This is a genomic window from bacterium (Candidatus Blackallbacteria) CG13_big_fil_rev_8_21_14_2_50_49_14 (assembly GCA_002783405.1).
In the GTDB taxonomy this organism is placed as follows: Bacteria; Cyanobacteriota; Sericytochromatia; order UBA7694; family UBA7694.
Window position 1 is genome coordinate 246,911 of sequence record PFGG01000035.1, and the last position, 57,671, is coordinate 304,581.

Consider the following 57,671-nt stretch of genomic DNA (forward strand, 5'->3'; position numbering starts at 1 on the left):
TAATCAACTCACCAATAAGTTTTCTTCAGGATATTTTACCAAGGCATGCCGATGCTTCCACCAGATGGCTGTTCCGATGGTAATAACGCCCACCCGTCCAGCATACATCGTTGCAATAATCAAAATTTGACCAAAGGGAGAAAGCAAAGGCGTTAAACTCGCAGAAAGCCCTACTGTCGCAAAAGCAGAGACCACTTCAAACAGCATTTTTAGCAGATCCTGTTTTTCACTGATCGTCATCAAAATCGTCACACAATTTATCCAAAGTATAGAAAACAGAACTGTCGCCATGGCTTTTGAAAGTGTGGACTCACTGATACGTCTCTGAAAAAGAGTTACTTGTTGACGTCCCTTCAGTACATAAAAAGCCTGAAGCAAGATGACGACAATCGTCGTGGTTTTAACACCACCACCTGTACTTCCAGGATTCGCTCCCACCAACATCAAAGACATCATAAAGAACAAACTGGTCTGGGTTAAATGCGATGTATCCAATGCATTAAAACCAGCAGTTCGAGGCATGACAGACTGAAAGAATGCATTTAATAATTTTTCGGCGGGTGAAAGATTTGCCAAGGTTTGCGGATTATGCAATTCAAGGTACAAAAAGGCATAGGTTCCCAGAACAAGTAAAACAGTTGTCGAAAGCAGACAAACCCGGGTATGCAAAGATAAATATTTCCAACGAAATGGCTCTTTGCGATTGGATAAACGATGCCAAAGCTCAGACAAAACAGGATAGCCCATACTGCCCATAATCACCAGTAGTGCAATCGTCAAAAGTATCAAAGGCTGACTTTTAAACCCCATTAAACTGTCACTGAAAAGTGAAAAACCTGCGTTATTGAAAGCAGAAACACTGTGAAAAAGCGCAAAATACAATCCCTTAGAAATCCCCATTTGAGGTATCCACGTGAACGCCAAAATCAAAAATCCAAGACCTTCAAAAAAAAATGTGAAAAGTGCGATTCTGAAAATGAAACGAACCACACCCCCTGGCCCAGGCAAATCCAAGACCTGCTGCATGGCAATCCGATCACGCAACGACATTCGCTTGCCTACAGCCAATAGCATCAAACTATAAAGTGTCATATAGCCAAGCCCACCCAATTGAATCAAAACCAAAAGAATGATTTGACCAGGAATTGTATAGTAAGTGCCTGGATCCACCACACTAAGACCTGTTACACAAACAGCAGAAGTGGAAGTAAATAAGGCAGTTAAAAATTGATCTGAGCGAAACTCTCGAACAGAGAAAGGCAGCCACAATAAAAGTGACCCAATTAAGATCAAGAAAGCAAAACCTAAAAGAGTAAGCTGTGATGGGGTAAATTGAAATTGTACTTTCGATGGCTTTTCAAAGGAGGAAAAAAGCTCTGGATTAAATTGGTTGCTCAAACGACGAATAAACCTTTATTGACATCTCATCTGGTCTCGATTCCGTATCCACCCTCGGGAAAGTATGCTACCATGCACAGCATTAAGGAGGCAATTCAAAAAGATTAAGAAAAGAATCAATAGAGTCTAAAGAAATGATTAAACTTAGTTTATTCCCAAAAGACAAAAAATTCTTCGTTTTATTCAACAATCTATCTCAATGTCTTGTTGAAATAACGACTGAATTCCAGAATTTTTTGCAGGATTATGAAGATAAACCCATTGTAACAGGTCAACAGACCAGAGACTTAGTAGAAAGCTCTGTCTCGCTTAGAAAGATTATCGATCTGGATTCCAAAGGTGATGGGTTGTCAGAAGATCTTTTAAAAACTCTCTTCTCAACTTTTGTTACCCCAATGGATCGTGAAGATATTCACGCCTTAACAAAGACACTTACCAGCATCATTGAGCATATCAATGGTGCAGCCAGACGCTTTGATATGTACCAGATCAAAACAGTAGAACCAGCAGCCCTGGAACTGTCTCAAATTCTGATTGAAAGTACTTCTGAACTTAAATTTCTGATCGAGCGTCTCGACAATTTAAGCTCACTTGAAAGATTTACCCCACATATTGAAAAATTAAGCCAACTTGAAAAAGCTGGCGATAAAATCTATCGCACCACGATCAAAAAACTATTTTGTTCGGCAGGCGAGTCTCAATGCTCCACAGAAGATACACTCCATATTATTAAGTGGCAGGATATCTTTGAATGCCTTGAAAACGCAATTGATAAATGCAACAGTGCCGGCACGATTTTAATGGGGATTATCTTAAAATATGCTTGATCCCTTTATTCTTTTGGTCTGTGTCGTTATTGTTGCGCTTATTTTTGACTATATAAACGGCTTTCACGACACGGCCAATTCAATAGCAACCGTTGTCTCCACACGTGTTTTAAGACCCTCTCAAGCAGTTATGATGGCCGCAGGTCTGAACCTATTGGGCGCATTTTTGGGCGTCGAGGTTGCAAAGACCATCGGAAAAGGTATGGTTGCCGGTGAATCAGTTACCCAGATTACAGTTTTGGCTGCTCTAATTGGCGCAATCATCTGGAACTTGCTGACTTGGTATTTTGGCATCCCCTCAAGTTCCTCTCACGCCCTGATCGGCGCGCTCTGTGGTTCTGCTGCCGCCTTTAGTGGTTTGGGCTCTTTAAACACACATGGTCTGATCGAAAAAGTTTTTTTACCCATGGTCATATCCCCCACCTTGGGTTTAATTTTTGGTTTTCTTGTCATGACTCTTTTGTATTGGATGCTTATCAAAGCAAAACCAGGTTTTGTAAACCGTTGGTTTTCAAAATTACAATTGGCTTCTGCAGGTTTTATGGCCCTGAGCCACGGCTCAAATGACGCTCAAAAAACCATGGGGATTATTACCATGGCTTTGCTGAGTTACTATGGTCCTCAAGCGGGTGGGGAGTTTCATGTTCCCTTTTGGGTGATCCTCTCATGCGCCATGGCCATGGGCATGGGCACTCTGGCAGGTGGTTGGAAAATTATCCACACCATGGGCAGCAAAATGATCAAACTGCAGCCCATTCATGGCTTCGCTGCAGAAACGTCAGCTGCCATTATGATACTGACAGCCTCACATATGGGCATGCCCGTAAGTACAACCCATGTCATTTCCAGTTCAATTATGGGAGTGGGGGCTTCTAAACGATTTTCCGCTGTTCGCTGGGGAATTGTGGGCAGTATTGTCTGGGCTTGGGTATTGACTTTTCCTCTTTCTTTTCTACTCGGAGGCAGTGCTTTTTATATCCTCAATTTCTTTTTCCATAAAGGCTAATTTTTATCGGCAGGGAAACACTATCAACCCCATTTATTGCGAAACCAAACCAGATAAACCGTGATTATGAGCAAGAGGCCATTTGCTCCCCAGGCACCTAAACAAGCCGAAATCTGACCTGAATCCCCCAGGGCAGTTCCTGCTGAAAAGAAAAGATAATAAACAAAGATAATCAGTAGACTTAAACCAAACCCCTGCATTTTACTGCTGAGGGTTCTTGCGCCTAAAGCGGCACCAAGCAGTAAAAACAAAAGAGACGTCACTGGCAATGCGATTTTCTGATGCCACCTTACAGCCAAAGGCAGAGAGTTTTGTCCAGCAGTTTTCATATTCTGAATGGTTTCAGACAACTCATTCAGGTTCATCTCCATAGGCTGTCTGCTATGCTCCAAGACACTTTTTAATGAAGGTTGAAAGGTATAGGACATTTGTTTAAACTTTAAGCTGCGGTAAACACCTGAACTCGGCCATTCTTTCATTTCGCCCACTAAAAATGTCCAGTCTCCACTCTGGCTATTAAAAGAAGCCTCTTCGGCTTCAAGCAAAGCTTGGGCTTTATCCTTTTCAAAAATAAGCAATGCCACCCGAAACAAATGATTTTTTTCAGCTTGTGCAGCATAGAGCAAATAGTGAAGTTGATGATCTTTTAATTCACGATAGACCAGATGGGCTTGTTGAGAAGAAATTTCTAAACGATGCGTTTGTGCAAAATTCAATAATTGCCGAGCCTGATAAATCGAGGAAGGCATAAAAGTTTCACCCATCAGCAGGGTGGCTATCGCCAAAACAAGTCCAGACAAAGCCAAGGGAGAAAGAATTTGATAGAAACTCAATCCCAGCATTCTCAAAGAAAGCAGTTCGCCATCTCCCGATAGTCTCGAAAATGCCAGCATACTGCCCAATAATGAAGCCATTGGCAAAGTATAATAAAGCATTTCAGGAATACGATTTATGAATATTTTCAAAGCAAGTTCAAAAGGAATCTGGTACTGAACGCTTTGTTCCATCAGATTGAACAGAACAAAGCCTGTAATCATAATGGAGGACATCAAGAGCAATGAAAAGAAAAAGGGCGCTAAAAACTCAAGAATAAGATACCGAGACAAAAGCCTGGTTCTTGAACCCATCAAAAATATCTGTTCTTTCAAGAATATAAAACGTGAGATCTTATACCGTCGGAGACTCGTAAAGATCCGCATCCAGATCGTCGAAATTCACTTGGCTGAGATCTGCAATACTTTCTTCTTTACGCTTTAAAATTTCCTCATCCGAAAAGGGAAGCTTAATTTTTGAACGGTAGCGCTGAAACTTAAACTCATTTCCCAAATAATATCTTCGGGCCAAAGGATTGAGGGCTACTTCGTCCGAAGGACCACTGACGATCACATTTCCACGCGTTAAAATATAAGACCAGTCCGTAATACCCAGTGTCTCCTGGACATTGTGATCGGTAATCAAAATGCCGATGGTGCGCTTTTGTAAATGCACAATCATCTCTTTAATGCCCGCTACAGCAATCGGATCAATGCCGCTGAAGGGTTCATCCAATAATAAAAAAGACGGATTGGTGGCAACAGCACGCGCAATTTCTACACGTCTGCGTTCTCCTCCCGACAATTGATGTCCTTTTGACTTACGAACATGTTGAAGATTAAACTCTTCTAATAATTCATCCAAACGGGGTTTCTGTTCTGCGGCAGGAACATGCAATAACTGCCAAACCGCTTTTATATTTTCTTCAACTGTTAGCTTACGAAAAACAGAAGCCTCTTGAGGAAGATAGCTGATTCCCAAACGGGCACGCTTATGCATCGGCAATTTAGAGATCCGTTTGCCATCAAAATAGACATGTCCTTTGTCAGGGGAAACCAAGCCAACCACCATATAAAATGTGGTGGTCTTACCCGCTCCATTGGGCCCCAAGAGGCCAACCACCTCGCCTCGCCCAACACGGACATTGACATTATTGACCACTCGACGTCCGCGGTAGGTCTTCATCAACCCCCGAGTTTCAATCATATAGGCTGTGCCGTGCTCATGATTCTTTTTTCTGTTTCAGGATCAAAAAGATGAATACGTCGAGTATCCAACCAAACAGGCAATTCACTGCCTGAGGAAAGATGCAGAACTTTAATCGTGTCTACTTCTGCTACCAGCTTATGTTTGTCACCTACAGAGAGATGAACAAAGGTGCGGGAACCTGAGGGCTCAACCACATCAATCCAGGCCTGAACAGACTGCCATTCAGGATTGGATTCATCGATATCCGTGAGAGCCAAAAACTCAGGGCGAATGCCCATAATGACTTCTTTTCCTTTGAAGCTCTCCAAATCACCCGCCACCACATCAGTCTTTTTGAGACTGAGTTGGATACCGGGTGCTTCAACCTTGACCGTTGTACTGTCCATATCAGTCAGGCGTACCTGAATAAAATTCATAGAGGGGCTGCCGATAAAACCAGCCACAAATAAATTAGACGGAAATTCATAGGCGACAGCAGGAGAGGCCAATTGTTGAATAATTCCTCCCTTCATGACGGCAATGCGATCCCCCATGGTCATGGCTTCAATCTGATCATGGGTCACATAAACGGTGGTAATGCCGAGCTTTTGCTGCAGCCGTTTAATCTCAGTGCGTGTTTGCATACGCAATTTTGCGTCCAGATTTGAGAGGGGTTCATCCATTAAAAAGACTTGCGCATCTCTCACCAAGGCGCGCCCCAAGGCGACACGCTGCCGTTGTCCACCAGACAGTTCTTTGGGCTTGCGGTGCAGGTAAGGCTTGATATCTAACATATCCGCAGCTTCCTGTACCTTCTTATCAATTTCAGATTTTGAATATTTGCGTAATTTTAATCCGAAGGCGATATTGTCATAGACCGTCATATGGGGATAAAGCGCATAATTTTGAAAAACCATGGCAATATCGCGATCTTTCGGAGGCACATGTGTAACCTCACGATCTCCAATCACGATCGAACCTTCATTTGCAGTTTCTAAGCCTGCAATCAGGCGCAAAGTAGTTGATTTACCACAACCACTTCCCCCCACCAAAACAAGAAACTCTCCATCTTTAATATGTAAAGAAAGTGATTTAATAATTTCAACCGATCCATAACGTTTTACAATATTCGTTAGTTTGACTTCACCCACAACCGCTCCCGCCCTTCGTTATAGTTTTCCGGAATAAATCCGGCGTATTGCAGATAAGTGCTCTGGATAGCTTTTAGAAAAAGCATGAGAGCCATCTCCACGGGCAACAAAATACAAATATGGTGTTTTTTCAGGAAATAACACCGCTTTTATTGCCGCAAGTCCGGGATTCCCAATTGGACCCGGTGTTAGTCCCTTATAACGATAGGTATTATAAGGGGAGTCGACTTGAATGTCTTTAAGAGAAAGTCCTTTGGGCCCCTGATGCCAGCCCAGAGCATATTCTGTAGTTGGATCAGACTCCAACTTCATCCCAATTGAAAGTCGCTTTAAGAAAACCCCCGCAATGATGGGCAATTCGCGATCCAAAAGCCCTTCAAGTTCAACAATAGAAGCGAGGGTTACCGTTTGGTACAAATTTAGCGTATGTCCAGCAGGACGCTTTTTCCAAAGCGGTAGAATGACCTCTTCAAAACGTTTGAGCTGCGCCTGTATCAACTGTTTTTCTTCGCCATCTAAATAATAGGTATCTGGAAAAAGAAAGCCCTCAAGACCATTCTTTAAAGTTTCTTGAGATAAAAAAGGAAAACGGCGAAGCAGCTCCTGCTCAGGTTTCTTGGCAATTTCAAGATAACGCTCTGGAGAAAGCAGGTATTCAGACAAACGTCGCGAAGCCTGCTCAGCACGGTAGCCTTCGGGAATCGTATAGGGAATTTTTTCGGTTTTCCCCAGTACCATGGTCTCCAAAATTTCAGACGAAGACTGGCGGGCTGAGAAACGGTAATAACCAGACTGTAAACGGTTTTGCCAGCCCTTGATCCGAGCATAGAGTTTAAAGGCCCGCATATCACGAATCAAGTGTTCTTGATTTAAAGTCTCGGTGACTTGATAAAGCGAAGCACCATTTTGAATACGTAAAAGTTTATCCTGGGAGGCTGGGTCAAGGGGACTTAAATAATGAAAGAAAACAGCAGCAGAAATAACTCCTGCAAGCACGATTGCTAAAATGAAAAAGACCAAGCCACGTAAAAAGGACATGCGCTAATCCAAATAGAAAGCCGTAACTATTTTATGCTGCTCATGTGCGAATTGAATCGTCTGTTTCAGCGTCATACTGGTGTGATAGAGAAAAATAACCAATTGCTGGCACTTCCCTATAATCTCGGAATAACATAATTCACTGGCTTGGGCCAAAGTCATATTGTTACGTTCAGGATATTCAATGACGGTTTTCAACGTACTTAATTGTTCACGGCTTTCATCGGGCTGTTGCTCAATGGTCTGAGGTAAAATCACGGTTAAATTATCCGGATTGGCTCTTTGCACCCCTTTAATCACAGCAAAATTCGTACCTGGAGCTCCACTGGTGATAATGTGGTTATCATCAAGCGAAAGAGCATAGGCCAAGGTTTCTATCAATTGTTGGTGCGCAAAAGAAATATGCCGACTGCCAATAAAAGCAATTTTTTTCGAACCTTTGGACTGAAGGAGTTGCAACTCCTCCAAAAATGTATCCAATTTGTTGTCTGTCAAGGTATCTGCGTTTCCGGATTGTTGTGCCATAAATGGATCAGACTTTCACCCTTCCAAAGAATATGCTAGGCCGTGTCAGACACGGATGGACACAGCCATTGTAGCATAACCCATGAATCCAAAGCGTTAAGCCCAGGTAAGCCAAACGCTGAGAAAAAACAGAATTGAAACCCTTGTTATAATGAAGAGCAAAATTGAAAGCAGAAAACGATCATGCCAACAGAGCTAAATGCTGATACAATGGCACCTTTACGGGCTGATATTCGTAAATTGGGTGAAATATTGGGGGCTGTGATTCAAGAACAGGTCAGTCAAGAATTTTTTGAACTCGAAGAACAAATTCGTGAACTCTGCAAACAGGCCCGCGCAAAAAAAGAAGAAGACCTCAATCTTCAAATTGAAACCTTAATTTCAGCGCAAACACCTGAAACACTTGTTTACTTAGCCAAGACTTTCGGTCTTTATTTTCAGTTGGTCAACTTGGCCGAACAACGCCATCGCATTCGGCGAAAAAAAGAATATGAACGGCAAGGGAATCTGATCAAGTATTCTCTGGAATATGCAAGCTCCAAACTCAAGCATTTTAAAGCAGAGCCTGAGTTACTCAGAAAACAACTCGCTCAGTTTCAAATTGTGCCTGTGATGACAGCGCATCCCACCCATATTATGCGAAAAACCACAGTGAACAAGCACCGACGCATCACTGAAATACTTTTTCAACGTGACCTGCCACAATCTCCCAAAGAAGCAGCCCAGTTAGACATGGAACTCAAACATGAAATTACATTGCTTTGGCAGAGCAATCCCTTTCATATCAAAAAAGTATCCGTGACAGACGAAGCTGAAAACCTGTTTTTATATTTTGAAAACGCACTTTGGGAAATACTGCCCAAACTCTATAACGATCTTGAGTATTTCTTAAAGCAGGAAGATATCCAGATCCAACTACCCAGTATGCTCCGTTTCGGCTCCTGGATTGGCGGCGATCGGGATGGACACCCCTTTGTAACAGCCACAGTCACACAAACCGTATTACAAGAGCAAAAAAACTTTGTGCTAAGAAAATATGAAAAAACCCTGGCAATGCTTGAAGATCATCTCAGTTCTTCTCTCATGAACCAAACCGTCAGCGCAAATTTTTTAGACAGTCTGCTTCAAGACAAAATCAAGCATCCAGAAATAGCGCAATTGTTGATCCAAAAATACCCTCAAGAGCTTTACCGTCAAAAATTGGGCTTCATCAAATACAAACTGGCCAATACTTCACATATGAACTATCATCCAGAACAAAACCAGCTCACAAATTACTACCACGATGCACAAGCGTTAAAACAAGAGCTTGAACTGCTTTTGCAAAGTTTGGAGCAAAATAAAGCACAAAGTGCCGGACAGCCTTTAAAGGATTTTATTCGACAAGTAGAAACCTTTGATTTTTGTCTGGCGACGCTTGATATACGCCAGCACGCCGCTGTACATGCACAAGCCATTCAGGAAATCTTTGAACAGACCCAAGTCTGCTCAGATTATCTTCAGCTCTCTGAGTCAGAAAAACAAAAACTTCTGCTTCAAGAGCTCAGAAATCCACGTCCGCTTCTCTCCCCCTTTCAAGTTTTATCTGAACCCAGCCAAGAACTGTTAAACACATTGCATCAAATTCGCAAGTCTCGAGAAACGATCAGCAAAAAAGCAATCGAAAACTATATCATCAGCACCTGCGCCAAAGCTTCGGATATTTTGCACCTCTTACTCCTGTTTAAAGAAACAGGTTTGGCAAGTTTTCAAGCTGAAAACAGATTCTGTGAACTCAATTTGATTCCTCTTTTTGAAACGGTTGCAGATCTCAAAGACGCTCCCCAAATTATGGAATCTTTGTATCAATTAGAGGAATACAGAGATCTCATTCGCCACAAAAAAAACACCCAGGAAATTATGTTGGGCTATTCTGACAGCGCCAAAGAAGCAGGAATATTAGCCGCCAGTTGGCACCTGTATCAAACTCAACAGAACCTGATGAAAGTAAGTCAAAAGTATCAGATCAATCTTCGCTTCTTTCATGGGCGTGGAGGCACCATCAGCCGAGGGGGGGGGCCCTCCCACCATGCTATTCTGGCGCAACCCCCAGAAACCGTCCAAGGCGATATTCGTATCACAGAACAAGGAGAGGTTTTATCCTGGAAATATATGTTCCCAGAAATGGCACATCGGAATTTATCTGTTTTGTTTTCTGCGCTTACAGAAGTCTGTCTCCTGGCCCAGAACACACCCAAAACCCATGAAGAGAAAAGCTGGGCCCTACTTGAATCTCTGGCTCAAAAGAGCTATCACAAGTACAGACAACTGGTAGAATCCCCTGATTTTATTGTGTTTTTTAAATCAGCCACGCCTTTGGAATCGATCAGCCACCTGAATATTGGCTCCAGACCTTCCAGCCGTAAAAAATCTGACAGGATCGAAGATTTGCGGGCGATTCCATGGGTTTTTTCCTGGATGCAATCACGATGTGTGATGCCTGCTTGGTATGGCGTAGGCAGTGCTTTTGAAGACAGCATGAACAATTCAGAACAAAAAAAGCTGATTCAGAAAATGTACCAGGAATGGCCTTTCTTTCAGGTTTTGATTGATAATTTGCAAATGACCCTGTCCAAAGCAGATATGAATATTGCCTCGGGCTATGCCAACCTGGCCCCCCTTTCAACTCAGAAAAGTATCTGGTTAGAGATTCGAGCTGAATACCTTAAAACCTGTCAGGTGGTTTTAGAAATCACTGGCCAAATCCAGATTTTGGAAAAAAGCCCCGTATTACAAAAATCAATCGCCTTAAGAAATCCCTATGTAGATCCTCTCAATTATATCCAGTTGGATCTTTTGAAAAGACTGCGTGAAAAAACCCATGAAAACACAGAACAAACACAACTTAAGCAAGCACTCAACCTGAGTATCATGGGCATTTCAGAAGGTTTGCGCAATACAGGCTAAATTTCATCAGAGAAGAATAAATTGAAGGTGTTATAATACAGCACATTCAAAGCTAGGCAAAAGGAGACTTCCCTGATGAAACGCAGTTCTTTATATACCATGTTGGCCCTTAGCTGCTCCTTACTATTTTCAGCTACAGCCCAAGCAGAAACAGGCAAAACCGAAAAAAAACCAGTTCAAACTGAATCCACTTTTCGCTTTATTGATCCCAATCCCGCAGCTACGGCTAATTTTGGCTGGGGTCGTTTTCGTCTGCCCTCGGTACGCGTTGATATAGGCAGCAGTGTGCCTGTCGACAAATCGATTCAAGATTTCACCAGCTTGGGGAAATCGATCGCAACCCTCACCAACGGTCTACTCCAAGGTCAAACCATTGACAGCACCACCGCAACCAATACCAAAAACCAAATCAATACAGCACTGGCCCCCTTCCAATCAGGTGTGCGTATGGATTATGAGACCGAAATTGCCTTGTTCAGTTTCGCAGGTGCCCCCGTACAGGGTTTGCAGATCGCCAATCGCCCGATCACTCTGGGATTCAATATTGGCGCAGAAACAAGAGGCTATGTGAACGCCAAGTTTTCACAAAGCTTCAGTGAGGGTCTGACAACACTGACAGATTCTATTCCCACCCTTTTATCCACCGGCTCAAGCCTCACCAGCATTGTAAGCGACGCTCAAAGCCTGACGGGCAAAGTCACACAACTCACCAGTGATATTACCCAACTGACAGCGCAGGGAACGCAATTGGTTTCCAACCCCCTCTCTGCAACTCCGCAGCAAATTGCAGATATACAAACCCTGACCAAACAGGTCTCCACCAACGTCGATCAACTGATTACACCAGCGCGTCAGCTCACCAAAACAGTGACCGACGCGACCAGCACCACACGTGGTCTTCTGAACACCATTCAAGGAGCGGCATCAGGAGGCGTCAGTGTCGACAGTGCCAATGATCTGCACATGACGCTGGCCCTTTCCGGAGCTTACCCAGTCTATGAAACCGAAGACGTCAAAATCTCTGTAGGCACCAATCTGAAACTCTTTTTAATGCCCTTTAATGTTCCCTTTCGCAGCTTGGGCTTAAACAGCGATTCTTCGATCATGGGACAAATTAAAGTCACTGATTTCAGTGGTCTGCAAAATATTGATTCAGTCAAAACAACATTGGACAGTTTGGACAAAGCTGCCACAGATACCAATACCCTGATTACCCAGGCAGAATCTGTAAAGAGCCAATTGGACACAGCTATTCAAGGCATTTCCACAGGCAATCTTGCCGCTGTGGCGACTGAAGCTCAAAAAACACTGACAGCGGTCAATCAAACCAGCCAAAGTTTGCAAACCACCCAATCGAGTATCAATGCTGCTCTGCAAAATGTAAACAATATTCAGCAAACCCTGCTCAGTGAACTGCAGAACACTTCACTCAAAGGCAGTATCGTCACCCCAGGTGGAGCAGGTTTTGGTATGGATTTAGGAGTGAGCGCAACACTTTATCGCAATTTAAAGCTCAATCTGCTGCTGCAAAACCCGGTTGTGGTCTGGCAAGGAACCGAAAGACCTTTTGAAGCCCGGTTTGCGAACGCCCAGGGACAAATGCAGCCCAGCCTCAACTTTCTGGATGATCAGGCAAAATCTGTCAACTATAACGCCACGGTCCCCATGGCTTTGCTTATGAATGGACAATACAGTTTTGACGAACTTTTGCCTCATTTTTCAGGCCTAATTGGCAAAGGTCAGTTTGAGTTTGTCAACAATGGCCGTACTCCCGCCCTGACTTTGGGTGTGCAAAAACAATTCGGCCCTGCCTACGCAGGCTTGGGAGGACGGATTGGCGGCATTACCTCCATGCTCTACGGCGAAGCAGGTCTTCGTCTGGCCGGAAATTTTGGGCTTGACTTCCAATTGGGTGTCTCTCCTACAGGAACCGGAATTCCCGCTCCTGGCATGAGCTGGCTGAATAGCGCACTTTTAGGCCTGTACTTGCAGTTCTAGTGCACCCTCTGATTTCATTTCATCAGCTGCGGGATTGGCGATGCTGCTCGCAGCTGTATGCCTATCGTTATCTGTTCAAAATTCCAGATTTTCAAGGCAGCCAGGAAAAAGAGCGGGGAAAAAAACTTCACGAACTGATTGAACAGGACTTGAACGGATTCAAGATCAGCATTCCTGATGTCTTTGCCCAAGTCTGGCAAAATTATCAAAACTATATTGCCCCGCTCAAAAAAAATTTTCAGTTGCATGCTGAATGGGACTATTTTTTTTCAGTTCAATGCTCAGCTCAAACCTGGGGCATCACGGGAAGAATTGATCTCTGGGCAGCTCTTGAAAACACCCTGCTGATTGTCGACTGGAAAAGTGGAAAGGGCCCCCTGTCTGAAACGGATCTGTGGCAAATGCAATGGTATGCCTGGAGTTTAGACCAAATGCGCCTCAGTTTGGGTTTGAACAAAGAACAGCCCATACAAACAGAATGGCTTTATCTTGAAACGGGTCAAAAAGAATCTCGAATCTTTTCAAGAGAAGAACTCAATCGTCTTCAGCTTGAATTTTGCAATCACATTGCCCAGACCGACCCAAAAGAGTATGATTTTATACCAAACCCTCATCCCTGGCAACAGGGAAACTGGTGTCAACGCTGCACTTATCAAAAATTATGTCCAGAAGGAAAGTATCACGATCATGAAAGAGCTGATTTCACTGTGTAAACGCCGGGGCTTTATTTTTCAAGGCTCAGAAATCTACGGTGGACTGGCAAATACCTGGGATTACGGTCCTGTAGGTGTTGAACTGAAAAACCGCATCAAACAGCACTGGTGGAAAAGCTTCGTGCAAGATCGGGAGGATATCTTTGGCTTGGATTCTGCCATTCTCCTCAACCCCAGGGTATGGGAAGCCTCGGGGCATATTGGTAATTTCAATGACTATCTGATGGATTGCAGAAGCTGTAAATCACGCTTTCGGGCAGATAAATTGATCGAAGAGTTTTTATTCGCTCAAGGGGATCACGAAACCCTGGTCGGGGGCTGGGATAAAGAGACCATGGAAAACTATATCGCCGAGCATAAAATTCCTTGCCCAGAATGCGGTGGCCATGATTTCACTGAAATGCGCCAGTTCAATCTGATGTTTGAAACCCATCAAGGTGTGGTGGCAGACTCCTCGGCCCGCATTTTCATGCGCCCAGAAACAGCCCAGGGCATTTTTATTAATTTTCGCAATATCATGAACACGATGCGCCCCAAACTGCCCTTTGGTGTCGGTCAAATCGGAAAATCTTTCCGGAATGAAATTACGCCCGGAAACTTTATTTTTCGTACCCGCGAATTCGAACAAATGGAAATGGAATATTTTTGCCGTCCAGAAAATGCACTTACACAGTATGAATACTGGTGCCAATTTTGCATGGACTGGTTGCAGGCTTTGGGCATTCGCTCAGAGAATCTGCGCTTGCGTGCCCATGATCCTGAAGAGCTCTCTCATTATTCACAAGCCACTTCAGATATTGAGTATAAATTTCCCTTTGGCTGGGGTGAGCTTTGGGGAGTGGCCCATCGCGGTGATTTTGACTTAAGCAGACATGAAGAATTTTCAGGTCAGGATCTGCATTATCAGGATCTGAGTAGCAACGAAAAATTTATTCCCCATGTCATTGAGCCCGCCTTGGGTGTGGATCGTCTCTTATTGGCCATTTTAGCCGATGCCTATCAGGAGGAAGAAGTGAATGGGGAAACGCGGGCCGTCTTGCGTTTGCACCCCAGCATCGCACCGATTCAGGTAGCAATCCTGCCTCTGTCAAAAAAGCTGAATGACGATGCCTATAAACTGTACAAGCAATTACAAACCCAATTTGTATGCGATTTCGATACCACCCAGAGCATCGGCAAACGTTACCGCCGCCAGGATGAAATTGGAACGCCCTATTGTGTAACTTTGGATTTTGACAGTCTTGAAGATCAAGCGGTCACCATACGTGAACGGGATACCATGTCCCAAGAGCGCATTCCGATTGCTGAACTGAGCCTGCGACTCGCAGAAAAACTCAAACGCTAAGCGTTTACTCTACCAGGCTGAAAAGACTTTTCAGCCTGGTATTTCAGCCCTTTGCTCTGAAAGATGCAATTGATTTTCAATCTGTTGGCGAACGGCTTCAATCAAAAGCTCGCGCTGCTCTACAGAATAAGAACCGGGATCCACAGAGGGTAAAAAAACCACTTCAATCAAGCCCGGTCTGACCACCCGAACACCCGGCGGTAGAGCCTGATAGCTTCCCCTTATCATAAAAGGGGTCAAGGGCAGACCCGATTCCTGCGCAAAGACAAAAGCCCCTTTTTTAAAGGGCAGCATTTGTCCATCCCGCGTACGTGTTCCCTCAGGAAAAAACACAACTTTCTGTTCATTTTTATTCAGCTTCTGAGTGCCTTTTTGAATACTGGCAATAGCCTTTTCCCGATCTTTGCGATCAACCGGAATATGTCCGAGTGCCAACATGGCCTGGCCAAACAGTGGAATTTTGAAAAGCTCCTGCTTGGCCACAAAAACCGGGGGACGTGATAAATAGCCTAGCAAAACCAGAATATCAAACATGCCCTGGTGATTTCCCACCATCACAGCAGCTGACTCCGACAAATGCTCAAGCCCCCTAAGTTGAACCCGTATACCAGAAGCCCCTAAAATACAACGGGCCCAGAATCTTGAAAATTTTTCAAGCACCGGCAAGGGCAAGCGTATCAGCATTCCCAGAAGTGCAAGAGAGCCAAAGAGAAGAGTTGCAAATAAAGTAACAAAGGCTGCGAATAAAAAACGAAAATTAAGTTTCGGAAAATCCGCTGCTTCAGGGCGGCTTTCTTTCATAGCATGCGCTCAGCCGCGCGCGGCAAAGCCGTCAGCCGTTGCTAAAGCCTGTCGTGAACGAATACCAATATGGCTGGGGGTCAGTACAAAAATACCCTCTCCTACACGTTCCTGAAAACCATCCAAGGCATAGGCTGCCCCAGAGATAAAATCTACAAAACGCTGTGATTCAGCTTCATTCATGCCCGTTACGTTGATAACAACGGTACAACGCTGTTTTAAATAACTTACAGCCGTTAAGGTCTCACTGAAAGAAGTTGGGCAAATCACAACCACCTCGTGACTAACTTCCTGATTGGGCCGCAAAGACACAATATTATGACTGCCGTCTTCCCCCCGAATCGGAACGTCAAACGCCTCGACATACTCATCCTCAACAGGGATGGTAAATAAGGATTTGATTTTGTCCCACATAATACAGTGACACCTTCAGTTTGCTTCAATTTTAATCATAACAAAGTCATGGTAACAGGAGAGATCTCAGAAGGATGTGACAAAACATACCTGACTTCTCGCAGCCGAAGAAAACCCCTCATAAAACAGGCATCCCACGCTCATGCTCTTGTATCCTGGTAAACTGAAAGTGTTTAATAATTAAAGAATTTGCATCTCTCAAGGAGAAGCCCAGTATGAGAAACAATCGTTACGCGCCCGCTTACCTGGATACGACTTGGCAAGCCGGTATGAGTCAAAGGGTTTTTGATACCCGTGTCTTGCCTTTGTTTGGTTTTGGTTTGCTAATGACAGCCACTGCTGCCTACTTGGGCTGGAATTTACCGCGTGGGCTACTCATGGCTGCACTTTTAGGCGAGTTTATTCTGGTGCTTACAGCAGGGATTTGGCAACGAAAAGAACTGGGCAGCCTGAATATCGGTCTGTATTTCCTTTTAACCGCCCTGAGTGGTTTAGCGCTCGTACCCCTGCTTCAATGGGCCAGTTGGCGTGGCGGACCGGTCTTGATTGTGCAGGCCTTAGGAGTCACAGGCCTGACCTTTGGCGGACTGATGGTTTACTCCCTGACCACGAAAAAAGATTTCAGTGGCATGGGAGGATTTCTGGCCGCCGCAGGTATCGGTTTACTGATTGCCATGCTTGTTAATATTTTTGTTGGCGGCTCAACATTTGCGCTGATCATTTCAAGCATTGCCGTACTCTTTTTTGCTGGCTTCGTGCTCTATCTTGACTTCATTGGAATGTTCACACATATTCTGCGCATCATGGGCCTGATGGGCAGTCGAGACGACTAATCACAAAACCAGACTCAAAGAGCCAGCAAAAGCTGGCTCTTTATCCTATATCAAGCATGATAGGCAGCAAACGATGATTGCATCCAATACTTCACCCGCTCAACTTTTAATCGACAGTATTTCTCAATCTGTTATTGGCAAACCGGACGCCGTAAAACTCACGGTTGTGGCCTTTATTGCGGGAGGCCATATTTTACTGGAGGATATGCCCGGTATGGGCAAAACCTTATTGGCCAAATCGCTGGCCCAATCTTTTAAGGGCAATTTTAAACGGGTTCAATTTACCTCTGATATGATGCCTGCAGATATTACAGGCAGCTCTGTTTTCAATATGAAAACCCATGAATTTGAGTTTATTCCAGGGCCCATTTTTGCCAATATCGTGCTGGCAGATGAAATCAACCGAGCCACCCCCCGCAGTCAATCCAGTCTTTTAGAAGTCATGGAAGAACGCCAGGTAACGGTGGATGGCAAAACACATCTGCTCGGAAAACCCTTTTTTGTAATAGCCACGCAAAATCCTTTGGAATCCTATGGCACCTTTCCTTTGCCTGAATCTCAATTGGATCGTTTTATGCTTTCATTGTCTATTGGCTACCCCAATTTTGAGCAAGAACGCACGATCCTGCAACTTCACAGGGAAAACACACAAAAGACCCAGGAAACATCACTTCATAAGCGTTTAGAAGCTGTCTTGGATATAGAAACCGCCATTGAAATGCAAAAACAAGCCAGTCAGGTTGAGGTCAGTGATGAAATGGAAATCCTGATCTTAAAAATCATTCAAAAAACCCGTGAAACCAGTTTATTCTCAATGGGAGCAAGCACCCGTGCCGCCGTTGCTTTTTTACGCGCAGCTCAAGCGCTGGCCTATATTGAGGGGCGGACATATGTCATTCCCGATGATCTGAAACTATTGGCAGCCCATGTCCTGACTCACCGTGTCGTAACCCGCCAAACTCAAAAAAGACACGAAAAAGAACTTTTGCTCAAAGAATTGGTAAATGATTGTTTTAGACAAAAATAGCCATTAAAAAAGAGCCCGGCAAAAATGCTGGGCTCTCTTTCCAGACAAATGAAATTTATTCTTCGTCTTCGCTCTTTTTGCGTGCTGCGTATTTCTTACGAAAACGTTCGACACGGCCTTCGGTATCCACAATTTTTTGAGTACCTGTAAAAAAGGGATGCGAAGCACTGGAAATTTCCACCTTCACGAGGGGATATTCATTGCCATCTTCCCATACCGTGGTTTCGTTTGTCTTCACCGCAGAACGGGTCAGAATTGCAAAATCCACGGAAATATCCTTAAAGACCACAGGTCTGTAATTAGGATGGATTTCTTTTTTCATAGTGCGATTCCCATATCAATAACAAAGATCATAATCTTGATCAGTTTAGCATACTCAATTCAAAGCTTAAGATGATATCGCGTTTTTTTTTAATTTTATTTTAAGATCCGAGAGGGAATCGGCTCCCTCTTACCCAGGCGAGAACAGAAGACGCATCCAGATTGTTTTGAATCCATTGGTTTAAAATCACTTGAAAGCGCTGAAAACGAAACTCCAACGTCTTTGGATGCAGCGAGAGTTCCCAAGCTGACTCACGGTAAAGGCCTGTCGTATCTGCCAAAATATAGTTAAAGCGCCCCTGCTGCAAACAGGCAAAATTGAATTCCAAACCCGGAATCCAATCTTGTCCTCCAGACAGATCCAGTGGATCCTGACAAAGCTTAGCTGAAAAAAGACAAAAGCCCAAATGGTTATAAGGTGTGGGTTGAGGCTTTATATAATGACGATAAGCCGAATGAATACCATGAAATAGGCAGTGGATCTGTCCAGAAAGATCCACTTGCATGTCCAGCCCCGAAAAATAGACTGACAGATCAGAATAATGTAATCGAATGCCCAATGTGCCCAAAGGTAAATGATAATCTTTAAAAAATCCCAAAAGTCGATCAAAAGCAGCAGACTCAGGAATGATTCGACTGTCCCATACCAAAACGGCATCAAAGGCTTCAAGCTGAATTTGGGGAAGCACTTCAGCCAAAGCCTGATGCAAATCAAAACAGGTATTTTTCAAAGACACTTGCTCTAAGGGCCAGGAGCACTCTTGAGCGCTTAGACTTTGTTTGAAAAAACTCACCAAAAACAATTGAGCCCCAGAAGCATGAACGTGAGGAAGAACTTCCAGACAAGGTTCTAATGAAAGATCTGGAAAAAGAGAAAACAAAAGAATTGCAACTTTCAAAGGAGAGGAAGGGGATTTTTTAGCTGTTTGAAACAGTGAAACCGTTTGATTTAAGGGCAGTTTATCCAGGTATTTGGTTCTAAACTGTCGTCTATACTTTTCAAACTCAAGGTTGACAGATCCAGTTGACAGATGCAGAAGCCCCAAATTGGTCAAGACCCCATTCCTGAATGAGTTTAGCTGATTTTTACGCAAAAGCCACTGATCCAAAGTCAACTGAACATCGTAGTAATGATACCCAGACAATTCCTCATCAAAGCCGACACCAAGACGGGCACGGTGAATAGCCAAAAACAGCCCGTCTAAGGTCAAAGCCTCAAGCACCAGACCTTCAAAGTTTTCAGAAAAATTACTGAGATATCTTTTGCCTGTTTCAGGGTGCAAATGCCATAAACGGCCCACACGTTTGTGTTCAGGTTTCCAGGCAATACCATGGGGTTCTAAAACCAAGGAGCCAGCTGCACCTAAAATAGCGAAATCAGGATAACGTTGAAAGGCTTTGAGAAGATATTTTCCCCATTGACGGTTTCTTGGAAAAATCAGATCATCGTGAATCAGGCAGACAATTGAAAATTTAGACTTTTGCAAGAATTGGTTGTAAACAGAGGCCAGAGAGTACAGGCCTGGATTGTATTGAAACAGGATTTCAACCTGAGAAAGTCCCACCGTTCGCAAAAGGTGCTGTTTATAGCGACGCATAAAATCAGGGGACTTGGCCGTGCTGCAGGCAATCGTAATTCCCCTGGAAGATGGCATTAGCAGAACAAAATCATGGCATTGAATCTTGAGCCATTTTTTTCAGGTAATCTTTTAAGATCTTGGTTCCTGTCTCATGGCCCAAAGCAATATAATCTTTTAAAATGCGAATCCGATCCTGACGGTAAAGGCCGGCAAAAGGATCCCCCTCCAAATTGACAGGCGGTTCAATGATAATAATCTCAACTTCACGCTTGTCCAGAAAACTTTCAAGACTCTGAAAACCTGCGACCTGTACCAAAGTCTGGTTAAACTCATCATTTAAGAGATAATTGCCCGCTTCATCTTTATGCAAAATATCTCTTAATTTTTTAATTTTATTATTTATTTGCTGAATTTTACGGTAATCATTGGCCAAATCTTTATTCAAAATAATTTTGTAAACTTGATCTGCCACAGTCAATAAATTATCCAAACGCCCTGAAGTCGGTTGCGTCACGGGCATAGAAGAGACCAGAAAAATCGTTCTGACCTTGGGGTCCAACTTAATCGCTCGGCCAAAGGGCGCATTTTTGGTTAAGCCCCCATCTGTATAGAAATCCGTTTTCCCATTGACCATGAGCGGAACAGGAGGGAAAACGCCCGGAAAACTGCCTGAAGCTTGTACCACTTTGCGTAAGGATTCAAAACTCTGTTGAATCTGCTCAGTGCTTTGCTCGGGGTGAAAGCGAAAAGACAAATACCCCCCATAACTGACCAAAGGTTGCTCAGCAAAGGTTTCAATTGAACCTGTCAGACTGGTAACGGCTGCAGAAAAATGAATTTCACGTTTGATCTGGGCGGGTGGCTGGAGCGTATGATCTAATTGAGCCTTTAAATGTTTATCACTGAGCACAGACGTAAATTTAAGTTTGAAAAATTCTCGCATCCAGCCAATATTGGTGGGGGTCAGCCACATCAACATTTTACGCAGCATGAATACACTTAAGCGCACATCTCCAACCAGGCTGCGTAGCGAGTTGTCCTGAATATCCCCATAGGCCCATAATTTTTGAATGCTGGCTTGATAAAGCCACATATTGATCAGCGTCTGCTCAACATGGCTGGGAGTAAACTTATCCTCCATAATCAAACGCGCAGCAAAAGCACCATTCAGAGCCCCCGCGGAAGCGCCTACAATCACAGAGGGAACAATACCCTGTTCCGCAAAGCTTTTCAAAACCCCCGCATGGAAGGCTCCTTTGGCGACACCACCTGTTAAAGCGACGGCACAGGGTATTTCATTCATTTTCTGATGTCCTGGATCCAATTCAGAACTTTCACAGGCTCCTTTAAGTCAGGACAGCGTTCAGAAGCGTCTTTTAAATTATCAATCACTTCCTGAAGTTCTTCTTCAGTCCGACATTTATCCAAAGCTTTCAAAAACTCAGGACGCACGCCACTGATCCCATTCACAAGCATGGCCAAAACCAAATTGAAATGTGCTTGATAATTACCGGGTTCAAGTTTAATGGCTTTTTGTGCGTATTTTAAAGCCTTATCATGATCTGCCTCTTGATTTTGCAGCAAATGCAACCAAGACAAACAGGTATAACCTGTCCCATCTTTCGGAGAAAGTAAAACTCCCTGCTCAAACAAAGGAATCACTTCTTCTAAAGGCGCTTTCTGCTCATAAAGTTCAAGCCCACGCTCAAAAGGGTGTTTTGGCGTTTCTTCAGCAGAAGTGATTACTGACTCTTGTGTTGAAGTCATCGGACATATACCTCAAATTACTCATGGATTTTATATTATCTTCAAGCTCTCTATCAAAAATGTCCGGGGTGCTCTTCAGCACTCCGGACATATTCTTTGAGAGAAAAAAATCTCTGACCATTGCCTTAAAAGCAATGGGATAGGGTCCCACTGGCAGAAATCTAGTTATCCGAAGCAGCAGGGGGAAATACTTCACGGCCCTTATAATGTCCGCAACTGGGGCAGACAACATGGCTCGGTTTTTTATCTCCACACTGGTTACAAATCACCAACATAGGCAAAACAGCTTTCCAGTGCTGACTACGACTATTGCGCTTAGAGCGGGAAGTTTTCTTTTTTGGTTGTGGCATAAACTCAGCCTTGGCGGTTAGGAGAACCACCAACCTCCTTTTTATGGTATTGGATTGTATTATTCATTGTTTGGAAGAGTCAACTTCCCAGGATTGAACAGCCTGGCGAATGGATTCCCATGCCGGATCTGGCGAAGAGAAATCAAAGCTTTGGTTGACACGTGCCAAATCTTCATTATAGCAGCTTTCTGAACTCAATTTCTGAGCAGGCAGATTCAAAATGATATATTGTCGAATCAATTCAGCGATATCGAGTTCTTCTTCTGGCAAAATTTGTTCACCCGCCTCTTCAGGCGTTAACTCCAGATTTTCTTCGAAAGAATATTCAGAAACAACTTCTACCGCCTCTTCAAAATTAAAATTTTGCTCAAAGAGATAGGGATTCAAGGTGCGATCACAAATCAACTCAAGACAGGCTTGAACCTCAGCCCAAATACGAATAATATTCGTTTGCAGTTCAAGGCGAATCTGCCCCTTGAGAGATTTCACTTTCATCTCTGGGTCATCAAAATGACCCGGTGGAAAATCCAGCTCAAAGACAGCCGTTTTCTGGGGCAAACGAGATAACTCAGCAGGTGTGATATAAAACTTTTGATAAAATTGTGTCATATTCAAAATCTAGGAAAATCGGGATAAACACTAAGTTAATGTAACATTCATCTTCAGGATCTTCAAGGTAATACAATGAGGATCACGGGATCTCTTGCTTAAAGAACCTCATCAAAGAAAGAAAAGACTTTTGCTTTTACACGCTGCCAGGTGGTGAAGGATTGGCTGTCAAAGGGAGCCAAAGCGTGGCTATTGTGTTCAAAGAGACGGGACTCAACCGTTTTAGCAAAACTTGCATCTGTCACTGAAAGATTCAATTCCTGGTTATTTTCAAGCGCTCGGGTATCAAAATTTGTAGAACCAATCGTCGTCCAAATGCCATCAATGGTCATCAGTTTGGCATGGGTCATGACATTGTTTTCTTTACCGGGATCCACCTTGAACACTTTGGCGCCGACTTTCATCAGTTTTTCACCATTTTGTTGATTGATCATATTCAACACCGGGTTATCACTCAAGCCTGGAAGCAAAACACGCACTTCAACACCACGACGGGCCGCTTGAATTAGGGCATCAACAATATCTGGATCTGAGAAATAAGGTTGAACCAGATAAATATGGTGCAATGCAGTTTGTATTGCGCTGATAAATGCATTTTTACTGTCTTTTTCTTTTCCCGCTTCTTGGGGGCTGGTCACCGTTACACGGGTAGCACTGCTGCCAAAACGAACACCAGCAGGTAAACGGGGAATCACGGCCGGCATTTTCCCGCCCGCATGGGTCCAGTTTACAAAAAACTCACCCTGCATCTCCTGAACAGATTCCCCTTCAGCGTAGGCCATAATATCGTGCCATTCAAACTGGTATTCATCTCCAACGTTCATCCCACCGGTCATGCCACGGGTACCGTCTGCCAAAACAAGTTTGCGATGGGTGATATTTACATTTTCCCAGTCAAACAGCTTTTTATTGTAAAGTTTGGTATCGACACCATTCTGTTGCAGAAATTTGATAATTTCACCCGACTCATTTACTTGGCCCATGGCATCTAACAGAACTTTGACATCTACGCCCTGTTTCTTTTTGGCGACAAGTTCCTGGGCAATTTCCCAACCTGTTTTGTCATCGTGAAATAAAAACATTTCAAGATAAAGACTTTGATGTGCTGAACGAATCACATCTTTCATTTTGGCAAAAGATTCTTTGCCATCAACTAAGAGTTCAACATGGTTATTAAAGGTGTTTTTGGTGCCTGTAGCCTGATCTATGGCACGGTTAATGCTGCTGGCAGAAGACTGCAATTGCAGCAATTGAATAGGAGCAACACGGTTTTGACTGGTGGGAATATTCAACTCGAGGCGATCCCGATTGAAAACTTGCCCCGGAGGAAGCAAAGGGGAAGGTTGAGCCGGTTGCGCAGGGGAAAAAGGGCGCTGAAGCTTCAAATGAGCGGGTGAATTATAGGTATCCCAATAATTCATCAGCTTTGATACATTTTGATTTTGTAATGCGTTTGGCATAGAAACCAAAAACTCCCTCACTTCTCTGTAAGGGAGTTATAGACTAACGTGAAATAAAACTGACGCTAAGAATTGGTTAACTTTTACTCAACCCGATAGCGACCTATTTTTAAGTATTGACCTATATTGGCATTCGGATAAATCAAAGGCTGGATTTCTCCTTGGGTAGAGGTCAAAAGCGTGGTGACACCGGGTCCATGACCTGCCGTATATGAGTCAGTATGACAGACAATCCCAATCGTTACCGCCCCTTTTTGGAAGGACCAGCCATAATAAGACTTATAATCCATCAAGGCCACAAAGTCTCCAAGTTTCAGCTTATCCAACCCCAATTGACGGATATAGGCCTGATCTGAGGTTTGAATATCAATATCCGCCTTATAGCCATCGGTACGCCCCAAACCAGAGCCCAAAAGTTCGGCAGGAACTGTTGCCACCACAGGCACACGCAGCAGCTTCTCACCAGGATCTTCTTCTATTCCCATTTTATGCAGAAGCGAAGGGGCCAAGCTCCAAATCAAAACCTCAGGATAATCACTCAATGCTAAACCCTGCCCAAAAGCACGTATTTGGATCCGATCTTCATAGCTCAGGAGATCAAGTACCTCCTCTGAAAAATCGATCATCACGTGTTCGCACCCCCCATGCGTTCCCGTCACAATGCCTTTGGCCCCTTTGGCTTCGCCAGAAATAATCCGGGCTTCGTTGCCAATACAGGCAAAATAATTATAGGAAAGGTTGACTCCTTGCTCTCTTTTCTCAAGCGAAGCTGTGCTGGAAACCGCTGGTTCAGCATGATCGGCGACCCAGCCAAAAGCACTGTCTCCAACCTTCAAATTATAGTTAATCCCACCGACACCTGGCAGCATCAAGCCTTTGCCATCATGGGATACCCGCCATCCCGAAGCTCCCGGATAAATGGGACTTCCCTGAACAGCATTCATGATCAATGAGGATTCATTTGTTTTTAACATCAGGCTTGCCCCATAATCTGAGGAACTTTAAAGTAGGCATCTTCTGTTTCAGGCGCATTTTGAAAGACCTGTTCAGAACTCAAACTGTGACGAACCTTGTCGTTTCGATAGACATTCTTGATCGACAGAGAATGACAGGCTGGCTCAACACCTTCGGTATCGACTTCAGCTAACTGATCTACATAATCTAAGACAGTCGCAAGGTCGTGTTTTAATCTTTCAATTTCTGGTTCTGAAAAACTTAAACGAGAAAGCTTGGCGATATGCCGGATGGTTTCAGATGTAATCATATGAAATCCTTTTTATTGAGAGTGAAAGTATTTTACCAATTCTCTGATCTATGCGCAGAAATGAAGCTTTTTTAGCATCCCCTTAAAATCTGTGGATAACCTGTGGATAACTCTATCCAATTTGTGGATAATTTGTGGATAATCCGTTCAAACAAGGACCTAAGAATTTAGTCTAAGGCGCATGAATACTCTATTTTATACCTGTGCAAAAATCACAATAAAACGCTCTGAATAATTCTGTATGAATGGATCTCTGTGGAAAACTTGTGGAAAACCTGCTCTTTTTTTGGGGATATGTTGTGAATAAACCCCATGGTAGCCGACGAAAGGATCTTGGGCTCTGAACGATCTGTCATCTCCTTTTACTCCCGACACCGATCAAAAGATCCGGGGAGATCCCGCCAATCAAAACCGACAGATCATGCTACCCTTTCTCCGGACAAAAACCGGTCATTTATTTCAAAAAATTTGGATCCATATTTTCAAAAAAGGATCGAAATGGCCAGCGGATCGATCTTCTGGACATTTTCAAGCAGTAAAAGTATGAATGCTTATTTCATAAGCATTTGTGCGCATTATCACAAAAGAGAAGATCCAGTGGATCCTCGTAAAGATCGGACCGCTCTCCGCAATATTGCTTTCGAATTGAATTTCAAAAATGGGAACTGTCAAGTCTCCCAAATGTGTTTGATCGGTGAGTGGATCCTGTCTATAGAAGATCCGCTTTGAAGTCGGCTCACAAAAAATAAAGTGTCGGTGTGATCGGAACTGGATCTATATTAGTAGACAATTGTTTGAATTCTTTATATACTAGTAGACAATAAAAGACATCATTAAAAAGACATCTGAATAAACAAGAAAATGTTTAGTTTTTTATATTTTTGTTTATTTTTATGAATGTGTTTGTGGATAAGTTGTGGATAACCCTCCCCCTTGTCTGTGGAAACTTCTGTGGAAAAAAGAGGGCCTGTTGAGAAGCCCAACTTTTTCCACAACTTATCCACAAGTTAAAATTTAGCTTAAAGAACGATTACTCTTGAGTTCAAGCTCAGATATCCACATTTCCACAGGCCCTACTACTTCTGATCATATAATTTGATCTGATCTTGAAAGATCTGATCTTTAAGCTATAGATCTGTTGGGTTTTCAATTGCCTGGGGGTATGTTAGTTTGGTACATATCCATATGATCGATTTTAAAGAGACAGACCATCATGAAAATTACCTGTTCAACAGAACAATTGAAAAAAACGCTCCAAGCAGTGCAACGGGCAGTCGCCAGTAAAGGAATTCTTCCTGTACTCAGCAATGTATTGCTGACCTCTGATGAAGAAAATGAGAGTTATCTCAAGGTTGTAGGCACTGATTTAGAAATTGGGGTTGAAAGCAAGCTTGAAATTCAGAACCCACAAAAATTAAACATCACCATTCCTGCGAAAAAATTGTTTGAAATTGTCAACAAGTTTCCTGATGAAACGATTCATTTTGATTTTCATGAATCAGGCTCTGTGGATTTGCTTGGGGAAAAACTAAAATTTAATCTGAATACCTTGCCCGCTGATGATTTTCCCAGACTTCCCCATGTCGATAGAGAAAGCCAATTTTCGCTGTCCCTCAATGATTTTTGTCAGGCCATCAGACAGACAACTTTTGCTACAGCCACAGATTCAGCCAAAAGTATTTTAACCGGTGTGAATGTTCAGTTGGGCAATGGTCAATTGCGCTTGGCTGCGACCGATGGCTACCGTCTTGCCGTCAGACAGGTAGTTTTACAAGAGGAATCTCAGGCCAGTCTGAATGTGATTATTCCCAAACGAACCTTGGTTGAATTGGAACGCCTGGTAAAACAGGATGAACGGGAACTGATCGGAATGTCAGTGACTGACAGTCATGTTTTGTTTGAATCCGAAGGGAAAGTGCTGACCTCCCGACTGATCGAGGGCAAGTATCCTGATTATAATAAGATTTTGCCCAAAACCTTCGGACGTAAAATTTGGCTGGAAACACGCCCATTTCTCAATGCTGTTGAACGTGTTTCGATTATGGCTTCAGAGCAAACCCATGTGATCAGCTTTGATATTCAAGCCTCAGAATTGATCATTACAGCCGGAGCTGAGCAGGGGAAAGCAAGAGAGTCGGTAGAAGTCAAAACCGAGGGTGAACCTTTAAATATTAGCTTTAATGCCAATTATTTATTGGATGTGCTCAAGATTTTTGCTGAAGACGCAAGCCATATCCTTTTGCAGCTGAACAGTGAAATTCAACCTGCGGTTGTGCAATCGGTAGACAATGATGATTATGTCTGTATGTTGATGCCGATCAAACCTTAATGTGTGGATTCAAGCTCTTGAACTCAATCATTTCAGGAACTACCAAAAACTCCAATTAGATTTGGATCCGTTTCGGCAGATTGCTTTGGTGGGACTGAATGCTCAAGGTAAAAGCAATTTACTTGAGAGTTTGTTTTTACTTGCCTTTGCATCCTCGTTTAGAACCTCGTCCTTAACAGAGTTAATCTATTGGGGTGAAAACATGGCCCGAATAGAAGGTACTTTTGGATATCAAAACAATGTGCCCGTTCATCTGAAGTTTTATGTTCAACGCAATGGGAAACGTGTTGCTGCAGTAAACCATGTTGGACAAAAGCGTCTCGCCAATTATATTGGCTATATTCGCCTGGTTTGTTTTACCTCTAAAGATTTATTAATGTTGACGGGTCAACCCTCTGATCGCAGACAGTTTATCGATTTGCTCCTTATTCAGAGCTATCCTCGCTATTATTCGCTTTTACAAAACTATAACCGTCTTTTGAAACAGCGCAACAGTCTTTTGAAAAGCTTGAAAAAATCAGATTCACGCCTGCCCAACAGTGATTTGGAACAATCGTTGGAATCTTGGGATTTACAATTGGCGGAAACAGGTGCTCAGATCATTCAAAAACGGGTAGAGGCTTTGAAAGTTTTTTCTGAATATATGAATGAATCCCATGCGCAAATGTCGTCACAGACTGAAAGCGTTAAGTTAGGATATCGCTCAAGTTTAGGAGAGGTAGCAGAGGGTTCAAGAGCTGAGATGACAGAACAATTTTGCCGACTTCTCAAGCAGAAAAGGATAGCTGATATTTTACATGGCTACAGTTCTGTAGGACCGCATCGTGATGATCTCTATTTCTTACTGGGGGGCAGAGAACTTCGACATTTTGGATCTCAAGGTCAAATCCGAACGACCGCTTTGGCTTTGAAAATGGCTGAAGTTAAATTTTTGACAGAATTGTTTCACGAGCCGCCCATTTTACTCTTGGATGATGTATTCTCAGAATTGGATATCCAACGTCAGCAAGCTTTGCTTGAACATATTCAGCAACCTGGCATTCAAACTTTTTTAACGACCACCCATTTGGATGGACCTGTACAACGCATTTTGGGAGAACAGGCCAAAGTTTTTCATGTTTCAAAGGGAGAAATCTTTGAATGAAGCAGAAAAAAAACACACGTCGCTCAGGGCTTCAGCCCATGAGTTATCTGCTTTCAAGCTATATGCACCAGTTGAAAGATTTAAAACAGGATCGTCTGGGGTTGATTTTAGAAAGGTGGGTGGATATTGTCGGACCCTTTATTTCTGAGCGAATGGAACCGATTCGAATTGAAGAAGATCGCTTAATTTGTTATGTGGTTTCCTCGAGTCTATTACACGAGTTTTCGTTTCTGGAAACAGATATTCTTAGAAAATTGGTAAATTATCCTTGTGGAGAAGGAATCAAAGGGATTCGTCTCACCACTGTAAAACCTCCCTCGAAACACAAGCCACCCGAAAAAAGACAAAAAACACAGCCGATTCAGCTTCCGCCTGAAAAATTAAATTTGAGAGAAATTCATGCCTTGGAAGAAAGTGTCCAGATTATTAAGGATCAGGATACACAAGCGCGTGTACTGCGCCTACTGAAAGCCATGGAAACCAGAAAGAAAACATTGGCATTTCACCATTGGAAGTATTGTGCCCATTGCCAAAATTACTGTGAGCCGCGCTATAAAGTCTGCCCGATTTGTAATCAATCCCTTCGGAGTGGCTCTTAAATGGACTCTCTTAAAGGGTCTTGTTATACTTTGGAGATGTATGCAGAGCATGGATTTAAAAGTATGAAATTACGACGCTACCAAAGGACAAGTCAGGCATGAGTTTATCGTTAGATTTTGAGTCGTTGCCGACTTTGCCGATTATTGTGCAACAGGTCATGCTTGAGATCAATAATCCCGATTCATCTATGAAGGACATCGCTGCTCTTATTGAGCGGGATCAATCGATGTCTGCTAAGATTTTAAAATTGGTAAACTCAGCTTTTTATGGTTTTTCCAAACGCATTGGCACGATCGGCCATGCGATTAGTATTCTGGGTTTTGAAACTGTCAAAAGTTTGGTATTGGGGGTCTCTGTATTAGATACCTTTAAAATTCGTGAGTTTAATATGTACGAATTTTGGCAACACTCGATTTCAACGGCTTCAATGGCTGCTTTTCTTGCGGGCAAACTGGGGTATCCTCGTAAGGACGAAGCGTTTACTGTGGGTTTGCTGCATGATGTGGGTAAATTGGTTTTTATGTTGAAAGCTCCCCAGATTTATCGCCAGATTCTTAGCGAAGTTGAAAGTTCTTCGGTGCCTTCTCTTCAGTTAGAACGTCGTTATCTGAAGATGGATCATGCTTTTGCGGGAGCACAGGTGGCCCGTTTGTGGAATTTTCCACCGGCCTATATTCAGGCCCTCGACGTACATCATTCCCGCTCCTGTTTAAATGATCAACCCGTTTCTTTACGGCAGGTGCTTTATCTCGGCAATTTAATCTGTCACCTGATTGAGGGAGATACTGAAGAAGCGATTGATATTAAGGTATTTAGCCGCCTGAATATTGATTTTGAAGAGTGTCAAAATTATCTTCAGTCGATACATGCTGAAATTGCAGATTTTCTCCAAACAGTCTCCCCAGAATGAATTATTGCTCCATTTTGCCTGAACTCACTGAGATTTGGCCTGAGTCTTATGTCGTGGGCGGATTTCTGCGGGAGCGTTGGTTTGGTAAAATCTCTTCGGATTTAGATCTTGTCGTTCCCTCTGGTGCTATTCAGGGGGTTGAAAAATTGGCTAAAAAATTGCGTCGCCCTTGGTTTGTCTTGGATCAAGACCGAGATATTGCCCGTTTGGTTTTGGCTTCAGGTGATACCTTGGATATTGCCCGTTTTGCCGGAAACAATTTGAACAGCGATTTGTGGCAAAGAGACTTATCTTTTAACGCAATGGCTTGTCCGCTGATCCCTGAAGTATTCGATCTGCAAATTTCTCTGTCTGAATTGCCTTTGATTGATCCTGGCTTGGGATTGGCTGATCTTCAAAAGGCCAGGATTAAGGGGCTTTCTGCAGATAATTTTGTGGCGGATCCTTTGCGGCTTCTGCGGGCTTTCAGGTTTGCTGCGCAATATGGTTTTGAACTCGAATCAGAGACCCAAGCATGGATTCGTCTCCATGGATCTCTCCTGAAATTGTCGGCTTCAGAACGTATTCTTCAGGAACTGGACAAGTTTTTGATTGGTGGACATTCCGAATTTGCCTTAAACCAAATGATAGAAACAGAATTTATTCGGTATTTATTTATTGAATTAAATAATTACTCAGATGAACAGTGGAAAAAAAGAGTTGTCCACTGGAAAACAATCCGAAATGTCCTGTCTGATATTCAGACTCATTTTGAACCCTCTCAACCTTTAAGAGATTATTTTGAGACGGTTTTAAGTGCTGAGCGAACCCGGCAACAGGTTCTGCTTTTATCCAGTTTATTTTGGGATGAACCTTTAGAACGATGGGAAAATTTTTCAAATAGAATTCGTTTGGGTACCAAGGACAGTGAATATGGTAAAAAACTGGTGCTCAATTGGACCGGCTTTTGTACGCAACTTTCCTATTTAGAAAACCCACTCAAACGTTTCAGGTTTTACCAAGAGCATGGGGTGCTTCTGCCTGCTCTGGTTTTTAGAGCTTTTGTAGCAAAGCGGCTGTCTCAAGAGCAGGCTCAGTTTCTTCTCTGCGAATATTTCCAGGAGAATCATCCGATTGCACATCCCGTGCCTTTTATAAATGGCAATGATGTGTGCAAAGAGCTGGCACTGAAACCAGGACCTCAAATTGGCCGCCTGTTAAGTTTGGCATTGGAAGCCCAGGTCGAAAAAAAAATCCAGAGCAAACAGGATGCTCTGGATTTTATAGCGTCTCAATTATTGGCGAATGATAGCCAATAGTTCGTCACGAAGTGTTTCCATATTGACCTGACTGTCTGCTTCACAGTTCAGACGCAGAAGCGGTTCTGTGTTGCTCTTACGCAAATTGAACCACCAGGTGTCTCCAATAATGGACATGCCATCGATTTCAACCACTTCACCTTTTGAACGGTAGAGATTTTTAATATTTTCCACAACAGCATCGGCATCTGCAACCGTTGAATTGATTTCGCCACTGATGAAGTAGTTATTGCGTTCTGACAAAATCTCTGACAAAGGTTGGTTGGCTGTTGAAATAATTTCTGCAGTTAAAAAGACGGGCAAAGAAGAGTTATCGGCATACATTTCATCGCTGAACTTGAAGTAAAAATGTCCACTGACTTCTCCCCCCATAATCGAGCCGGGCACTTCTTTCATTTTGGATTTCATGAAAGCATGGCCTACTTTCCACATATAGGCTTTTCCACCTGCAGATTCGATTGCTTTTTTGACATAACGGCTGCAACGTACATCATAAAAAACAGTAGCACCTGGATTTGTCTTTAAGAGGTGTTGCCCTAAAAGACCGGTCATAAAATCGTTATCAATAAACTTGCCGTGATTGTCAACAAAGAAAGCACGGTCAGAGTCACCGTCAAAGCCAACGCCAAAATCTGCTCCTGTTTCTTTGACTTTGGCGATCAGGTCCTGTCTGTTTTCTTCTAAAAGTGGGTTGGCTTCGTGGTTGGGAAAATTACCATCGGGCTCAAAAAACATGGGAATGACTTCAATGGGGGTATTGGCGAACATTTTGGGGGCGACAATACCTGCCATGCCATTGCCTGCATCCATGACTACGCGCAGCGGTTTGATTTTGTCTAGATGAACTTTTCCATGAATGAACTGGACATATTCATCGAGAATGCCTTCTTTTTTGAGAACGACACCTGCTTTTTCAGCTGCTTGAAAGTTGCCAGCATGATAAAGGGCTTCAATGTCCTTGATACCACTTTCTCCACCGATGGGAACAGCATGCTTACGCACCATTTTCAAACCATTGTATTTGCCAGGATTGTGCGAGGCCGTGATCATGATACCGGCTGATGCTTCAAGATGTTCCACCGCGAAATAAAACATATCAGTAGTGGACATTCCGATATCGTAGACACTTGCTCCCTGCTCGGTCAAGCCACGGGTTAAAGCCTCGAAAATACTGGGACTGGAGGTGCGCATGTCCTGACCTACGACCACATTGTCTACTTTTAAGTAGTCGACAAAAGCCCGACCAACTTGGTAGGCGATCTCTTCATTAATTTCAGAGGGATAAACGCCGCGGATATCATATGCTTTAAAAATACTACCCATGTTTTTCTCCTTTGGATATGTGTCAACTCATTATAGCCTGCTGTTGAAAGCTCTTCTCTTAAACTGAGGGCCAGTTTTCCACAATTTTTACACAGCGGTTGCATAAACTGGGATGTTCGGTCGTCTGGCCAATATCCTGACTTTCAAAAACACCCCAACAGCGTTCACATTTGCTTCCTTCAATCACTGCGATCTCAGGTATACGCTCTGTAGCTGAGGTTTGAAAGTTTAAATAGGAGACCATCATGACCTGCCGTAACAATTCATGATGTGTTTGGAGATAATCGAGCAGCTCTGTTTCTTCAGCAGGCAGATACAGAGTGGCCTTGGCTTCCATGGAACGGCCGATTTTTTTTGCCTTTCGTGCTTCTTCCAAAACCAAATTCAATTGATCGCGTGCACTGAGAATTTTTTCCCATTTCTCAGCCAGTTCAGGCGCTGACCAATGGGTATTGGCTTGAGGATAATCTGCCAAAAGCACACTTTCAGGCCAAGCCTGTTTCAGTGCCTCAGGCAAATTTTCACGTGCATCTTCAGCCAAATGGGTAAGCACAGGAGTAACCATTCCCATCAAGGCTTTTAAGACTTCCCAAAGGACTGTCTGAACGGACAGTCTGAGTTTGGAGTCGGGATGTTCGATATAGAGAATATCTTTGACGATTGCAAAGTAAATATTGCTTAAATCGATCACACAGAAATTCTGCATGATTTGGTAGAACCGATAAAACGCATAATTTTCAAAACTGCTGCGCACTTGGGTGATTACATTTTGAAGTTTATGCAGCAAATGACGATCCAGTTCACTGAGTTCTGCATAGGGCAGGGCTTTTTCAGGGCTGAAATCATACAGATTACTGAGCATAAAACGCATGGTATTGCGAATCTTTTTATAGATCTCTGCCAATTGACCGAGGATATCATAGGAGACCCGTACATCACTGGAATAATCTACAGAAGCGACCCAGAGTCTGAGAACATCAGCACCGTATTGCTCAATTACTTTTTGAGGCTCCACGGTATTGCCCAAAGATTTGCTCATTTTGCGCCCTTGTCCATCCAAGACGAAGCCATGGGTTAAAACGGTACGGTAAGGAGGGGTTCCATGGGCTGCGATGGCTGTTAAGAGTGAAGACTGAAACCAACCACGGTGCTGGTCGGAACCTTCTAAATACAAATCGGCGGGATATTGCAGTTCAGGTTCTACTTTTAAAACGCTGGTATGGCTTGAGCCGGAATCAAACCAGACATCCATAATATCTGTTTCTTTGCGGAATTCCTGTTGCGCAAAGTCCTTATAGCGATAACCTGAAGGAAGGAGTTCATGGGCCTCTTTTTTCCACCAGATATCGCTGCCTTCTGTTTCTACCAGATCGGCCACATGCAGGATCAGTTCTTTTTCAAGAATGGCTTCTCCACTTTCAAGATGGTAAAAGGCAGGGATCGGAACTCCCCAGGAGCGTTGGCGGCTGATGCACCAATCTGAACGTTCAGCAATCATATTGCTGATACGTTCCTGACCACTGGCAGGAACCCATGTGACGCCGCGAACAGCTTCTAAGGCCTCTTGTCTGAAGCCATCTACGGAAGCAAACCACTGTTCTGTGGCCCGGTAAATCAATGGGGTTTTGGTTCGCCAACAATGTGGAAAACTATGAACGAAAGTGGTATGAAAAAGCAATTTTTGCTTTTCTTTCAGCAATTCGATGATGACAGGATTTGCTTTTTCATAATAAAGACCTTCAAAGCCGGGAGCTTGCTCGGTGAAAATTCCTTTTTCATTGACTGGAGAGAGCACGCCCAATTTGTATTTTTCTCCAGCGATAAAATCCTCCATGCCATGACCTGGAGCGGTATGAACACAGCCGGTACCGGCTTCTGAGGTGACATGGTTGCCCAAGATGACCAAAGAAGTCCGTTCATAAAAAGGGTGTTGGCAAAGCATGTTTTCAAGATTTTTGCCTTCGGTTTGCCAGAGAATTTCTTCGCTTTGTAGATCGAGGGTTTTCAGGACGTCTTCACGCAGTTTCTCTGCCATGACCAGAACCTCTCCTGAGGAAACGCGCACAAAGGAATATTCAAAATCTGGATTGAGAGCGATGCCGAGATTGGCTGGTAAGGTCCAAGGCGTGGTGGTCCAGATGACAAATGAAACAGCACTATTTTGAAGATTGGCCGGCAGTTTGCTTTTTTCAGATTCAAGCAAAGACATTTTGACATAGATACTGTGTGAAGTGTGGTCCATATATTCCACTTCAGCCTCTGCCAGGGCGGTGCGTGCTGCAATGCTCCAATATACGGGTTTCAGGCCTTTATAAATAAAGCCTTTATCTACCATTTCGGCAAAGACACGTAGCTGAGCAGCCTCATAGCGGGGATTCATGGTGAGATAAGGTTTTTCCCAATCTCCCAGCAGGCCCAATCGATAGAAATTATTGCGCTGTCCTTCTAAATTTTCAAGCGCAAATGCCTGGCAGGCCTGGCGGGTTGTTAGGGGATCTTCTTCTGCTGACTTTTTGTTTTTTGTGACTTCATGTTCAATCGGTAGACCGTGACAATCGTAGCCAAAGACCATTGGAGCAGGGTGATTGTTTAAGGTTTGGTATTTAACGACCAAATCTTTGAGAATACGGTTCAGCGCATGACCAATATGAATTTTTCCAGAACTTAAATAGGGAGGGCCATCATGGAGGATATATTTGGAGCCTGTGCGGAAGCTTAAATTTTTTTGATAAACATTCGTGTTTTTCCAGAACTCCTGCAGTTGGGGTTCTCTTTGGCCTGAGTTGGCTCGCATGGAAAAAGAAGTTTGAGGTAGATTTAGCGTTTGTTTGTAGTCCATGGCTGGGGTTCCTTATTAAAGTTGGCTCTTTTTAAATTCAATCTTAACACCAAACGCTTTTTCCAAGCAGGTGATTTCAAGGGCAGGATAAAGACTTCAGTGCATAAATTTAGAACGAAGTGTGAATCTTTTGATTCTGATTTAAGGTTTTTTTGCTTCTTTTTGAACTTTTTTAGTGTGTATGTTCTTCTGCTGGTAATGAATTAATTTTTTGTTGCTATCATTGTGTTTTATGTGTATGCTTTGTGTATTTTTAATCTTAAAATGTTGCCACAAGCTTGTTTGAAGGGTTCTTTCAGAAAAAAAAAAACTAAAATTTGTTGTTTTTTTTTGATTTCAAGACTAGGCAATCGCTGAAATATGGCCTAAACTATGAACGTGAACCAATTGTACTGTAAGGAGAGCCCTAATGAACAAAGAAGTACTGGTTAAAGAAATCGCTGAAAAAGCAGGTCAATCTCAGAAAGATGCAAAGACTTTCTTAGATGCTGCTATTGATGTCATTACTGACGCTCTGAAAAAGGGTGACAAAGTGACTCTGGTTGGTTTTGGTACCTTCCAGGTAAAAGAGCGCGCTGCTCGTGAGGGTCGCAACCCCCGCACTGGCAAGCCCCTCAAGATTCCTGCCAAGAAAGCTCCCGTATTTGCTGCTGGTAAGGGTCTGAAAGATGCTGTAGCCGCTCCCCCGCCCAAAAAAGGCAAGAAGTAAACAGCTCTAAACAGATAGGGAGTCAGCAATGACTCCCTATTTTTTATGTCTATTTTTGTAGTTTTCAAGCAATCATTTAGCCCATAAATTAACGACAAGGAGACTGCCTGCTTGAGCTGGCGGAGTCGTCACTGGAATTAAAAGTCCATTCTTTGAACTTTTAAAGCCATCCGTTTTGCTCGCCGAAGATTTAGCTCTCTAATAATTTCCCAGTTGAAAAAGCTTTGAATTCCGCATCAGGAGCTTGCCTTCGTAACTGTGACCATAAATTGTATAGTGGGTTGCTTGGGGAAAATAGCCCGTTTTTCCAGCATAAAGGGGTGAGCTAAAGGATGGATTGATGTTGATAATTTCTTCAGGTGTGTACTGTTTAACAATTTGCAGATTGGTCATATCCCCAGAATGCTTGAGGATGGGGTTAAAAAATGTTTTATTATAATTGTTTTTCTTGGCATCATCATAAAGTTCTTTGATAGATTGAGGGATTTTATGATTTAAGCTGATATACTTATCTACCATTTCTTTAAAAAAGACCATGTTTTGTTCCACGGCTTGTTCTGTAGCGGGTACTTTTTGTTGTGTGACCCACGGCAAAAAGAATATCAGTACGGATACCCCCAAAAGCATGGGGGGTATAAAAAAGGCTGCGGGTAACTGTTTTTTCGGCTGGTTCATGATTAATCCCAATCTTCAATCAATTCCATGGTTAAATTATCGTCTTTGGCTGGATTTTCGGAGGCCGTTTCAGCGTTTTGTTCTGGCATGACCTGTTCAAACGAGGGGGGGATCGGAGCTGCTTTGTGTACATAGGGAGAGGATACAGGCAATAATTCTGCTTTGTCCTGGCTGTCTCCCTGTTCGATCAGTTGAATGATTTCTTCAACCTCATTGGAAAAAGAAAGTTCAACATTATCGGATTGTACTTTTTCGAAGAGTGCCCCTGCTGTTGCTTCGTTTGAAGTGGTATTGAGGGAGACATCTTCAATATCTGGTTTCAACCAGATCATCTGTTTTATTTTCTTACAATTGCTACGTGGACGTTTATAGACAATATTAATGGCTTTGCTAACTGCATCAATAATCTGTTGGGTGTATTTGGTCCAGATTAAACTTTTTGCAGTGAGTGTACCACGTGTTCCTGTTACATAATAGGCGGGCAGTTGGTGGAGGGCAATTGCTACTATATCTGCTCTGCACTGGCTGCAGCGACAGAGATCGATATACCGGGAGAGCATGATATTGAGTTCTGTTTCAACAAATTCTTCAAAAATATTATAGGGCGGCAGATACGTATCCGCAACGATAGGCGGTTCTTCTTCTGTTTCAGGGGTCTGAATCGTTTCCAATGGAATGGGTGTATAGAGATCATCGGCTTCCAAATAGGTAATTTCAGGTTCTGACTGAGGAAGCGGCTCTTCTGAATCGGTTTGAGGCTGATTGGATTCAGACTCTTCTGTGTTTTCAGGTGAATGTTTGAGGGGCATTGAAATCTCATCAGCAGTTTCAGAAGATATAGGCTCAAACTGTTCTTCCTGCTGATCTGGCAAAGGAATTTTTTTGACCTTACTCAATACATTTTGTATGGCCTGTTCAATATGTTTGTGATAATTAATATTTGGTTCAGTCATAAATTCAAACAGAGACACCGCTCTCTCGGGAAGCTAGTCTGTATTGTAACAGGCTCCTGGGAAAGCGGTGAAAAAAGCTGCTAACTTGCTAAACTTAACTTTCTTCTGTGGCGTGTGTAGGCACAATCATTACAGGGCATTTTGCGTGATTGACGACATAATTGCTGACGCTTCCCAATAAAAACCGTTGGATGGGCCCCAAGCCACGGCTGCCCATTACGACTAAATCACAGTGATGCTCATCGACTGCATTCACAATGCTATAGCCCGGATCCCCTTTGATCACGGCAGTATGGGTGGTCACACCTGCTTCAGAGAGACGTTCATGGATCCGGCTGGCAATTTCTTTGCTTTGCCCTTCCAGATAGGTTTCCAATTCATCCAGATAGGCATAGGTGGTTTCATAGACGGGAATCACTTCTAAAAATTCATAGGCATGCAGAACCGTCACTTCTGCACCAAATTTTTGTGCAAGATCGACAACATGCGTTAATACTTGATCTGAAGCTTGAGAACCATCGGTGGGATAAAGAATATGTTTAAACACGGAAGATTGTCCTTTCCTTGAGCAGGTCTATTTTTAGTGTAAAAGGCATGGTCGAAAGTTGCATTGATATAAATCAGTTTGCAGTTTGACCTGATTCAGGTACGGGCACAAGATAGACGGGAATATCTTTGCTGTGGTTGGCCACATAGTGGCTGGTACTGCCCAGAAAAACGCTGCGAAAGCCTCCCAACCCGCGTGTTCCCATTAGAATCAGATCACATCCTTCTTCATGTGCGGTTTTTAGGATTAAGGGGCCGGCTGAACCCTTCATGACCAGTTCTTTCTCAATTTGAAAGCCAGAATCTCTGAGTTCATTGGCCAAGGCGTGCAAGGTTTCATGACCGTAGTTTTCAAATCGTTTTTCAACTTCCTGAACATAAGCACTGTCGGTTCCATAGCGATAGAGTACGTGGCCCATTGTAAATTCATAACAATGAAGCAAGGTGATTTTTGCTTGAAAGGATTGAGCTATGGCCTGTAAGTCTTTTAAGGCGGCCTGTGAAGCCTCTGAACCATCTGTGGGATAGAGAATATGTTTAATCATTCACCGTAACCTTTCTTTATAAACCTGGGGTTCGATCGCTTATTTCCATAAGCCCATGCCAATCCCAATTTCGTACAAAAGGCTGCCAGCATTGGATTTGGGTTTGCTTCCGGAAATTTCTTTGTAATATTTGCGGAAGAAGGGATAGGCTTCTGCTACAAATTCAAATTCTGGATTCAGCCCCATGATAATGCCTTCGGCTGTCAACATGGCACGAATTAGGAGAATAAAGGCCGTTGAAAAATAAATTCGGTAGCGCGAACACAGCGTGGTGATATGGTTGAGCGTGCTGCCAAAACTGTATTCAGAAATGGAGGAGCCTTGGACATGCTCACAGAAATCAATATATTCCTTCTTGAATCCTGCCAGATCAGTACAGGCTGAGGTATCTGCCCCTTTTAAAAGTGCGTCAACAGCCTCTTCAAATTTGCCCAGGGCCAGATTGGTCCAGTATTGGAAATAGGCAAGACGAAAATCCATCTGCAATTCTCCGACCAAACCGAAATCCAGAAGCATCAGTTTGCCATCTTTGGCAATCAGCATATTGCCGGGGTGTAAGTCGCCGTGAAAAAAACCATCGATTAGGGTTTGCTTCAAGAGCATATAGTAAACGTCACCGGCAATTTTTTCCAGATTGTGGCCTTCTGCTTTCAGCCGTGTGATTTCATCGACGGTGATACCTTCCATAAAATCCATGGTCAAAACACGTTTGCTGGTATAGCGCCAATAGACTTTGGGAATGCGGATAAAATGCATGCGTTCAGTATTTTCTGAGAACTGCTCAATATGGCGGCCCTCAATGAAAAAATTGAGTTCGCGTAAACTCCATTCCTTGAATTCCTGGATGGTTTCCAGAATTCGAAAGGGCTGGAGGGTGGGAAAAAGTTTGACAACGGTCTCACCCAGACGCTCCAACCACTTCAAATCAATCGCAACATTTTCGTCAACCAAGGGTCTTTGGATTTTTACGGCCACCACGGTTCCATCGTGCAGGCGTGCTTTGTGAACCTGTGCCAAAGAGGCTGCAGCGACCGGCTCTGGGGAAAAATACTCGAAAAGCTCTTCTGGCGGCGCGCCCAATTCGTCAATGAAGGCATTGCGTATGGCATCAAAATCACAGAAAGGCATACGCGATCGCAAAGAGGAAAGGGCTTCAATGTATTCAGGCGGCAAAAGATCGCGTCGGGTGCTCAGCACCTGTCCAAATTTAGCGAAAATCCCCCCCAACTTTTCCATTACATTGCGCAATTTATAGGGAGTGGAGAGGGGGCCGGTGCCTTTGGACAGCTCGATTGCGTCGTCATAGGTTTTGCGCCATTTGGAGGGGCTGGGAACCCATTTTCGCTTAATGCCCTGTTCAACGACTTCACGAAAGCCGTATTGAATCAGAACAGCAGTGATTTCTTGCAAGCGACGGAGTTCTTTGGTTGTTTCAGCCATGGATAATGCCGCCAGTCTTAGATTCTATTTCAGGGATCAGAACTATATCAAATTTTAGCACAAAGGTTTCATGCCGGATGTGTTGATTTTGCTTGAAAGGCAGCAATGATTATGTGATGATAAGGGTGGGCAAAATCTTCTCCGTGATTGGTTTTTAATGGAATAACTTATGAAATATACTTCTCGTATTGTGATGGGCGCTTTGGTCTCTTTGCTGAGTTTCAACTGTTTTTCAGGCGCACAAGCCTTGGCGCAACCACCTGTTTTCCGTGATTTTCATGGTGAGGCAGGTTTGCTTGGCAAGTTGACTTCTGCTCAGCCTTCAGAGCAGGAACTTTCACATTTAACCCAGACTCTTCTGCATCTGTATCTTTGGACAAAAGACAGTTTTGCTATTCAACAGGAACCGGAGCAGGAAAAGTTCATTAAACAGCTTTCGGGGTATATTCAAAGACTTGAACGTGCGCCGAAGTCTTTGCCAGAAGTGAGAATCAAGGCGCTCAAAGCAGCATATTTGCTTTTATTGCATGAGTATGAACAAGCGATGAGCCTGGCGAAAGATGCTTCAGACTTTGAGTTGCGTCTGGTGCTTACGCTTGTGGGGGAACCGCGGCCGGATAACGACCAGGTCTGGCGTATTCCGCTGGCGGGGGCACGTCAATTGGTCAAAGACTCTTCTGCCTCTGTTTTGGCGGGCAATGTTTTGGTGGAAGCTATTCTTGAAGCGGTGGGAGAATCAGAGCATAAACAGAAGCTTTTACAGGAAGCCGAGCAAGTGTTGAAAGCCAAACAGCGCTTGGCGCCTGAAAACTTGTATCTTCAGTATCAATTGGCGCAGACCTATTATCTACAGGAGCGTCAATCCGAAGCTTTTGCGCTTTTTGGGCATTTGCTAAAACAAGCCCCTCAGAGTTATGTCTTGGCTGAATCTTCAGGAAATTTTTATTTTTGGATGAAAGAATACCAACGCTCTGCTGAAGCCTATGGGCTTGCTTTACGCGTCAACCCTCTGCAAACCAGATTGTATCGTAAATTAGAGCAAGTTTATTTGCGGCTGGAGGCGCCAGACCAGGCGCTGAAGCTTTATCTGAATGGACTTTTGAAAATGCCTTCTGAAGGGGCCTTTTATCAGGCCTCAAAGGATCTGTTGATGCAGTCTGAACCTGAAAAGACTTTAATTGCTGTCGAGCAGGGATTGAAACAAGCGCCTGGAAATCTTTATTTGCAGTTATTTAAAGGGGATGTCTTGTCTCTGCTTGAAAGACCCAAAGAAGCTGAAAGCGCTTATCAGAGAGCCATTCAGTTGAACTCTGTGATTCCGATTGCCTATGAAAATCTGTTTCAATTGCTGTGGAAACAGAAAGATTTTGAGGCGATGCATGCTTTGATTGAGAGGGCCCGTCAAAAGCCTGGGGTTTTAAATGCTACCCGTTATTGGGCTGGCTTGGTGTATTTGCAAGAGCATCAACCAGAATTGGCTGTAGAAGAATTGGAAAAAGCCTCTTTGAAAGATCAGGGGGTACGCTATGCTTTGGTGATGGCCTATCGACAGAACAAGCAGTTCGATAAGGCCAAAAATCTTTTACAAGAACTTTTAAAAGAATCGCCACGGGATTTAAACCTGCTTTTAAGCATGGGGGATGTTTATTTCGAAGAAAAGAACATGACCAAAGCTGAAGATTATTATCTTTGGGCCAATAAGATTGAACCTTATCATCCCAGTGTTTATTTCAGTTTGGGCAATCTCTATTCTGATTCCGGGCGACCACACCTTGCGCGCCAGGCTTTTGAGCGCCTGATTCTGATGGCTCCTGAAGACTTGGATGCCAGAAATAATTTAGGCAATGTGCTTTTAAAAGAGCGCAATTTTAGAGAAGCAGTTCAGCATTTTGAAACGATTTTGCGAATGAATCCTGAGTATGCGACTGCTTATTATAATATGGCCTGTGCTTACTCACTGACCCGCCAGAAAGACACGGCCCTGCGCTTTCTCAAACAGGCCCTGGAAAGAGATCAGAATTTGAAAAAATTGGCAATGACAGATCCTGATCTCGATAATTTGCGCCAGGAAAAAAGTTTTCAGGAATTGGTTCACTAAAATTGGTTCAGGTCGGCTTAGATATTGTGGCCTTGCATCAGGATCCTCTGATGACAAAGCGTATTCAATCTGGAAAATTTCGAATCAATAAAGAATTAAATGAAGAGTGGTTGGATATTCAAAACAACGGCCCTTATGTTTTGAATATCCAGGGGCGCGTTCTGGCCTGTATGGAGCGTCAGGGATTGCGCAGTTCTCCGCGCGGTTTTCGCTGTCTGAGAAAAGCCCTAATTCGCGCCAATACCACGATTCCTTTGAATCCTGGGGATAAAATCAGAATTTACACAGGTGAGCAACCCCCAACACCGACGCGGATTGAGCAGGAGCGTTTGGCTCGTGTCCTTTGGATGGTGCAGTCGACTTATCTTTGGATCCCTGAAGGACATGAGGTGCATGTCTATTTCAGCCAAGAGGATCTGAATAAAGGCAAGCCGCCACTTTCAAGATATATTTATCGTTGAATCAGAGCCCTGCGAACCAAAGCAGCAGTTGTGCCAAAAGAATTTTTGAAATCATGGCTGCCGGCATCATGCCGACATAGGCAATATTGGCGGCTTCTGAAGAAACCCGTTGATTGACAAAAGCCAGAATCGCGGGTTGTGTTTGCCCCCCCGCCAGGGTGCCTGTGGTGGTTACCCAGTCCCAGCGTAGAATGAGATAGGAGCCCACTAAGAAAATTAGGGTGGCTCCAAGGGTAATCAATGCGCCCGTTAACAACAGGAGGGGGCCCTGGCTTTGTAGGGCTTTCACGAAAGCGCCTCCTGAACGCAGCCCGACTGAGGCAAAAAATAGCATCATGCCCAGCTGGCGAAAGGTCATATTCACTTCCAGGGGCAGGTTCCAGATAATTGGCCCTGTTCTACCCAGCCAACCTAAAATCAGGGCCACGACCAGGGAGCCACCGGCCATGCCCAGTTTAAGCTCAGCACTGCCAATCGGAATGAGGATTTCTCCGAGCAGAATGCCCAATAAAATGCCCAATGAAAGTGAGACAAAGTCTGTTTCTCCCAGGGAACGCAGAGAGTCTCCCAGCAGTTGGGTCAATGCTGACATTTTTTCAGCAGGTGCGACAATTCTTAAGCGATCTCCCCGTTCCAGAATGGTTTCATCTGAAGGAACAAAATCCACGTCCCCTCTACGAAGTCGGGTGACCACGACTTCCCAGTCACGTTCTAAATGGGTTTCTTGAAGGGTTTTGCCGATGAGTTCTGGGTTGGTGAGGACCACCCTGCGAAAATCAAGGGTTTGGCGTGAGGTTTCCGGGCCTGCCAATGTGACCTGGGGGCCGATCTGATGGCTCAGGCTTTCAAGCTCGGCTGCTGAAGCCACAATATGGAGAATGTCTCCTTCGGCTAAAAGGGTGTCCGGTCGCGCCAGAATAATCTCGTTTCCTCTTTGGATGCGACTGACTTTAATGCCTGGTTTTGAGAGCAAGCTACTTTTCAGTGTGTGACCCGCCAGTTCTTTACGATCCAGGCGAAGATTTGCGGCTGAGGCTTGAGGTTGTGCGCCCGCTTCCTGTTCAGCTTTCTGAGCTTCTTTGGGCAAATTTAAGTGTTGAATCCAAACCAGGGCTTGGGCCAATAAGATCGGCAGTAAAACAGCCAGAGGGTAGGCAATTGAATAGCCGACTGCAGGCTGGGCGGCCAGTGGGGTTCCACGCAGACTTTCACTGACCATTGCCAGAGCGGGGGTATTGGTGGTACCCCCACAAAACAGACCGACAGCTATGGCGGGTGCAATGCCCAGTTGCGTGATCGCCAGCCAGGTAAGGCCTCCGGCCAGTGAGACCGCTGCCAAGGTCAGCAGAATCATTTGCAGCCCACGTTTGCGAAATAGTCGAAAAAAAGAAGGGCCTGCCTGTAAGCCGATCGGATAAATAAACAGAAGCAATCCCAATTGCCCGACAATCTCGGGCAGCATGAAACGTCCATCTTCCCAGGCTCCCAGAGCCAGCCCCACAAAAAGTACAGCCGCAACGCCCAGGCTGACCCCGGCAATTTCTAAATGGCTGAGCAAATAGCCGAGTCCAATCGTCAGAAAGAGCAAAAGCAGGCCGTGATGGGCAAGAAAATTTCGAAGCGCGTCGAAGGTGAGGTTCATAAATGACTTTCTTTGGGGGGAAGAGATGGGGGAGAGCGTTTGAGTTTTTGGGTTAAATCGTTTCCCAGGATTGACTGCATGGCAAAGCGAATATTGGGATTGCGTTGCAGCATGGCATGCAGCGCCTGCTTATCCCAGGCGAGATAGCGGGCTGTTTCACTGCAGATTTTGACGGTGGCAGTGGCTGGCGTTCCAGCAAAAAAACTCATTTCACCAATAAAATCCCCGTCATTGAGCTGATTCACGGGCTGTGCTCCTACTTCCACATTGGCTTGCCCACTGTAGAGTAGCATTACCCGCTCTAAATCTTTGCCCTCTTCAGTTAAAGTTTCACCCTGAACAGCCTGTTGCCAATCACCTATACGCATCAATTTGAGAAATTCTATCGGAGAAAAGCTTTGAAAGAGCGTTTCGTAGAGCTCTGTCTGTTCTTCTGAAAATGAAATACTGCGGCGCTCATAGATACTCAAGCCAATCTGAAAGAGATTGACCCCTATAAAAGCTAAGTTCCAGTTAATCACCAGCCACAAGGGTTCTGCGGGGGCAAAATAATTAAAGACGATTCCGGCCATGCTGGCAATAATGGAAAGCAGGCGCAGAATAAAGATATCTCTGACAAGGTATGAGACAGCGATTAACGCAAAGGTCAGGTGTCCGAAAAGCTCCATGTGGATTCTCTGCTGGGGATCAGGATAAGCCTGATTTTAGCACAGATGAGAAGAGAGCAGCTTAAGTTTTTAGAGAGCGAAAATGTGATTGAAAACGCAGAGAAAGTGTCAGACCCGCTGTGAGCAGTCCCAGGGTTAAGCCTGCCCACAATCCTTTCTCCCGCCAGTGGAGCACATGGGCAAAGAAAAGCGCACTGCCCAGCCCGATACCCCCATAGCAGAAAAAACCAATCCACATGGGAATACGGGTATCTTTCATGCCTCTGAGTGCGCCTTGGGAGGTGACCTGCAAGGCATCAAAAAGTTGGAACAAAGCCGCTATTTTTAAAAGTGAAATGGAAAGCAGCAGCAGCGCTTGGTTGGCTGGCAAGTTGGTTTTGATATACAAACCGATCAGCAGGTGGGGGGCATTCCAGAGCAAGAGACCGACTCCTCCCATAAAGAACATTCCCAGCATAATGCCGATCCAACCTGCTTCCTGAGCTTTTGCGGTCTGGCCTCTGCCCATAGCCTGCGCAACTCTGACGGTCGAGGCATTTGCTACCCCCAAGGCGATCATAAAACTGGCAGAGGCGATATTTAACGCTATTTGATGTGCTGCCAATGCAATGCTGCCAAAGTGCCCCATTAAAAAGGTCGTGCCCGTGAACAACCAGACCTCTGTTAAGATGCCTCCCCCCATCGGCAGGCCAATTTTCAATAATTCGCTCAAGATCTTTTTTTCAATTTTAAAAAAGGGAGACAGGCGCAGATAAGGAGAAAGTTTGGGATCACGTAAAATCCAAATCAGCAAACAGAAAAAAAGCCAGAGATTGACACAGGTTGTGGCCCAGCCTGTACCCGCGATACCCAATGCTGGAAAACCAAAATTACCAAACATCAAGGTCCAGTTCGCAAAAATATTGATAAAAATACCTGAAATAGAAATGAGAAGTGCAGGACGGGGGCGTCCAAGGCTTTCCATCAGTCCTCTGAGAACGGTGACGCCCATGGCGGGCAAAATGCCCCATCTTACGGCTTGTAGATATTGACCCGCCTGCAGGGTGAGTGTTTTGGGCTGGCCCAGCCAGGTCAAAATAACAGGCCCATAACTGAGCAATAGAAACAGGGGCAAGGCTAAACACAAGGCAAAGAGGAGAGCCTGGTGAACTGTTTTTTGAATACTTTCATGATCTTGAGCGCCATAGCCATGCGCACACAGGGGAGAGACGGCGCTGAGAATGCCTGAGGCGGGCAGCCAGAGCATAGCAAAGAGGGTAGAGCCCAGACCTGCACCGGCCAAGGCCAGACTGCCCAATTGACCACACATCAGGGTATCAATCATATGCAGGGAGAACTGCGCCAATTGACTGGCGGCCATTGGAAGCGAGAGTTTGAGAGTGGCTTTGATTTCTGTTTGAATATTCATAGGGAGGCAGTCATTGTGGCACAGGATATTTCTGGCTGAAACCATTTTTGGAAAACTTTGATTTTAAGCGTTATAATTTTTATATATGCAATATGACAAAATCATCTTTGGTTTCGCATTATTTGAGACAGCTGTTTCTGACACTTGGGAAACAGGTCAGGATTTTACGCGTTCATCCCACAGAAGAAGATGCTTTGCATGAGTTTCGACTACAAATCAAGCGTTTACGTGCGCTGCTTTATTTTTTAAATACGGTCATTCCCGACAAAAAGCCGTTGAAGCTTCCCCGAACCTTGAAAAATATCTTTCGCGCTTCAGGGTTTTTACGTGATCTACAGGTACAAAGAAAAGTGGTTCAGGATTTTTTTCCTGAGCCCTGGTTTGTGTCGTTTTTAAAGACAACACAGCCGGATTGGGATATCGCACGAAAGAAAATCAAGTCAGTGCTGAAAGCGTATTCTCAACATGCGACGCGGGTCTTTTTTCAGCGTTTATTCAGGCGTCTCAGCCATCTAAAAATCTCTTCGCTTCCGAATTTGAGCTTGCCTTTGGTTCAGGCCAAACTGGAATTGGCCGTTCAGGCCTTAAGCTGTGAAACCCCGGCCTTGCATGAGATTCGGATTCATTTGAAAAAATCACAGTATCTTTTGGAAATTCTCGTAAAGTATTTTCATTTAGAAGATATTATTCATGACTCTTTTGACAGGCTGAAAAAAATAACAGCCAGATTGGGAATTTGGCATGACCAGGAAGTTTTTGCTCTGTATCTACAAAGGCAGACCTTTGAGGATGAAGAGGGCTGGAACCAAAAATTCATTAGACAGCATCTTCAAGCCTCGGCTCTTTTGGCAACAGAACTTTCTGAACAGATTCCCGATTTGATCAATGCATTGTATTGGCAAACAGAAGAAGGAGCGTATTCCCATGTTTGAATCTGCAGAAATTGGACATGTGATTTTAAAATCTGAATATGAACAAACCCTGCCTGAACTGCGCCAGGATCTTTTGAATCTGCAGCAGGAACTGCGGGAGAGAAAGTCTTTTCCTGTGGTGATCTTGATTGGTGGGGTAGATGGGGCTGGTAAAAGTGAAACGGTAAAGGTTCTGAATGAATGGATGGACCCCCGTTTTATTGAAACCCGTGCCATGGGAGCTCCAACTGAAGAAGAATTGGCGCATCCGCCGATGTGGCGTTTTTGGAATGTTTTACCCCCCAAAGGAAAGATTTCGATCTTCTTTGGTTCATGGTATACCAGTCCGATTATTGATCGGGTTTATGATCTCAGTTCAAAAGCCGAATTGGATCAGGCCATGGAACGTGTGGTTCGGTTTGAACGTATGTTGTTTGATGAAGGGGCTTTGGTCTTAAAATTCTGGTTTCATCTTTCAAAAGAGCAGCAGAAAGAGCGTCTGAAACGCTTGAAAAATGATCCCGATACCCGTTGGCGGGTTACCCAGGAAGAGGAAGCCCATTTTAAAAACTATGATAAATTCCGCAAAGTTTCTGAACGTGCCCTGCGTTTGAGTTCACGTGCAGAAGCACCTTGGATTATTGTCGAAGGGATGGATCCGCGTTTTCGCTATTTAACTGTGGCAAAAACGATTCTCACCAGTATTCAGCAGCGTCTGGCCCAGGAAGATCTGCCCTCACATCCTGCTTTTCCTGCCTTGCAACCGCCGATAGATCAAAAGTTTTTATTGCAATCTCTGGATTTTGCAAAGACGATTTCAAAAAAAGAATATGAGAAAAAACTTGAAAAATACCAACGCAGCTTAAATTTAATGGTGAGAAGTGCCCGTTTTAAAAAACAGGCAGCGATTTTGGTCTTTGAAGGTTCCGATGCGGCAGGCAAAGGTGGAGCCATCCGGAGAATTTCTGGGGCTTTGGATCCCCGCAGTTATCAGATTGTTCCGATTGCGGCTCCAACCCAGGAAGAGCGAGAAAAACCCTATCTCTGGCGTTTTTGGCGCCATATTCAACGGCGTGGGACGTTTACTATTTTTGACCGCTCCTGGTATGGACGTGTGCTGGTGGAACGTGTTGAGGGGTTTTGCAGTGAATATGACTGGCAGCGTGCCTATTCTGAGATCAATGATTTTGAAGAACAGCTGACACAGGGGGGGGCCTCTGTGATTAAGTTTTGGCTGAGTATTTCCAAGGAAGAGCAGTTGAAACGTTTTCAAGAACGCGAAAAAACAGTCTACAAACGCTTTAAAATCACAGATGAGGATTGGCGCAACCGTGAAAAATGGGAAGACTATGAAATCGCTGTCTCAGATATGATTGATCGCACCAGCACAGAACTTGCGCCTTGGACGATTGTTGAAGCGAATGATAAGTATTTTGCCCGTATCAAGGTTTTAGAAACGATTTGTGAACGCTTGGAACTGGCCTTAAGTTAAGCGGTGTCTCAAAATTCTTCCCCAGTACGGATACAGTGGACTGATTTTTAAACGCCCATGCTTTGCTTCAAAATATTCACCTGGATTGAGTAAGTCCTCCCAGATACCCTTGCCGTGATGCAGTGGAATTTCGAGTTTGCTGTTTTTGCCTGAGGCATTGACTGCGACCAGAATGTGTTCAGAAGGGCTTTGTCTTAGAAAAGCCAGTTCTTTGGCGTGCACTTGCAGGGTTTGGTATTGCCCGTGTTTAAGCGCATCAGACTGATGATAAATTTTTGCAAGTTTTTGCAGACTCAATGCCAGATCTTTGTGTTTGCTCTGCCAGCCCAATTCGGGAGAGGGCAGATACGGGCGAAGCGCTTTATCTGACCACTTATGCCGTTTGCCTTCCAGCCCCCATTCACTGCCATAGTAGAGAGTGGGCACGCCTGGCAGGGTCATGAGCAGGATATGCAAAGGATAGAGATTCCGCTCTTCTTTGAGCAGGCTTGCAATGCGATTGACATCATGGTTATCGACAAAGTTTAAAAGGGGCAAATGTCGGTAGACCCCCTGCTGACCAAATTGTCGCTCCAGCGTATGCGCCAGAATATGGTAGTCCTTGGCATTGTGACTGGTGTGCAAGCTGTGATAGAACTCAAAATTGGTAACAGAATCGAGCATCTGGGGATTGACCCAATCTCTGTAATTCCCCATCACGACCTCTCCCATTAACCAAAAATCAGAGGAGAGTTGATGCGAGAATTTACGCAAGCGTTTCATGAAGCTAAAATCCAGGCAATCTGCTGCATCTAAACGCAATCCGTCTATTTCATAACGATCTACCCATTGTGCCAAGGCACCGAAGAGGTGTTCGCGAACCGCAGGGTTGCGCACATTGAGTTTGGCTAGGTCATGGTGGCCTTTCCAGCCCTGGTAGGTAAAAGGGTCTCCCTTTTTACTGCGTTTGCCAAAGCGCACGTGACGGTACCAGCGCAGATAAGCTGAATTCTGTCCATTCCTGCGCAGATCCTGAAAGGCCCAAAATTCACGACCTGTATGGTTAAAAACAGCATCTAAAATGACACGGATACCGGCACGGTGAAAGGCTTTGACCAAATGAGCCAAGGTTTCGTGGGTGCCGAGTCTGCGATCAAGATGGTAATAATCGCGGGTATCGTAACCATGAGACGTGGATTCAAAAACGGGGCCCAGACAGATGGCATTGACACCCAAAGAAACCAAATGCGGAATCCAGGCATGTAATAGCTCAAGACGAGGAACAGGAGCACTGTGGTCGCTATTGTGATGGGGTGCGCCACACATTCCCAGGGGGTAAATATGGTAGAAAAAAGCATTGTGGGACCAGTGGGGATAAATATGTTTTGTCATGGCTGCTATTATAGTGCCTGCCAGAAAGAAAAGACCATCTGATTTGAATAGCAATAAAAAAAGCGGTTGAAAAATTTTTCAACCGCTTTTGCGAAAATTGATATTGTTTAGGATTTTTTTGCGGGTTTTAAACGGCTTAAGACCTGAACCTGAGAAATAATCTTTGAAGAGAGTGCGTTAAAATCCATATTCTTGGGTTTTTCCATAAAACCCACAGCCCCTAAATCCATGACTTCTTTGCGTTTTTCATCAAAGGGCTCTGCTGAGGTTATCACCATGATGGGTTTGGGTGTAGAACTCATAATTTGTTTAATTGCGGCAGGAGCATTTTGTTTGGGCATGCGGTAATCCATTAAAACTATATCTGGATTCAAGGCTTTGGTCTGTTCAACAGCACTCATGCCATCTGAAACCACGCCGACCACTTCAATACTTTTGTCTTTTTTTAAAACTTCGGAAAGCAGCTTTTGAATAATGGTTGAATCTTCCGCAATTAATACTTTGGTCATGTCTTATTTTCCTTTGTCATAGTATTCACTCACACAGTATCTGATCTGAATATAAATGAAATTAGTTAGCCTTGCAAGCATCTCTGTCTAAATCGTGTGATAATCAAAAATTTTCTTGATAAAGCTCAATTTTTATAAATAGTAAATACTATCAATTATATTAAGTATGTCTTATTTATTTAAAAGAATTAACAATTTAAGCTTACTTGAACCAGTTCCTGTGTTTGGAATGGAGGACGTGAAATTTTAGGTGGGAGAAGTTTAGTTTCAAGAAAACGTGCTTGACAAATTCGTTGGGTTTTTTATATATATTTATTAGCACTCTGATAATGGTAGTGCTAATAAATATTTCTCACGAGGTAGAAGATCATATGTTTTGGACGCTCTCAAATACATTTGAGGAAATGGATACCCTGCGTAGGGAAATGGAAGAGCTGTTTAACCGCAGTCAGCGTGTTTTTACTGCTTCTGGCCGTAATTTCCCCTTGATCAATATTTACAATCATCCTGAAGAAGTGCGCGTGGTTGCTGAACTGCCTGGTGTGCAAAAAGAAGATTTGGATATCAGCTATACCAAGGGTGTTTTAAAGCTCAGTGGACAACGCAAAGCTGCTGAGCTGTCTGAGAAGTCGGTTCAGATTCGTTCTGAACGAAAAACTGGCAATTTTGAAAAGACCGTTAAAATCCCCTTTGAAATTGATGCCGATAAAATTCATGCTGAGCTTAAAAATGGGGTTTTACAGATAGGCTTACCCAAAGCCGAAACCGTCCGTACCCGTCAAATTCAAATTCAGGCTTAAGAGAAAAGGAGACCTATGATGAGTGATACACAAAGCTTACAACTTTCAGAAAAAAATCCGGTACTTCAGGCCACCGCTGAAGAGCTGATCAGCCCGGAAAATGCCTACCGCCCAGACGTGGATATCTATTACTCTCCCGAGGCCTATCTGTTCCATGTGGATTTGCCGGGAATTAAAGAAGGGGATATTCAACTTGAAATTGACGAAAAGAACACTTTGGTTTTGAGAGCCAAAAATGCCCAAGAGTTTTCGGGTGAACTCCTGTTTAAACAGGTTGCGCTCGGGAATTTTTACCGGGCTTTTCATCTCAGCGACGATATCGACCGCAACCAGGTTCAAGCGCGTTTTGAGAATGGCGTGCTTGAAATTCAAGTCGGACGCCGTGAGGAAATCAAGCCCAAGCGGATTGAAATCAAAATCGGCTAAACGTAAAAAGGGAGGGCCCCCTGCCCTCCCTTTCAGTTTTTTACAAGAAGCCTACAGCGGGTTTTGTCCCTTTTCAACCCGCACATTGATGGCAATGCCCCCCCGGGCTTTAAAGTTGCCCTTGACCTGTATCCAACGTGGTTCCATGGCCTTGACCAGGTCATCTAAAATGCGGTTGGTCACGGCTTCATGAAAACTGCCAATATTGCGGAATGAAAATAGATACAGTTTCAAGGCTTTGGATTCAACGCATTTTTGGTTGGGAACGTAGTGAATTTCGATTGTGGCGAAATCGGGCTGTCCGGTAATCGGACACAAGGTGGTAAATTCGGGGCAATCCAATGAAATCAGATAATCCCGATCAGGCGCTGGGTTTGGAAAGGTTTCCAAAACAGCATCTTCTGGGCGTTGAGGGTATTCCGTCGTTTTGCCCAAAATTTTTAAATCTTGCTTTTTTAATTTTTTACTCATTTTCATTTTTTCCAAACAGATATTTCAGACCTGCAGCCATGCGATGGCTCCAATGGGTCCAATTATGCCCTTCATTGTACTCCTGGTATCTGAAGGTATACCCTTTTGCGGCCATGACATCTGCCATATGGCGGTTGGCATGAATCAAGCCTTCCAGACAGCCTGCGCTGAGATAAAAGCGAACGGGGCGAATAGGAAGATCGCGCAAGGTATTGACCATGCGCTCACGGTAAAATTGGAAAGAACTGGATTGCCCAAAGACCTGGCCATAAACATGGGGGTATTGAAAGGCCAGATAAGTAGACACCAAGCCACCCAGTGAGGAGCCCAGCAAAGTCCGGGCCTCTGGTTCAGGTCGAGTTCTGTAGTGCTGGTCTATCATGGGGGTGATTTCTTCTACCAACATATGACAGTAACTGTTGTTAAAAGTATATTCACTAAAGCGGTGAATTGGGTCAATGCATACGGCAATGACGGGTTCAATGGCTTCTTCTGCGATTAAACGATCAAGAATCCAGTGAAGTTTTCCATTTTCAATATAGTCTCTGCCATCATGGGTATACAGGACAGGATATCTTTTTTCTGGATTTTCTTCGTAATCAGGTGGCAAATAGATATACAAATCGCGGCCTCCAGGCAAAGCGCCGCCCTGAAAACTCTCTTTGAGAACCTGTCCATGGGGAATGTCGGGTGCCCAGTGAGGGTGGACATCGCCCAGGTAATCGCGCATGACACAGGCTGAATTCTTTCCCCCAATGCCATTTTCAAGTCTTGTCTGGTTCCAGGGATCAAGTGTCCACTCCCCGTTTACCAGAAATTTGTATTCTAAACGGGCGTCACGGGGCAGAATGATAGACAAATAAAACAGATCTCCCGGCAATCTTTGCAAATAAAGCCCCCGGCTGTGCCAGCCTGTAATTTCACCGGCCAGCTCTACTTCACGGGTATGGGAAGTGCCTTGGTAGAGAAAGGTGACTTGTGTGCCTTCTATCCAGGGAGAAATTTGTTTTTCTGCAAGCTGACGGATTCTTTTTTCAAGTTGAGGTGAAGTGGGAGCGGAAGGATGCGTACCTCTGGACATGACAGAGATGATGGGTACATTGAACATAGCGCAAACCTTATAGATTGATAGTTGGATTGTTTGCTTATTTTACAATAACTTTATTCTAAAGGCAGTGATCGATGTGATATGACAGTAGAAATTGTATTTTCGCGCCGATCAAAGAGCGCAATATCTGCTCTGTTTTCTCCCAAACGGTTGGTATAGAGCACCCGCGTATTGTCACTGGACAAACTGGGATCTGTACCTGGGGTAATCGGGAAGGATTTAGAAAGAGAGAAAAAATACATATAAATATTGCTGAGGTAATTAAAGACCATTAAGGAACGATCCTTGGACCATTCAGCATCTGCGAAGGTTAAATCGGTTTGATTCATGGGAACCGTCTGCTGGGTTTGCGAGGCCAAATTAAAGGTATGGTATTCCAGAATCCGTTGATTCAGCTCTTTGGATTGAGGCGTCATGGTGCTTAACCATTGCAGTTTCAGGCCATCGTTGGACCAGGCTGGCGCATAGACTTCTCTTTCCAGTGTGATGGGCAGAGATGTGGTTACACTTGTGGCAACATCATAGAGTCGAATTTGGCGGTTGCATTGTACGCCGCCCACCCGATCATTGGCTTCACAGTTATTATCGTAGGTAAAAACAAAACGTGATTCAGAAGGATGCCAGCTGGGATTATCTCCATCACTGACCTTGTGAAGATTCTCGCCATTTTTATCCAAGAGATAAATTTCTTCAGTGTCTTCTGTACTGAGGAGAAAATTCTCGCCACTGGCATCCCAACTGACGGTTTTAAAGCGTGCGGGTTTGAGTTCTTTGACTTTGAGCAGATCACTGCCATCCAAAAGACAGGTATACAAAATATCATGTACTTCCTGGCTATTGTCTTTGCGTGAACGAAACAGAAAGGCGATACGTTGACCATCAGGAGCCCAGCTGGGAGAATAGGCCATACGAACCAGACCCGGCACCGGTGTGCTGACAGGCGTTGGATTGGTTCCCTGAGCGCTTACACAGCCACTGATTAAGAAGGCTGAGACGAGCAGAGCCTTAGAAATTGAGTTCCATAATGGTTGAGTAATAGCCATGTTCCTGCTGCTTTAAAGTAATTTCCCGAATGCGGGCTTCAATTTGCTGATTAGACAAAGCCGTTTGGTAATAAGCATCGGTTGCTCCCCAGGCCAAATAGGCGGAAGGGGGGGCCACATTTACGATTACCGCTGCGGTTCTCGCAATATCAGAATCGATACTGCTTAAAAGATAGCTGCCTAAAAAACTGACAATCAAGGTGGCGGCAAAACCGCCCAAGACCCAGACGCCTCTGTTGGTGTGTCCTGCGTATAAGTGTCCGGCACCTGGCACAACTGAAAACAGAGCGGCGATTTCAGGTTCTGCTTTGAGTGCTTTCAAACGTTGTTTTTCTGCCTCAAGTGCTTTGAGATCCATGCCTTTGAGTGGATCTGAAGTGGCAGCCTGGGCTACCACGACGGGCGTTGCGGCTTCAAACCTGTAAACAGGTTCTTCTGCAGCCTGAACTATCCCCGGAAAAGTATGCGACAGAAGAATAGCTGCTGTCACTGCGGAGAGGGCGGATCTGAGAGAATGCTTTTTGTTTTGTTTCAAAACTGCCATAATGTCACCGATACCAGACTCCCTTTCATTATATACGCATTTTCGGCCGGGTCTAGGGTGTTTGTCACCTTTTGATTATAAGCCTCTGCCCGTCGCCAGGCATCACCAAAATTCCAGATCCACAACCCAGGCAAGGCAATTTGCAGAGCCAGCGTCAAAGCCTCCCAATGGGCTTCCGGCAGACGTTGGGTTGAACCATCCCGTACCACTCGGTCTTGAATTGAGCTTGCGCGTTGCTGATCTACCCAAAAGTAGGCGGCAACACCCAATGCCAGTCCCACAGTTATTAAAACTTCAGGCCAGATCCGCTCTTCCACATACATCTGTCCGCTACCCGGCAGGGCAAGTGAAAAGGCAAACGCCAGCCAAGGACTTTTTTCAAGTGCCTCGGTTTCGTCGGTTTGTACAGAGAGTGTTTCTTCTGTCTTTGTACTTTCAGCGAATCCCGATGGAACCAAAATGGTCATCATGATGCACCAGACTAACCCAAAGATTACCAAATTTTTCTGCATTCAGCCAAATATTTTTTTCAACTCAGGATGATAGAAGGTGAAATTGAACAAACCCTTGAGGACATGGACTTGTTCAGGATTAAGTTCTGCAATATTACACAGTTCCAGACTGATTGTCAAAGTTCCCAGCCCCATGATCAACAGATTCAGATTTAATTTTTGCAAATTGGGCAAAGGCAGGTGGCGTGAGCGTGCCGGAATAATTTGCGGTGTGCTGATATCTCCGGTTAAATGGGGGGGAATCAAGGCCGGTGCTACTTGGTTAGCCATTTCAAGCAATCTGGATTTGACCAGGCTGCTGCCAGCTTTTACCAGATATTTTTGCCCATTCATGCGGGTGACAATATGGTGTTCATTTAAGATAGACGGAACTGTTCCCAGGGTCAGGCCCGATTCGTCGATATCGACTTCTACGCTCATGCTGTCAATTGCCCGAAAAATAAACTTGCGGTTTTCAAGTATCCATTCGCCTTTGCGATCGGCATCTAGAGGGATATGAATTGGTTTGTCCTGTCCCAATCTAACGCGCAGAGCTTCTGGTTGACGCAAACCATCTTTGGATTCAATCACGCCAATTTTTATTTTTTCATCATTGTAAAGGGGGCCTAAATTGAGCTCGATGGATTTTACCCATTCATCGGTACAGTGGTATTTTCGCGAACTGCCTTGATAGGGCAGGCCCAAGAGTCTTTTCATGGATTCATCACGTTGAGAGGATTCTTCAGAGGTCAGGGTTGTGAAATTATGCCCACAGAGACTGTACGCACTGAGATTTAAAGCGGTTAGGAGTGAGATGTCAAAGATACATTGCCCACCGATGGCAGGTCCCAATAACCCGACACGAATGAGCAGACGGTAGGGAGAGTTATTTAATGAAGGACTGTTTCTGGCTGCAATGACAATTTTATCAGTTGCAGCCTGTAAAGCCCTGATACAGTCAGCCTGTATATCAGCCTGTCTGAAAACATCGTACAGACTCAAGTCATTCCTCAATTGGCCCAGGATAATTATTAGTATACCATTCTGTCTGAGCGGCTTGATCTGGGCATGTTATAGTGAAGGTGAGATTTTTCCTGTTTTTGGGAGGGTGTGAAGTGCCTGTAAAAATACAGTTTGGGATATTGAGTTTATTTTTTGCGTTTGTTTTGATGGGAGCAACCTCTCCTGCGCAGAAAGTTCAGGTTGAGAAAAAAACACTTCAGTCTCCGGAAATTGGAAAACAGGTGTATCAGGGACAATGTCGTTTTTGTCATCAACCCAAACCTGTGAACAGTCTGCCTGACCTGAATGCCTGGGTGCGTTTGCTCTATACCAGTGGCTGTCCACGGATCAGTCTTTCTTTGAATGAGTTACAGCGCAAACAGATTCGCGCCTTTGTGGAGTTTGAACTGAAAAAAGTACCCCCTTCTCCTTTGAAATAATTCAGCGTTTTTTAAAGAGTATGGGTGAGTGTTTCCCTTTCAGGGAGCGCCTTGGGGCAATGTGTGAAAAGAGAGCACTTACTTTAGTATGTTGAAATTTT

The 57,671-nt window shown here is 44.1% G+C and carries 58 protein-coding genes (1 of these 58 cut by a window edge); 23 read left to right on the forward strand and 35 right to left on the reverse strand.

All coding sequences use genetic code 11. From position 1 onward, the window contains the following. Nucleotides 1-3 precede the first annotated feature (3 nt). On the reverse strand, nucleotides 4-1,407 hold the full coding sequence (locus COW20_07865) for a hypothetical protein (GenBank protein ID PIW49026.1): 1,404 nt from the start codon (nucleotides 1,405-1,407) through the stop codon (nucleotides 4-6). Between the two features lie 125 nt (nucleotides 1,408-1,532). On the opposite strand from COW20_07865, the gene COW20_07870 reads away from it, so the two are divergent. Together COW20_07870 and COW20_07875 are read left to right on the forward strand one after the other, a co-directional pair. After that, entirely contained in the window at nucleotides 1,533-2,225 is a 693-nt protein-coding gene (locus COW20_07870) for a hypothetical protein (GenBank protein PIW49027.1), read from the forward strand. Further along, nucleotides 2,218-3,231, forward strand: coding sequence for an anion permease (locus tag COW20_07875; GenBank protein PIW49028.1), 1,014 nt, complete (start codon nucleotides 2,218-2,220; stop codon nucleotides 3,229-3,231). The genes COW20_07870 and COW20_07875 overlap by 8 nt, the downstream gene beginning before the upstream one ends. 23 nt (nucleotides 3,232-3,254) lie before the next feature. Here COW20_07875 and COW20_07880 read toward each other — a convergent pair whose 3' ends face one another. Genes COW20_07880 through COW20_07900 form a run of 5 tightly spaced genes read right to left on the reverse strand, consistent with a single transcriptional unit; the run spans nucleotide 3,255 to nucleotide 7,946 of the window. After that, on the reverse strand, nucleotides 3,255-4,430 hold the full coding sequence (locus tag COW20_07880; GenBank protein PIW49029.1) for a hypothetical protein: 1,176 nt from the start codon (nucleotides 4,428-4,430) through the stop codon (nucleotides 3,255-3,257). Continuing rightward, nucleotides 4,399-5,250, reverse strand: coding sequence for an LPS export ABC transporter ATP-binding protein (gene lptB, locus COW20_07885; protein ID PIW49030.1), 852 nt, complete (start codon nucleotides 5,248-5,250; stop codon nucleotides 4,399-4,401). The genes COW20_07880 and lptB overlap by 32 nt, the downstream gene beginning before the upstream one ends. Continuing rightward, nucleotides 5,247-6,383, reverse strand: coding sequence for a glycerol-3-phosphate ABC transporter ATP-binding protein (locus COW20_07890; protein PIW49031.1), 1,137 nt, complete (start codon nucleotides 6,381-6,383; stop codon nucleotides 5,247-5,249). The genes lptB and COW20_07890 overlap by 4 nt, the downstream gene beginning before the upstream one ends. Before the next feature lie 18 nt (nucleotides 6,384-6,401). Next, a complete protein-coding gene (locus COW20_07895; protein ID PIW49032.1) occupies nucleotides 6,402-7,421 on the reverse strand; it encodes an endolytic transglycosylase MltG in 1,020 nt (339 codons plus the stop codon). A gap of 3 nt (nucleotides 7,422-7,424) precedes the next feature. Beyond that, nucleotides 7,425-7,946: a DNA recombination-mediator protein A gene (locus COW20_07900; protein PIW49033.1), complete on the reverse strand. Its 522-nt coding sequence runs from the start codon at nucleotides 7,944-7,946 to the stop codon at nucleotides 7,425-7,427. Between the two features lie 183 nt (nucleotides 7,947-8,129). Here COW20_07900 and COW20_07905 point away from each other — a divergent pair, with 183 nt between their 5' ends. The 4 genes from COW20_07905 to COW20_07920 all read left to right on the forward strand — a co-directional run bounded on the left by COW20_07905 (nucleotide 8,130) and on the right by COW20_07920 (nucleotide 14,948). Further along, the gene (locus COW20_07905; protein ID PIW49034.1) at nucleotides 8,130-10,892 is read left to right on the forward strand and encodes a phosphoenolpyruvate carboxylase; all 2,763 of its coding nucleotides are present in this window, start codon (nucleotides 8,130-8,132) and stop codon (nucleotides 10,890-10,892) included. A gap of 75 nt (nucleotides 10,893-10,967) precedes the next feature. Continuing rightward, nucleotides 10,968-12,890: a hypothetical protein gene (locus tag COW20_07910; GenBank protein ID PIW49035.1), complete on the forward strand. Its 1,923-nt coding sequence runs from the start codon at nucleotides 10,968-10,970 to the stop codon at nucleotides 12,888-12,890. Next, nucleotides 12,890-13,603, forward strand: coding sequence for a hypothetical protein (locus COW20_07915; protein ID PIW49036.1), 714 nt, complete (start codon nucleotides 12,890-12,892; stop codon nucleotides 13,601-13,603). The genes COW20_07910 and COW20_07915 overlap by 1 nt, the downstream gene beginning before the upstream one ends. Further along, nucleotides 13,578-14,948: a glycine--tRNA ligase gene (locus COW20_07920; GenBank protein PIW49037.1), complete on the forward strand. Its 1,371-nt coding sequence runs from the start codon at nucleotides 13,578-13,580 to the stop codon at nucleotides 14,946-14,948. Before COW20_07915 ends, COW20_07920 begins: the two co-directional genes overlap by 26 nt. Before the next feature lie 30 nt (nucleotides 14,949-14,978). Here the strand turns inward: COW20_07920 and COW20_07925 are convergent, their stop codons facing one another. Continuing rightward, nucleotides 14,979-15,749, reverse strand: a complete 771-nt coding sequence (locus tag COW20_07925; GenBank protein ID PIW49038.1) for a 1-acyl-sn-glycerol-3-phosphate acyltransferase — start codon at nucleotides 15,747-15,749, stop codon at nucleotides 14,979-14,981. Between the two features lie 9 nt (nucleotides 15,750-15,758). Further along, nucleotides 15,759-16,163 (reverse strand): hypothetical protein, encoded by a 405-nt coding sequence (locus tag COW20_07930; GenBank protein PIW49039.1) that lies wholly within the window; start codon nucleotides 16,161-16,163, stop codon nucleotides 15,759-15,761. A 215-nt stretch (nucleotides 16,164-16,378) separates the two neighbouring features. Here COW20_07930 and COW20_07935 point away from each other — a divergent pair, with 215 nt between their 5' ends. Together COW20_07935 and COW20_07940 are read left to right on the forward strand one after the other, a co-directional pair. After that, the gene (locus COW20_07935) at nucleotides 16,379-16,996 is read left to right on the forward strand and encodes a hypothetical protein (GenBank protein ID PIW49040.1); all 618 of its coding nucleotides are present in this window, start codon (nucleotides 16,379-16,381) and stop codon (nucleotides 16,994-16,996) included. Between the two features lie 73 nt (nucleotides 16,997-17,069). After that, nucleotides 17,070-18,023 (forward strand): magnesium chelatase, encoded by a 954-nt coding sequence (locus COW20_07940; protein PIW49041.1) that lies wholly within the window; start codon nucleotides 17,070-17,072, stop codon nucleotides 18,021-18,023. 55 nt (nucleotides 18,024-18,078) lie between these two features. On the opposite strand, the gene COW20_07945 is transcribed toward COW20_07940, so the two are convergent. The 9 genes from COW20_07945 to gatC all read right to left on the reverse strand — a co-directional run bounded on the left by COW20_07945 (nucleotide 18,079) and on the right by gatC (nucleotide 25,374). Beyond that, the gene (locus tag COW20_07945; GenBank protein PIW49042.1) at nucleotides 18,079-18,345 is read right to left on the reverse strand and encodes a 50S ribosomal protein L31; all 267 of its coding nucleotides are present in this window, start codon (nucleotides 18,343-18,345) and stop codon (nucleotides 18,079-18,081) included. Nucleotides 18,346-18,445: 100 nt separating this feature from the next. After that, on the reverse strand, nucleotides 18,446-19,999 hold the full coding sequence (locus COW20_07950) for a hypothetical protein (GenBank protein ID PIW49043.1): 1,554 nt from the start codon (nucleotides 19,997-19,999) through the stop codon (nucleotides 18,446-18,448). A gap of 13 nt (nucleotides 20,000-20,012) precedes the next feature. Continuing rightward, the gene (locus COW20_07955; protein PIW49044.1) at nucleotides 20,013-21,227 is read right to left on the reverse strand and encodes a hypothetical protein; all 1,215 of its coding nucleotides are present in this window, start codon (nucleotides 21,225-21,227) and stop codon (nucleotides 20,013-20,015) included. Beyond that, entirely contained in the window at nucleotides 21,224-21,691 is a 468-nt protein-coding gene (locus COW20_07960; GenBank protein ID PIW49045.1) for a hypothetical protein, read from the reverse strand. Before COW20_07960 ends, COW20_07955 begins: the two co-directional genes overlap by 4 nt. 161 nt (nucleotides 21,692-21,852) lie before the next feature. Continuing rightward, nucleotides 21,853-22,041 carry a 50S ribosomal protein L32 gene (locus COW20_07965; GenBank protein ID PIW49101.1) on the reverse strand — a complete coding sequence of 63 codons (189 nt, stop codon included), beginning with the start codon at nucleotides 22,039-22,041 and terminating at the stop codon, nucleotides 21,853-21,855. A gap of 63 nt (nucleotides 22,042-22,104) precedes the next feature. Continuing rightward, a complete protein-coding gene (locus tag COW20_07970; protein PIW49046.1) occupies nucleotides 22,105-22,650 on the reverse strand; it encodes a hypothetical protein in 546 nt (181 codons plus the stop codon). A 98-nt stretch (nucleotides 22,651-22,748) separates the two neighbouring features. Next, nucleotides 22,749-24,110, reverse strand: a complete 1,362-nt coding sequence (locus COW20_07975; GenBank protein PIW49047.1) for a hypothetical protein — start codon at nucleotides 24,108-24,110, stop codon at nucleotides 22,749-22,751. 83 nt (nucleotides 24,111-24,193) lie between these two features. Continuing rightward, nucleotides 24,194-25,084 (reverse strand): DUF4438 domain-containing protein, encoded by an 891-nt coding sequence (locus COW20_07980; GenBank protein ID PIW49048.1) that lies wholly within the window; start codon nucleotides 25,082-25,084, stop codon nucleotides 24,194-24,196. Beyond that, the gene (gene gatC, locus COW20_07985) at nucleotides 25,084-25,374 is read right to left on the reverse strand and encodes an Asp-tRNA(Asn)/Glu-tRNA(Gln) amidotransferase GatCAB subunit C (GenBank protein PIW49049.1); all 291 of its coding nucleotides are present in this window, start codon (nucleotides 25,372-25,374) and stop codon (nucleotides 25,084-25,086) included. Before gatC ends, COW20_07980 begins: the two co-directional genes overlap by 1 nt. Before the next feature lie 543 nt (nucleotides 25,375-25,917). Here gatC and COW20_07990 point away from each other — a divergent pair. The 6 genes from COW20_07990 to COW20_08015 all read left to right on the forward strand — a co-directional run bounded on the left by COW20_07990 (nucleotide 25,918) and on the right by COW20_08015 (nucleotide 31,655). Beyond that, entirely contained in the window at nucleotides 25,918-26,103 is a 186-nt protein-coding gene (locus tag COW20_07990; protein PIW49050.1) for a hypothetical protein, read from the forward strand. 484 nt (nucleotides 26,104-26,587) lie between these two features. After that, the gene (dnaN, locus tag COW20_07995; GenBank protein ID PIW49051.1) at nucleotides 26,588-27,703 is read left to right on the forward strand and encodes a DNA polymerase III subunit beta; all 1,116 of its coding nucleotides are present in this window, start codon (nucleotides 26,588-26,590) and stop codon (nucleotides 27,701-27,703) included. Nucleotide 27,704: 1 nt separating this feature from the next. After that, nucleotides 27,705-28,847, forward strand: a complete 1,143-nt coding sequence (locus COW20_08000) for a DNA replication/repair protein RecF (GenBank protein PIW49052.1) — start codon at nucleotides 27,705-27,707, stop codon at nucleotides 28,845-28,847. Next, nucleotides 28,844-29,446 (forward strand): hypothetical protein, encoded by a 603-nt coding sequence (locus tag COW20_08005; GenBank protein ID PIW49053.1) that lies wholly within the window; start codon nucleotides 28,844-28,846, stop codon nucleotides 29,444-29,446. The genes COW20_08000 and COW20_08005 overlap by 4 nt, the downstream gene beginning before the upstream one ends. A 98-nt stretch (nucleotides 29,447-29,544) precedes the next feature. After that, entirely contained in the window at nucleotides 29,545-30,357 is an 813-nt protein-coding gene (locus COW20_08010) for a hypothetical protein (protein PIW49054.1), read from the forward strand. Further along, on the forward strand, nucleotides 30,354-31,655 hold the full coding sequence (locus COW20_08015; protein ID PIW49055.1) for a hypothetical protein: 1,302 nt from the start codon (nucleotides 30,354-30,356) through the stop codon (nucleotides 31,653-31,655). Before COW20_08010 ends, COW20_08015 begins: the two co-directional genes overlap by 4 nt. Here the strand turns inward: COW20_08015 and manB are convergent. Next, nucleotides 31,632-32,978, reverse strand: coding sequence for a phosphomannomutase/phosphoglucomutase (gene manB / locus COW20_08020; GenBank protein ID PIW49056.1), 1,347 nt, complete (start codon nucleotides 32,976-32,978; stop codon nucleotides 31,632-31,634). The two genes, COW20_08015 and manB, sit on opposite strands and share 24 nt — an antisense overlap. 58 nt (nucleotides 32,979-33,036) lie before the next feature. Next, nucleotides 33,037-35,817 (reverse strand): isoleucine--tRNA ligase, encoded by a 2,781-nt coding sequence (locus COW20_08025; protein PIW49057.1) that lies wholly within the window; start codon nucleotides 35,815-35,817, stop codon nucleotides 33,037-33,039. A 409-nt stretch (nucleotides 35,818-36,226) separates the two neighbouring features. On the opposite strand from COW20_08025, the gene COW20_08030 reads away from it, so the two are divergent. Then, complete coding sequence (locus COW20_08030; GenBank protein PIW49058.1) at nucleotides 36,227-36,526, forward strand: hypothetical protein; 300 nt, start codon at nucleotides 36,227-36,229, stop codon at nucleotides 36,524-36,526. Between the two features lie 198 nt (nucleotides 36,527-36,724). Here the strand turns inward: COW20_08030 and COW20_08035 are convergent, their stop codons facing one another. The 5 genes from COW20_08035 to COW20_08055 all read right to left on the reverse strand — a co-directional run bounded on the left by COW20_08035 (nucleotide 36,725) and on the right by COW20_08055 (nucleotide 40,685). Next, the gene (locus COW20_08035) at nucleotides 36,725-37,201 is read right to left on the reverse strand and encodes a hypothetical protein (protein ID PIW49059.1); all 477 of its coding nucleotides are present in this window, start codon (nucleotides 37,199-37,201) and stop codon (nucleotides 36,725-36,727) included. Between the two features lie 2 nt (nucleotides 37,202-37,203). Beyond that, nucleotides 37,204-38,172: a hypothetical protein gene (locus tag COW20_08040; protein ID PIW49060.1), complete on the reverse strand. Its 969-nt coding sequence runs from the start codon at nucleotides 38,170-38,172 to the stop codon at nucleotides 37,204-37,206. A 76-nt stretch (nucleotides 38,173-38,248) separates the two neighbouring features. Next, the gene (locus tag COW20_08045) at nucleotides 38,249-38,701 is read right to left on the reverse strand and encodes a hypothetical protein (GenBank protein PIW49061.1); all 453 of its coding nucleotides are present in this window, start codon (nucleotides 38,699-38,701) and stop codon (nucleotides 38,249-38,251) included. A 73-nt stretch (nucleotides 38,702-38,774) separates the two neighbouring features. After that, complete coding sequence (locus COW20_08050; protein ID PIW49062.1) at nucleotides 38,775-39,245, reverse strand: hypothetical protein; 471 nt, start codon at nucleotides 39,243-39,245, stop codon at nucleotides 38,775-38,777. A gap of 39 nt (nucleotides 39,246-39,284) precedes the next feature. Beyond that, a complete protein-coding gene (locus COW20_08055) occupies nucleotides 39,285-40,685 on the reverse strand; it encodes a hypothetical protein (protein PIW49063.1) in 1,401 nt (466 codons plus the stop codon). 169 nt (nucleotides 40,686-40,854) lie between these two features. Between COW20_08055 and COW20_08060 the strand changes: the two genes are divergently transcribed. Beyond that, nucleotides 40,855-42,783 (forward strand): hypothetical protein, encoded by a 1,929-nt coding sequence (locus COW20_08060; protein ID PIW49064.1) that lies wholly within the window; start codon nucleotides 40,855-40,857, stop codon nucleotides 42,781-42,783. Between the two features lie 2 nt (nucleotides 42,784-42,785). Further along, nucleotides 42,786-43,244: a hypothetical protein gene (locus COW20_08065; GenBank protein ID PIW49065.1), complete on the forward strand. Its 459-nt coding sequence runs from the start codon at nucleotides 42,786-42,788 to the stop codon at nucleotides 43,242-43,244. 1 nt (nucleotide 43,245) lies between these two features. Here the strand turns inward: COW20_08065 and COW20_08070 are convergent, their stop codons facing one another. The 3 genes from COW20_08070 to COW20_08080 form a co-directional block, all read right to left on the reverse strand. Further along, on the reverse strand, nucleotides 43,246-44,886 hold the full coding sequence (locus tag COW20_08070; protein PIW49066.1) for a transporter: 1,641 nt from the start codon (nucleotides 44,884-44,886) through the stop codon (nucleotides 43,246-43,248). Then, nucleotides 44,883-45,554: a hypothetical protein gene (locus tag COW20_08075; protein ID PIW49067.1), complete on the reverse strand. Its 672-nt coding sequence runs from the start codon at nucleotides 45,552-45,554 to the stop codon at nucleotides 44,883-44,885. The genes COW20_08070 and COW20_08075 overlap by 4 nt, the downstream gene beginning before the upstream one ends. Before the next feature lie 61 nt (nucleotides 45,555-45,615). Continuing rightward, nucleotides 45,616-47,007: an MATE family efflux transporter gene (locus tag COW20_08080; protein PIW49068.1), complete on the reverse strand. Its 1,392-nt coding sequence runs from the start codon at nucleotides 47,005-47,007 to the stop codon at nucleotides 45,616-45,618. 2 nt (nucleotides 47,008-47,009) lie between these two features. Between COW20_08080 and COW20_08085 the strand changes: the two genes are divergently transcribed. Together COW20_08085 and pap are read left to right on the forward strand one after the other, a co-directional pair. Then, complete coding sequence (locus tag COW20_08085; protein PIW49069.1) at nucleotides 47,010-47,894, forward strand: hypothetical protein; 885 nt, start codon at nucleotides 47,010-47,012, stop codon at nucleotides 47,892-47,894. Further along, nucleotides 47,887-49,365, forward strand: coding sequence for a polyphosphate:AMP phosphotransferase (gene pap, locus COW20_08090; protein PIW49070.1), 1,479 nt, complete (start codon nucleotides 47,887-47,889; stop codon nucleotides 49,363-49,365). The genes COW20_08085 and pap overlap by 8 nt, the downstream gene beginning before the upstream one ends. Here pap and COW20_08095 read toward each other — a convergent pair. Both COW20_08095 and COW20_08100 read right to left on the reverse strand, forming a co-directional pair. Continuing rightward, on the reverse strand, nucleotides 49,357-50,724 hold the full coding sequence (locus COW20_08095) for an alpha-amylase (GenBank protein PIW49102.1): 1,368 nt from the start codon (nucleotides 50,722-50,724) through the stop codon (nucleotides 49,357-49,359). The two genes, pap and COW20_08095, sit on opposite strands and share 9 nt — an antisense overlap. Before the next feature lie 119 nt (nucleotides 50,725-50,843). After that, complete coding sequence (locus tag COW20_08100; GenBank protein PIW49071.1) at nucleotides 50,844-51,245, reverse strand: hypothetical protein; 402 nt, start codon at nucleotides 51,243-51,245, stop codon at nucleotides 50,844-50,846. 329 nt (nucleotides 51,246-51,574) lie between these two features. On the opposite strand from COW20_08100, the gene COW20_08105 reads away from it, so the two are divergent. Both COW20_08105 and COW20_08110 read left to right on the forward strand, forming a co-directional pair. Further along, a complete protein-coding gene (locus COW20_08105; protein ID PIW49072.1) occupies nucleotides 51,575-52,045 on the forward strand; it encodes a hypothetical protein in 471 nt (156 codons plus the stop codon). A gap of 15 nt (nucleotides 52,046-52,060) precedes the next feature. After that, nucleotides 52,061-52,471 (forward strand): hypothetical protein, encoded by a 411-nt coding sequence (locus tag COW20_08110; GenBank protein ID PIW49073.1) that lies wholly within the window; start codon nucleotides 52,061-52,063, stop codon nucleotides 52,469-52,471. Between the two features lie 51 nt (nucleotides 52,472-52,522). Here COW20_08110 and COW20_08115 read toward each other — a convergent pair whose 3' ends face one another. From COW20_08115 to COW20_08140, 6 genes are all read right to left on the reverse strand, one after another. Then, nucleotides 52,523-52,942 carry an NADPH-dependent 7-cyano-7-deazaguanine reductase QueF gene (locus tag COW20_08115; protein ID PIW49103.1) on the reverse strand — a complete coding sequence of 140 codons (420 nt, stop codon included), beginning with the start codon at nucleotides 52,940-52,942 and terminating at the stop codon, nucleotides 52,523-52,525. Further along, nucleotides 52,935-54,050: a hypothetical protein gene (locus COW20_08120; protein PIW49074.1), complete on the reverse strand. Its 1,116-nt coding sequence runs from the start codon at nucleotides 54,048-54,050 to the stop codon at nucleotides 52,935-52,937. The genes COW20_08115 and COW20_08120 overlap by 8 nt, the downstream gene beginning before the upstream one ends. A 53-nt stretch (nucleotides 54,051-54,103) precedes the next feature. Then, on the reverse strand, nucleotides 54,104-54,976 hold the full coding sequence (locus COW20_08125) for a hypothetical protein (GenBank protein PIW49075.1): 873 nt from the start codon (nucleotides 54,974-54,976) through the stop codon (nucleotides 54,104-54,106). A 79-nt stretch (nucleotides 54,977-55,055) separates the two neighbouring features. Further along, nucleotides 55,056-55,637, reverse strand: coding sequence for a hypothetical protein (locus COW20_08130; protein PIW49076.1), 582 nt, complete (start codon nucleotides 55,635-55,637; stop codon nucleotides 55,056-55,058). Continuing rightward, nucleotides 55,625-56,149, reverse strand: coding sequence for a hypothetical protein (locus COW20_08135; GenBank protein PIW49077.1), 525 nt, complete (start codon nucleotides 56,147-56,149; stop codon nucleotides 55,625-55,627). Before COW20_08135 ends, COW20_08130 begins: the two co-directional genes overlap by 13 nt. Then, entirely contained in the window at nucleotides 56,150-57,130 is a 981-nt protein-coding gene (locus tag COW20_08140) for a hypothetical protein (GenBank protein ID PIW49078.1), read from the reverse strand. A gap of 113 nt (nucleotides 57,131-57,243) precedes the next feature. Here COW20_08140 and COW20_08145 point away from each other — a divergent pair, with 113 nt between their 5' ends. Together COW20_08145 and COW20_08150 are read left to right on the forward strand one after the other, a co-directional pair. Continuing rightward, complete coding sequence (locus COW20_08145) at nucleotides 57,244-57,570, forward strand: hypothetical protein (GenBank protein PIW49079.1); 327 nt, start codon at nucleotides 57,244-57,246, stop codon at nucleotides 57,568-57,570. Between the two features lie 88 nt (nucleotides 57,571-57,658). Then, nucleotides 57,659-57,671: the 5' portion of a hypothetical protein gene (locus tag COW20_08150; GenBank protein PIW49080.1), read on the forward strand. It continues 1,718 nt past the right edge of the window; the window shows 13 of its 1,731 coding nt (coding positions 1-13); its start codon is at nucleotides 57,659-57,661; its stop codon lies beyond the right edge, outside the window.

Coding starts and splice junctions, on each gene's coding strand:
- COW20_07870 (PIW49027.1), top strand. CDS start 1,533: ATGATTAAACTTAGTTTATTCCCAAAAGACAAAAAATTCTTCGTTTTA.
- COW20_07875 (PIW49028.1), top strand. CDS start 2,218: ATGCTTGATCCCTTTATTCTTTTGGTCTGTGTCGTTATTGTTGCGCTT.
- COW20_07880 (PIW49029.1), bottom strand. CDS start 4,430: ATGCGGATCTTTACGAGTCTCCGACGGTATAAGATCTCACGTTTTATA.
- lptB (PIW49030.1), bottom strand. CDS start 5,250: ATGATTGAAACTCGGGGGTTGATGAAGACCTACCGCGGACGTCGAGTG.
- COW20_07895 (PIW49032.1), bottom strand. CDS start 7,421: ATGTCCTTTTTACGTGGCTTGGTCTTTTTCATTTTAGCAATCGTGCTT.
- COW20_07900 (PIW49033.1), bottom strand. CDS start 7,946: ATGGCACAACAATCCGGAAACGCAGATACCTTGACAGACAACAAATTG.
- COW20_07905 (PIW49034.1), top strand. CDS start 8,130: ATGCCAACAGAGCTAAATGCTGATACAATGGCACCTTTACGGGCTGAT.
- COW20_07910 (PIW49035.1), top strand. CDS start 10,968: ATGAAACGCAGTTCTTTATATACCATGTTGGCCCTTAGCTGCTCCTTA.
- COW20_07920 (PIW49037.1), top strand. CDS start 13,578: ATGAAAGAGCTGATTTCACTGTGTAAACGCCGGGGCTTTATTTTTCAA.
- COW20_07925 (PIW49038.1), bottom strand. CDS start 15,749: ATGAAAGAAAGCCGCCCTGAAGCAGCGGATTTTCCGAAACTTAATTTT.
- COW20_07930 (PIW49039.1), bottom strand. CDS start 16,163: ATGTGGGACAAAATCAAATCCTTATTTACCATCCCTGTTGAGGATGAG.
- COW20_07935 (PIW49040.1), top strand. CDS start 16,379: ATGAGAAACAATCGTTACGCGCCCGCTTACCTGGATACGACTTGGCAA.
- COW20_07940 (PIW49041.1), top strand. CDS start 17,070: ATGATTGCATCCAATACTTCACCCGCTCAACTTTTAATCGACAGTATT.
- COW20_07945 (PIW49042.1), bottom strand. CDS start 18,345: ATGAAAAAAGAAATCCATCCTAATTACAGACCTGTGGTCTTTAAGGAT.
- COW20_07950 (PIW49043.1), bottom strand. CDS start 19,999: ATGCCATCTTCCAGGGGAATTACGATTGCCTGCAGCACGGCCAAGTCC.
- COW20_07955 (PIW49044.1), bottom strand. CDS start 21,227: ATGAATGAAATACCCTGTGCCGTCGCTTTAACAGGTGGTGTCGCCAAA.
- COW20_07960 (PIW49045.1), bottom strand. CDS start 21,691: ATGACTTCAACACAAGAGTCAGTAATCACTTCTGCTGAAGAAACGCCA.
- COW20_07965 (PIW49101.1), bottom strand. CDS start 22,041: ATGCCACAACCAAAAAAGAAAACTTCCCGCTCTAAGCGCAATAGTCGT.
- COW20_07970 (PIW49046.1), bottom strand. CDS start 22,650: ATGACACAATTTTATCAAAAGTTTTATATCACACCTGCTGAGTTATCT.
- COW20_07975 (PIW49047.1), bottom strand. CDS start 24,110: ATGCCAAACGCATTACAAAATCAAAATGTATCAAAGCTGATGAATTAT.
- COW20_07980 (PIW49048.1), bottom strand. CDS start 25,084: ATGTTAAAAACAAATGAATCCTCATTGATCATGAATGCTGTTCAGGGA.
- gatC (PIW49049.1), bottom strand. CDS start 25,374: ATGATTACATCTGAAACCATCCGGCATATCGCCAAGCTTTCTCGTTTA.
- COW20_07990 (PIW49050.1), top strand. CDS start 25,918: ATGAATGCTTATTTCATAAGCATTTGTGCGCATTATCACAAAAGAGAA.
- dnaN (PIW49051.1), top strand. CDS start 26,588: ATGAAAATTACCTGTTCAACAGAACAATTGAAAAAAACGCTCCAAGCA.
- COW20_08005 (PIW49053.1), top strand. CDS start 28,844: ATGAAGCAGAAAAAAAACACACGTCGCTCAGGGCTTCAGCCCATGAGT.
- COW20_08010 (PIW49054.1), top strand. CDS start 29,545: ATGAGTTTATCGTTAGATTTTGAGTCGTTGCCGACTTTGCCGATTATT.
- COW20_08015 (PIW49055.1), top strand. CDS start 30,354: ATGAATTATTGCTCCATTTTGCCTGAACTCACTGAGATTTGGCCTGAG.
- manB (PIW49056.1), bottom strand. CDS start 32,978: ATGGGTAGTATTTTTAAAGCATATGATATCCGCGGCGTTTATCCCTCT.
- COW20_08025 (PIW49057.1), bottom strand. CDS start 35,817: ATGGACTACAAACAAACGCTAAATCTACCTCAAACTTCTTTTTCCATG.
- COW20_08030 (PIW49058.1), top strand. CDS start 36,227: ATGAACAAAGAAGTACTGGTTAAAGAAATCGCTGAAAAAGCAGGTCAA.
- COW20_08035 (PIW49059.1), bottom strand. CDS start 37,201: ATGAACCAGCCGAAAAAACAGTTACCCGCAGCCTTTTTTATACCCCCC.
- COW20_08050 (PIW49062.1), bottom strand. CDS start 39,245: ATGATTAAACATATTCTCTATCCCACAGATGGTTCAGAGGCTTCACAG.
- COW20_08055 (PIW49063.1), bottom strand. CDS start 40,685: ATGGCTGAAACAACCAAAGAACTCCGTCGCTTGCAAGAAATCACTGCT.
- COW20_08060 (PIW49064.1), top strand. CDS start 40,855: ATGAAATATACTTCTCGTATTGTGATGGGCGCTTTGGTCTCTTTGCTG.
- COW20_08070 (PIW49066.1), bottom strand. CDS start 44,886: ATGAACCTCACCTTCGACGCGCTTCGAAATTTTCTTGCCCATCACGGC.
- COW20_08075 (PIW49067.1), bottom strand. CDS start 45,554: ATGGAGCTTTTCGGACACCTGACCTTTGCGTTAATCGCTGTCTCATAC.
- COW20_08080 (PIW49068.1), bottom strand. CDS start 47,007: ATGGTTTCAGCCAGAAATATCCTGTGCCACAATGACTGCCTCCCTATG.
- pap (PIW49070.1), top strand. CDS start 47,887: ATGTTTGAATCTGCAGAAATTGGACATGTGATTTTAAAATCTGAATAT.
- COW20_08100 (PIW49071.1), bottom strand. CDS start 51,245: ATGACCAAAGTATTAATTGCGGAAGATTCAACCATTATTCAAAAGCTG.
- COW20_08105 (PIW49072.1), top strand. CDS start 51,575: ATGGTAGTGCTAATAAATATTTCTCACGAGGTAGAAGATCATATGTTT.
- COW20_08110 (PIW49073.1), top strand. CDS start 52,061: ATGATGAGTGATACACAAAGCTTACAACTTTCAGAAAAAAATCCGGTA.
- COW20_08115 (PIW49103.1), bottom strand. CDS start 52,942: ATGAGTAAAAAATTAAAAAAGCAAGATTTAAAAATTTTGGGCAAAACG.
- COW20_08120 (PIW49074.1), bottom strand. CDS start 54,050: ATGTTCAATGTACCCATCATCTCTGTCATGTCCAGAGGTACGCATCCT.
- COW20_08130 (PIW49076.1), bottom strand. CDS start 55,637: ATGGCAGTTTTGAAACAAAACAAAAAGCATTCTCTCAGATCCGCCCTC.
- COW20_08135 (PIW49077.1), bottom strand. CDS start 56,149: ATGCAGAAAAATTTGGTAATCTTTGGGTTAGTCTGGTGCATCATGATG.